Raw genomic sequence first — 51461 nt, forward strand, 5'->3', positions numbered from 1 at the left:
GGCGATCCGGGTGGCCGCCGCCTGCACGAGTTCGGGGCGTTCGCGAAGGACGTCGGCGTAATGGCGCGCACGAAGCATGCGTTCTGCCTCGTTGATATCGTGCGCTGTGGGAGATCGGTCGCCGGGGTTCTCCATCGTCACGCCCCCGTCGGGATCGACCTGGCCAGCAGGCCGATGATCGTCATCGCGCAGCCGGTGAGCAGCACGACCAAGCCGATGCCTCTAACCCGCCGGCGCTTGCCGATCTCGCCTGCCGCAAGCAAGGCGGCGCCGTTGAGAAGCAGCGCCACTCCCGCGTCGGAAGCGATCATGGCGTATCGCACTTGGGAGCGGCACCCTTGCGAAAGACCGCCTCGATCAACGCAGGGCACAGGTCCCGATTGGTGTCGATGACCCGCAGCCAGTCGGCATGGGCCGCCAGCGTCCAGAAGTCGCCGTGCGCCAATCCAGCGCATACATCGTCCTTCACCGCATCGTTGAAGCCACGCGAGTTGATAAGCCAGGCGATGGCATCATCCTCGGACCCGGTCAGCCCGATCAGTAGGCCGAGCATCTCGATCAGCGTCGTCCGACCATCCTCGCCGCCATACCGGCTGTCCGGATCGTCGAGGATGAGGTCGACGAAGTTCGCATAGTGCGACATCTCCAGGCGCAGGCGCTCCAGCATAGCGTCGCTGACGGGGGGTGTGGGGTGGCTCATAGTCGCTCCGCTTCAGATGCGCGCGAAGCTAACAGGCCCGGCGGGCCTGTGAATCCGCAGAAACAGGTACGTAAGATTACGGATGGACGGGCGAGCAGCGCCCGCCTGCACGGGGCCTGGGCGCCCTTGGGTCACTAACAGATCCAGGAAAATGAAGATGACGAACTACCCCTCCGTCAGGCTCACCCCGCGGGAGGACGACGTGTGCCGCCTGATGCTGAAGGGATTTTCCGCCAGGGAGATCGGAAGCATTCTGGGTATCGCACGCCGAACGGTCGAACAGCACATCAACAGTGTGCGCAATAAGCTGCTTGCCGAGAACCGTGTCCACATAGCCGCGCATCTGCTCGTCCGGGGGATCATCACCATGACGACCAGCGACCTGTAATCGCATCAGGCCAGGCGACCTGCAGATCCGGAACAGCTCGATGCACATTCAAATCATAATGCCGACAACCGGGGCGACGAAGCGCCTGTCCGGCTTGATCGGCATCAAGCGGTGTCACGTAACCCGTTACGCGATCGATGCACCCCAATTGATCCCAGCTCGGCGGAATGACACGCTAAGACGGCACCTTAGCGTACGATTTTGGCCATTCGCTCACCGGCCCCGTATGACGCGATGATGCACCGTGGCGATCGGCGGGCGATCGACGTAGACGGGTCCGACACGATGAAGAGGATGAACGATGAAGCTGAGCGCGCGTAACCAGATCTCCGGCACGATCGTCGCGATCACGCCCGGTGCGGTCAACGGCACCGTCAAGGTCGACATCGGGGGCGGCACCATCGTCACCGCCAGCATCACCGAAGAGGCGATTGCTGACCTCGGCCTCGCCGCGGGCGATACCGTGACGGTCATCGTCAAGGCAAGCGACGTGATGATCGGCAAATGACATGAAGATCGGCCCGCTCTGGCTCAAGCTCCAGATCGCCTGCGGTGATGCCCTCGCTCTGGGGCCGGGCAAGGCCGACCTGCTCGACGCGATCAAGACGCATGGCTCGATCTCGGCGGCCGGGCGCGCGCTCGGCATGAGCTACCGGCGCGCATGGCTGCTCGTCGACGAGATGAACCGCTGCTTCGACCCGCCGGTCGTCGAAACGCTGCGGGGCGGCGGGGTGGAGCGGGGCGCGCGCATCACCGACACCGGCATCCTCGTGCTGCAGGCGTATCGCGAGATGGAAGCCGAGGCGGCGACGATCGCCGATCGCCCCGCCTATGCGCGGCTGCGCGCCAGCCTTCGCCCGGAGCCGCTGCCCCCCGCCGCGCGCTGAGCCGATCCTCTATATACGCCTGAATACACAGTCGATATACGCCCGGATATAACGAGCGCGGACGCCCCGCGCCAAAGGGGTGTTCATCGATGTCCAAGCGTCTCGCGGTCTTGCTGGGTGCGGTCGCCATGCCTGTCGTCGCGGCACCCGCCGTCGCGCAATCGACCACCGCCGACCCGACGCAGGCCGAAGCCGCCGACGACACGGACGGCGTCGCGGACGTCATCGTCACCGCACGGCGCCGGGCGGAGAATGCGCAGAAGGTCCCGGCCGCGCTGTCGGTGGTGGGCGGCGCGCTAATCGACCAGAGCTATACGGTCAACACGCAGGGGCTGACGACGCTGATCCCCAGCCTCAACTACAGCTCGGCCAATCCGCGCAACACCGCCTTCACCATCCGCGGCCTCGGATCGAGCGTCGTCGCGGTCAGCCAGGCGAATGACGGGCTGGAGCCGGGCGTCGGCTTCTACGTCGATCAGGTCTATCACGCCCGCCCCGCCACCGCCGCGTTCGACTTCGCCGACCTGGAACAGGTCGAGGAACTGCGCGGACCGCAGGGGACGCTGTTCGGCAAGAACACGACGGCTGGCGCGCTCAACATCACCACGCGATCGCCGACCTTCACGCAGGAGGGCTTCGCCGAACTGTCCTACGGCTCCTACAATTTCGCGCAGGCCAAGGGCTGGGTCTCCGGCCCGATCACCGACAGCATCGCCTATCGCCTGTCTGCCGTGTCGACGCGACGCGACGGCGTGATCGACAACATCCGCACCGGCCGCGACACCAACACGCTCGGCACGCAGGCGGTGCGCGGGCAATTGCTGTTCAAGCCCGACGACGCGATCCAGATGCGGGTCATCGCCGACTTCACCAATTTCCAGGCCTATTGCTGCGGACAGGTCTATCTGCGCACCGGCACCAGCCTGCGTGCCGCCAGCCGGCAGTTCGGCGGTCCCGCCGGCCTCGCCGCGCAATTCGGCTACACGCCGGCGAGCACCAACGCCTATGATCGCGTCACCGACATCGACGGGCCGCTCGGCGTCGACACCAACGAAGGCGGGGTCAGCGCGATCACCGACTGGAACCTCGGTTTCGCGACGCTCACCTCGGTCAGCGCGTGGCGCTTCTGGAACTGGGATGCGGAGAACGACCGCGATTATACCGGCCTGCCGATCCAGTCGTCGCAGCACATCCCCTCGCGGCAGGACCAGTATAGCCAGGAGCTGCGCCTCGCCTCGAACGGGACCGGGCCGGTCTCCTATGTCGTCGGCCTGTACGGCTTCCGGCAGAGGATCGTCGGACGGCCGATCAGCATCTACGGTCCCGCTGCGGCGCGCTATCTGATCGGCACGACGACGGGCACCAACAACACGGCGGTGCCGGCCAATCTGCTCGACGGCTACGGCCAGGATGGCCGCACCGATTTCCGCAGCCGCAGCTATGCCGCGTTCGGCGAGGTCAACTGGCGGATCGTGCCGACCGTCACGGCGACGCTCGGCCTGCGCTACACGCAGGAGGACAAGGACGGTTATTACAACACCACCGTCTCCGGCGGGCCGGCGACGACCAGCGCCGCACTGATCAACGCGCGTCTCGGCGTACTGCGGCCGCAAAGCTATGACGCACACGACAGCGACGGCAGCCTGTCCGGTCGCGGCAACATCGCGTGGCAGGCGACCGAAAACACCATGGCCTATGCGAGCTATGCGCGCGGTTTCAAATCGGGCGGGATCAACATGTCCGGCCTGCCGCTCGACAACAGCAATCGCCCGGTGCTGGCCACCGCGGTGGTGCGCCCGGAGCGCAACGAAACCTATGAGGTCGGGATCAAGAACACGCTGTTCGACCGGCGCCTGATCGTCAACATCGACGGCTTCTACACCAAGGTGCACGACTTCCAGGCGACGGTGGTCGAGAATTCGCTGACCCAGACGGTGCAGCTGCGCGGCTATCTCTCCAACATTCCCGAGGTGACGGTGAAGGGAATCGAGGCGGACGTCACCGCCGTCCTGTTGCCCGGCCTCAGCGCCCGCACCAATTTCGCCTATTCCGACGGCGAGTATAGCAACTACCCGGCCGGCCCCTGCCCGCTGGAAGTTCAGACTGCCGCGACGACCCAGTGCAGCCTGACGGGCCGACGCCTCGCCTCGCTGCCGCGCTTCGCCTTGACCGCAGGGCTGGATTACACCCGCCCGATCGGCAGCGGCGCGGTATTCGTCCACGTCGATACCGCCTCGCGCAGCGGCTACAACGGCGACCCCAGCCTCTCGCGCTTCACCTACATCCGCGGCTACAATCTGACCAACGCCAACATCAGCTATCGCTTCGCCGATGGCCTCGAGGTGATCGTCTGGGCGCGCAACCTGCTGGATGCCGACTATATCCAGAATTTGACGATCCAGGCGGGCAATTCCGGCCTGATCCTCGGCTCGCCGAGCGATCCGCGCACCATCGGCGGCACGATACGCTTCCGGATGTAGCGCGGCGGCCGATGTCGAGGCGCTGCAAAGCCACCCAAGAAATCTACGGGGTCAATGCGAAGGCCGAAGACGCGTGGCGACGGTCACGACGTGCGGCGCACCAGCCAGACGGTGTCGCCCGCATCGTCGACGACGAACACCGCGCCGTCCTCGCGCGTCTGGACGCTCACCGGGCGGCCGTAGACTTCGCCCTTCCTGGCATCGGCGACGAAGCCGGTGAGGAACGGCTGCGGCGCCGCGGTCGGTCGACCTGCCGAGAACGGCACCGCCAGCACGTCATAGCCGCTGAAGCTGGCGCGGTTCCACGATCCGTGGCGCGCGACATAGGCGGCCTGCCCATCCCCCTTGGCGAAGGCGAGGCCGAGTGCCGCGGCATGCGCCCCGACCGCGACGTCGGGCATCAGCGTCGTCGCGAGCAGATCGCGGCGTTCGTTGGCGTGGCGGGGATCCTGCCTGCCGTAATAGCTGTACGGCCAGCCGTAGAAGCCGCCGTCGCGCACGCCGACGAGATAGTCGGGCGAGATGTCGTCGCCGATCTCGTCGCGCTCGTTGACCGCGGTCCACAGCACGCCGCTGGCCGGCGCCCACGCCATGCCGACGGGATTGCGCAGGCCCGAGGCATAGATCCGCTCGCGTCCGCTCGCGACATCCACCGCGAGGATGCCGGCGCGGCGCTTCTCCTCCGCCATGCCATGCTCGCCGACGTTAGAGGCCGAGCCGACCGACACGTAGAGCGTCCGCCCATCCGGGCTGAGCAGCAGGTTGCGCGTCCAATGGTTGTTGTAGCCGCCCGCAGGCAGCGCGATCAGCGGCTTGGGCGCGGCGGTGATCCGCGTCTGCCCGGGCGTATAGGGAAAGCTCACCACCCCGTCGGTATTGGCGACGTAGAGCCGGCCGTCGGCATATTGCATCCCGAACGGCTGGTTGAGCCCCTCGCGCACGACGAAGCGTTGCTCGGCGACGCCGTCGCGGTCCGCGTCGCGCAGCAGCGTGAGGCGGTTGGCGCTGTATCCCGCGGTCTTCGATAGCGCTTGGCCGCGCTGCACCTCCGGCTCGGCATCCAGCTTGGGCTTGGTGCGCGCCTCGGCGACCAGCACGTCGCCATTGGGCAGCAGCAACGCCTGGCGCGGATAGTCGAGACCGCCGGCGAATTTCACCACCTCATAGCCGCGTGGCGCGACCGGCGTGCGCCCCTCGGGCCAGCCGATCGTGCGCGGATGGTTGATCACCGATGCCGTCGCATAGGGTTCGGGCTGCGACGCGAGCCCGACGACCTTGGGTGCGGACTGCGCATGCACCGCCCCGGCGAGCATCGTCGAGGCGAGGACAAGGTGCGCAAAGAGGGTCTTGGTCATGGTGGCTCCGGCTTCGTCGACCTTGGAACCGCCCGCATCGGTCACATATCCCTCGCAACGCCCGCGACACAAAATGTAACCTGATCGCGCATGCCCCCGACGGCCCCCGCCCCCCGGGGCGGGGGCCGTCGGAAGGCGTCCGGGGGCTACATTCCGGCGGCCGTCGGTCGGACGATGACCTCGTTGATATCGACGCCGTCGGGCTGCGCGAGTGCATAGCGGATCGCGCGCGCGATCGCGTCGGGGGTGAGCGACTTCTGCCGCCACGTCGTCAGTGCGGTCGCGATGTCCGGATCGGTGATGTCGTTGCCGAGCTCCGTCGCCACCACGCCGGGCGAGATGATCGTCGTGCGGATGTCGTCATGCTCCTGCCGGAGGCCTTCGGTGATGGCCCACACCGCATGTTTGGTCGCGCAATAGACCGCTGCGCTGGGCATCACCATATGCGCCGCGATCGATGCGACGTTGACGACATGCCCCGATCCCTGCGCGACGAAGCGCGGCAGCACCGCGGCGATGCCGTTGAGCACGCCGTGGATGTTGACGTCGATCATCCGCGTCCATTCGTCCTGCTTCAGCGCGGCGAGCGGCGAGAGCGGCATCACGCCGGCATTGTTGACGAGCACGTCGATACGCCCGAACCGCGCCTGCGCGGCGTCGGCGAAGGCGGCGAAGCTCGCCGCGTCGGTGACGTCGAGCGCCTGCCAGCCGACATTGGCGCCGAGCTCGGCCGCGAGCGCTTCCAGGCGGTCGGTCCGGCGCGCACCGATGAACAGACGGGCGCCCGTCGTGGCCAGTTCGCGTACCGTCGCCTCGCCGATGCCGCTGGAGGCACCGCTGATGAGGATGGTCTTGTCGATGACGTCGGTCATGATGCTTTCCTTGCTGTCGCTGTGACGCGACACAGGTGGCACCGGCGCCGGCCGGAGCGTGACAGCGATCCCCCGGACGTATTGCACGATCCTCCGAAACCGCAGCGATGCGCTTGCGGGCGTGGCGGGATGCGGACACACAAAGGCGATGACCCGGATCGCCGACCTCGCCGCCCTCGTCGTGCGGCACATCACCCGCACCGGCACGGCGAGCACGGCGGTAAAGCGCCTGTCGCTGTTTCGTGCCGACGAGCCGACGGTGCCGCTGCCTGCGGTCTATGACGCGTCGCTTTGCCTGATCGCCCAAGGCGCCAAGCGCGTGTCGCTGGCGGATCGCAGCCTGGTCTACGATGCGACGCACTATCTGCTGGTGTCGGTCGACCTGCCCTTGGTCGGGCACGTGACCGAGGCCAGCGCCGAGGCGCCCTATCTGTGCTGCAAGATCGATATCGACCAGGTAGCGCTGACGGACCTTATCCTCGCCGCGGGTGGCCGCGCGCCGAAGGCCGATTTGCCGGCGCTGGCGGTCTATCGCAGCGACGACGATCTGACCGATGCGGCGATCCGGCTGGTGCGGCTGCTGGAACGGCCCGAGGATATCCCGACGCTGGCACCGCTGATCGAGCGCGAGATCTTCTACCGCCTGCTCAGCGGCCCGCACGGCGCCGCGCTTCGCTACATGGCGGTCGCCGACAGTCATCTCAACCAAGTGAGCCGCGCCATCGCGCTCATCCGCAACGGCTTCGACCGGCAATTGCGCATCGGCGACATCGCCGCGGCCGCGGGGATGAGTCCGTCGTCGCTGCACGAGCATTTCAAGGCGGTGACCAAGATGACGCCGCTCGAATATCAAAAGCAGCTTCGCTTGCAGGAGGCGCGCCGGCTGATGCTGTCGGAAGGGACGACCGCGGGAAGCGCGGGCTTCGCCGTCGGCTATGACAGCGCGTCGCAGTTCAACCGGGAATATGCCCGCCTGTTCGGTGCCCCGCCGCGCCGGGATATCGAGCGGCTGCAGACCAGCGGCAGCCTATTGACGCCGGTGTGACGCGCGTCACGGTCGTTCGCCATAGCCGCGGCGCTGGGCGATGGTGGCGCGGTCCCACCAGGCGCGGGCGAGCAGCGTGGCGATGCGCCCGGTCGCGGTCGTGCCATAGCGGACAAGGACCGCCGGCCAGCCGCGATAATGATCCGTCTCCCAGAAGGTCGCGGGGTCGGTATCGATCAGCACCTCCTTGTCGGGAAGAGCGACGTGGAGGACGAAGCTCGCCGGGTCGGGGGCGGTGGTGGCGGCGAGCATCCGGCCGCGGAACAGCAACGCCGGGCGGCCATAGCGGCTGCCCTGCTCGACCCCGGGCAGCGCCAGCCCCGCCGCGACGACCGCCGCCCAGTCCTTCATGCCGTTACTTGCGTTTGCACGGAAAGGCGTCGCGCAGCGCGTCGCGGATGACGAAGGCCGGGGCGGCAGCGGCCTTCTTGTGCTTGCGCAGATATTTGCGGGCCGAGGCCAGCACCTCGATATTGGATGCGCGCGCCGGCGACGGGCAGATCTGGCGGGCCAGCGACAGCGTGTCGAAGACGCCGAGGATATAGCCGGTGCAGAAATTGGAGGTCGGGTCGTTGTCCTTGCCGCGGCATTGCTCGACGAGCTGGCCGGTGGTCAGCGCGCTCACCACCACCGGTCGGTCCGCCGCAGCCAGCAGGGCAAGCGTGAGCATCAGCATGATCGTTCCTTCGCATGACCGCCTCCGGTGCCGGGGCGCCGCGGCAGCCTAGGTCAGACCGACAGCCAGCAAAAGCAGAAGGATGGTCTGCGCGGAGGCGCGGAGATGTTGCATTTGCCGCCCCCGCGGCGTTTCCCGTCGGGTCATGCGATGACGGGACCGCGCTAACCCATCCGATACACCTCTGCGTTCTCTGCGTCTCCGCGCGAACGAAACTGCTTCAGGCAGTCGCCCCCAGATAGGGCAGCAGGCGCAGCCGGGGGAAGACGTCGTCGAGCGGCAGCGTGTCGGGTAGGATGTAGACGATGCCGCCCTTCTTCTGGAACAGCGGGCGCAGCGACTTGGTGTAAAAGCTCGTGCCGACGTTGATGCAGCCGAAGCTGATCCGGTTGTCGTCAGGGGTCGGCGACAGCAGGCGGTCGACGCGATGCTCGCTCTTGTGGGTGGTGATCACCGCATGCAGCGCGACCGAGTTGGCATAATCGACCCAGAGCACGCGCTGGTTGCCGAAGGCGCGGCCGAATTTGGCGACGAACCGTCCCGCCGGCGTCGTCCGCTCGGCGGGGCCGATCTCCTCGAGCCGCTTGGCGCCGATCCCCGGCGAGGATTCGTCGCCGACGCCGACCCCGAGGAGCACCGGCGTCTCGCCGAGGAATTCGCCCTTGGCGCTGAACAGGAAGAGCGATGCGGTCGGCTTGTCGATCACCGCATAGGGCAGGCCGGCATTGTCGTGCGCCGCGGCGACCCAGGCGATCACCCGGTTCGCCGCGTCCGAACGCGGCAGCGCCGGCACGACGACGGGAGCGACGGGTTTCGCGGTCTTGGCCTTGGTTTTGGCCTTGGCCGCCGCCTTGGCGCGCGGTGCGGTCTTGCGCGCACCCGGCTGCGGCGCGGTCGCCGCAGCCGGGACGCTCAGCGCGAGCGCGACCAGCACGGCGAGCGCCGTGCGGCCGCGACGGGACAGCCCTGTCGACACGATCTTGTTCAGCAGAGCCGTCCGGTGCCCTGGTGCTTAACCGCGGGGACGGCGGGCGCGCTGCTGCGCCTGCTGCTGGACCTGCTGGTCGAGGCCATCGACGCGGCCGTTGAGCTGGTCGATGCGCTGGCCGTTCTGCTGCGCCTGGCCCGCGGCGGCCTGTGCCTGGGCGAGTGCCTGGCCCGAGGTGCCCTCGACCGTGCGCAGACGACCGTCCATGCCGTCGATGCGGGTGTTGACGGTGGCGATCTGCTCCCGGACGAACCCCTTGGTCGCGCAGCCGCCGAGCGCGGTGGCACCGACCAGGATCACGACAACCGCGGAAGATTTACGGAAATTCAGACGCATATACTCACCTTTCCAACATGGATCGCAGGAGACAGCTCAGGCTCGGCGCCAATTGACAATCGATATCAGGCAAGACGTGCGCGTTATGCGGCGGGAGTCGGGCGACCTCGGAGCGCCGATCGGGCCGATTCATCGGCTGCGGCGGACCCGACGGCGCATTTCATCCTGTCGCGACATCCTGCTGTTACGGGGCTTTAACGATCCTTCGCCAGGATCGTTGCAATCGGCCGCCCGGCCGATCGCGATCAGGCCATCCACGTGGTTTCACGGTGTTTGTCTCGTCGCGTTCGCCGGGGGGAGATGATAAGGGTCAGGCGGGACCCGCTCCCACGAAGGAACCGATAGTGCCCCAGGGGCGAGACGTCAGTGCGCTGCTCCGCGAAGCGAGCGAACGGCTCGGCGCCGCCCGGTCGATCGCCGCGGTGGTCGAGGCGCTGCGGCTGACCGCGCGCGATGCGCTCGACGCCGAGGGGATCGCGGTCGCGCTCAAGGACGGCGACCAATGCTATTACGTCGCCGAGGATGCGATCGGGCCGTTGTGGCGCGGCAATCGCTATGCCGCCGACAGCTGCATCTCGGGCTGGGTGATGCGCCATCGCCAGACGACGGTGATCGCCGACGTGCGCACCGATCCGCGCGTGCCACAGGACGCCTATCGCGCCACCTTCGTGCGCAGCCTGATCATGGCGCCGATCGGCACGCCCGAGCCGGTCGCCGCGCTCGGCGCCTATTGGTCCGAGCCCGGCGACCATGGCCCCGAGGTGATCGACCGGTTGCAGATGCTCGCGCAGCTCGCCGGCACCGCGATCGAGAATGCGCGGCTGATCCACGCGATGGAGGAAAGCGAGCGGCTGCGTACGCTGACGCTCGACGCCGGGCGGATGGGCACCTGGGCGCTCGATGCGCTCGGCCACCGGCTCGAGACGTCGGAGACGTGCCGGGTGACGTTCGGCCGCGATCCCGCCGCGCCCTTCACCTACGAGGATTTCGAGGCCGCGGTCGCGCCGGAGGATCGCGACCGGGTGCGCGCGGCGATCGAGGCCAGCCTGGCGGAGGGGGGCGACTATCACGTCGAATATCGCATCACCACGCCCGCCGGCGACCAGCGCTGGATCGAGGCGCGCGGCCGCCCGGCGCTGCTGCTGGGCGGCGGGGTCGAGGGCATGGCCGGCGTCACCATCGACATCACCGAGCGCAAGGTGATGGAAGAGGCGCTGCGCCGCGCGGCGAGCTCGCTCGAACAGCGGGTGGAGGAGCGGACCCGCGAACTGGTCGAGACGCAGGAGGCGCTCAAGCAATCGCAGAAGCTGGAGGCGATGGGGTCGCTGACGGGCGGCGTCGCGCACGATTTCAACAATCTGCTGACCCCGATCATCGGCAGCCTCGACATGCTCCACCGCCGCCAGATCGGCGGGGAGCGCGAACAGCGGCTGATCGCGGGCGCGTTGCAGTCGGCGGACCGGGCGCGCACGCTGGTGCAGCGGCTGCTCGCCTTCGCGCGCCGGCAACCTTTGCGCCCCGAGCCGGTCGCGCCGTCGGCGCTGATCCATGGCATGGCGGACCTGATCGGCACGACGCTGGGGCCGCAGATCCGGTTGCAGCTCGATATCGCTCCGGCGCTGCCGCATGCGATCGCCGATCCGCAGCAGATCGAGATGGCGCTGCTCAATCTGGCGGTCAACGCGCGCGATGCGATGCCGGGCGGCGGCCGGCTGACCGTGTCGGCGCAGCGCGGGGAGAATCCGGCCGCGGCGGGGCTGGCGCCGGGGGCCTATGTCGTCATCCGCGTCACCGACACCGGCACCGGCATGGACGCCGACACGCGCCGGCGCGCGGTCGAGCCGTTCTTCTCGACCAAGGGCGTCGGCCGCGGCACCGGGCTCGGCCTGTCGATGGCGCACGGTCTGGCGTTGCAGCTCGGCGGCCGCCTGACGATCGACAGCAGCGTCGGCGAAGGCACGTCGGTGGCGCTTTGGCTGCCCGCCGGCGCGGCAGCCGCGGCGGTGCGCCCGGCGCCGGGCGTCGCCGCGGCCGCGGTCGCCGGCACCGTGCTGCTCGTCGACGACGAGGATCTGGTGCGGGCGTCGACCGCCGACATGCTCGTCGATCTCGGCTTCGAGGTGATCGAGGCGCGTTCGGGGAGCGAGGCGCTCGCCCGGCTGGACGAGGCCGGCGCAATCGACATGCTCGTCACCGATCATCTGATGCCCGGCATGACCGGGGTCGAGCTGGCGCGCGAGATCGTCGCGCGGCGGCCGGGCCTGCCCGTCCTCGTCGTCTCGGGCTATTCGGATGCGGTCGGCCTCGCGGCCGATCTGCCGCGGCTCGAAAAGCCGTTCCGCCAGGCCGATCTGCTCGCCGCGCTGACCGGGGTGCTGGCCGGGGCGGCGCCGACCGACCGCCAGCTCGCCCATTCCTAAGCGGAGCCTTTACCTTTCGTTAGGGAATAAGCGTCAGTGATCCTGACGCTCGGTGCCCCCCAAGGCCGGGTAAATGCCTCGCCCGACGCCGTCCAGGCGCGGCGAGGCGTTTCATGGCGGCTCGGCGACCGCCGGCGGTCGGCCGCCACACATATTTAAGACATTGTTTTTAATCCAAATCACAATGAAACCGCGCGCGAACGACGTCGAAGACGCCCGGCTGGATGCCCTCGCCCAGCTCAAATTGCTGGACACACCGCCGAGCGAAAGCTTCGATCGCATCACCCGCATGGCGAGCCAGATCTTCGGCCTGCCGGTAGCCGCCGTCTCGCTGACCGATCGCGACCGGCAATGGTTCAAGTCGCGCGTCGGTATCGATCATTGCAGCATCCCGCGCGACAAGGCGCCGTGCGCGGCGGTTGCGGAATCGACCGTGCCGCTGGTCGTCGAGGATCTGCTGGCCGACCCTCATTATGCCGACAGCGTGCTGGCGCGCGCGGGTACGCGATTCTACGCCGGGGCGCCGCTGATCACCAGCGATGGCTATGGCGTGGGTGCGCTGTGCGTCCTTGGCACCGTGCCGCGGCAGGTCTCGCCGGCCGAGCTGGCCGGGCTGGTCGATCTCGCCGCGATGGTGATGGCGCAGATCGAGTTGCAGCACGCCTTCGGCCGGATCGATCCGATCAGCGGCCTGCCGACGCGCAACCAGTTCCGCGACGATCTGACCGATCTCGCACGCGACCGTGGCGGCGAGCCGCGCTTTGCGGTGGTGGTCGATCTCGCGCGCGACGACCAGATCAGCCGGATCACGCGCGTGATGGGCGGTACGCGCGTCGACGAGCTGATCCGCGAAGCGGCGCGCTCGCTTGCCCGGATGCTCGGGCCGAGCCGGACCGTCTATCACGTCGGAGCGGCGCAATTCGCCTTCCTGTCGCCGCCCGACACCGAACAGGCGGCCTATCTCGACGTGCTGCAATCGGGGTTCGCGCTGATCCGCCGATCGTCCTCGGCACGCTTCGTCACCAGCGTCGCGATCGGCGTGCGGCCCTTCGTCCTCGGCGACGTGCTGCCCGACGACGTGCTGCGCGGCGCGGCGAGCGCCGCGCAGGATGCGCGTCGCGCCGACGGATCGATCGCGCTCTACTCCGCCGCCAACGACACCGCCCACCAGCGCCAATATCGTCTATTGCGCGATTTCGGCGCGGCGCTGGAGGCGGGCGACCAGTTGCGGCTGGTCTATCAGCCGCGGCTCGACATGGCGACCGGACGCTGCCTCGGCGCCGAGGCGCTGCTGCGCTGGCGGCATCCACAGCTCGGCGAGATCTCGCCGGCCGAATTCATCCCGATCATCGAACAGACCTCGCTGGCGCGGCCGACGACGCAATGGGTGCTCGATGCGGCGATGGACCAATTGGCGCATTGGGACCATGCGGCGATCGCGCAGACGCTGTCGGTCAACATCTCCGCCGCCAATCTGACCGAGGCCGACTTCGTCGCGCGTGTCCAGCACGGCCTGGCGCAGCGTGGCCTGCGTCCCGACCGGCTCGAGATCGAGCTGACCGAGAGCGCGATCATGGCGCAACCCGATCAGGCGCTCGCCATGCTGCGCGAACTGGCCGCTGCGGGCATCTGCCTGGCGATCGACGATTTCGGCACCGGGCACAGCAGCCTCGCCTATCTGCAGCGGCTGCCAGCGCGCGTGCTCAAGATCGACCAGGCCTTCATCCGCAACCTGACCGGCGCGCAAGGACCCGATTTCGTGCTGGTCGAGACGATGATCGGCCTCGCCAAGAAGCTCGGCTATCACGTCGTCGCCGAGGGGATCGAGACCGAAGCCGCGGCGACGGTGCTCACCCGGCTCGGCTGCGACGAGGCGCAGGGCTTCTGGTTCGCGCGGCCGATGGAAGCGGGCGACTTCGCCACATGGCTGGCGGACCATCGCGACCGGCAGATCGTCGGCAGTCAGACGGCCGTCGCCTCGCAAATACCGTTACACTAACGGAACAATCCTGCTTTAACGGCATTTTTCAAGCGGTTAGCTGGAAGTCCCTAATGCCGCACGTCTTGATCATCGAGGATTCCTATCTGTTCGGTCAGTTCGTGTGCGATGCCGCGATCCTCGCGGGTGCGCGCACCGTCGAGGTGGCGGAGACGGAGGCCGAGGCCGAACAGGCGGCGACGCGTCGCGTGCCGGCGTTGATCGTCGCCGACGTCCGGCTGCGCCGTGGCACCGGCGTCGCCGCGGTGCGGCGGATCACCGGCGCGGGCGGTCCCATCCCCGTCCTCTACGTCACCGGCCATCCCGAGGGCTGTGACGGCTGCCCGTCCGCAGACACGGTGATCCAGAAGCCGGTGTCGCACGACCGGCTGCGCGATACGATCCAGCGCTTCATCACGCGACCCGGCCGCTCCGTCACCCACTGACGGACATCGCTCCGGCCGGAGGGATCAGAAGGACAGTTGCGCGCGGCCGACCAGCCGGTCGCCGGCGTGGCGCGCATCGGCGAAGCGGGTGCTGGCGTCCGCCTGCGCGACATCGGTACCGAGATAGTCGATGCCGAAGGTCAGCCGGTCGCGGCGATGCTCGACGCCGAGCCGCCAGTCGACATAGCTGCCGGCCGGCCGCAGCCGGTCCGCGCGGGCGGGATCGGTGACGCTGCCCGAGGAACGGCCGAGCCCGGCCAGCAGGGTGAACGGCGTGCCGGGGATCCCGGCGTTGGCGTCGGCGCGGACATGCACGTTGCTGCCGCCGATCGCATCCTGCGACGGCGCGACCGCGACGCCGAGCGTCGCGTAGATCGGACCATAGCCATAGCCTGCGGTGGCGCCGAACTCGACATAGTCCATCCGGCCGCGCGCACCGGCGAACAGATGCCCGGTCGCAGTGGCGTCGAGCCGGATCGCGCCGAGGTCCCAGCCGGTGCCGGCGGTCAGGTCGACGACGGCCTCGGCGCCGGCATGGCGCGGACTGTCGCGCAGCGTCACCGCGCGCACCGACGCGTCGAGCGCGCCGCGCGAACCACGCAACTCGCCGGCGACCGCGGCGCGGCCGCCGCTCCAGCTCAGTCCGCGCCGCACCTCGTCGCTCGTCACCTCCGCGCTCGCCGTCACGCCGGCGGAGGGCACGTCCTGCGCCGCGGCGGGGGCCGCCGCGACGAGCCCCAGCATCATCGCCCGCATGCGTATCATCCGGTGCGTTCCGCCCCGTGCAACCGGTCGAGTTCGGCCCGCAAGGCGGCATGATCCTCTTCGGCGACCGTCACCAGATGGCGCTGCATGTCGCCGGCGCGGCTGGCGACCTCCTCGCTGATCGCGGACCGGTTGGTGATGCACCAGCCCGGCCGGGTGCCAGCGATCGCGGGCGTATCGGCGATATGGCGGGCCATGCTGGTGCCGCCGGCGCCGGTCGCGTGGCGGGCGACGGTCATCTTCGCGGTCCAGTCGCAGCGCAGCGTCGCGCTGCGACCGCCGCCCGTCGCGGCGCCGACCTGCTTGTGGTGGATCGCGACATCGCCACGATAGGTGACCGCGACGCGGCCGCTATGGTGATCGAGCTGCGTGCGATGATCCACGGTCATGCCGAGCGTGGCGCCGGCAGCGCCGAGCGCCAGACCGGCAAGCAACATATAGGCCATCATGTCTCTCCTTGCGGCATCCCGGCCTGTCCCGGCGGGTGATGCGGATGTTGTTGGACCATGGTCCTACAATTCCGGGCACGGGCCTCGGGTTGCGGCGCCGGCGCCTCGCAACAAAATGTAAGACGGGCGCAGCATCGGCAGCGGCGATCGGCGGCCCTCGGTGCGCCGCGGCATCAGATCGGCGCACGCCGGGACCCCGCATGATTGCGCGATTGGTCGCCATACGTTCGCCTCTCCCAGGTCTACGCCAGCCATCCGGACGAGAGGTCGGGAGACCACGGAAACAGACGGCGGGCAGTTCCTGTTTTTTGCACACCCTACACGGCGGGCCGTGGCGTCAAGCGTTTGGGAAAAAGAGTAAAATGCCGTCGAGACGAGTCCTAAGGTTCCTTAAGATGGTGCAATTACGGGGCCAAGATCTTGTAGCGACAAGATAAGTGAGCCTTAAGGAACCTTAAGGTGGCTTGATCGAGCGACGAGATTTGCAAGCCGGCCGGGAAGCTCTTCCGCGATAGGCGGATCATCTCCGGACAGCCGTCACCGGGCCGGCACGGTTCACCCGACGGAGCGGTCGCCGTCGTCGCGGTCGGCGCGTTGCCGTTCGTCCAGCGTCGCGAAGATCGCCGCCTGGTCGAGATGCGCGCGCCGGCGCGCCGTAGTCGGCGAACGGGCGGCCAGATCCAGTTCGGTTTGCGCCAGTTGCGCATAGTCGATCGGCGCGGACGGGTCGGACAATCACGGGCTCCTTCGCGGTCGCAGCATGCGAGTGGCAAGCTACGAACAAACTTGCCGAATGATGCAGCAGCAGCCGTCCCGCGGGATGAAACGGTGCGGACGCCGGCCCAAAGGACCGGCGTCCGCCCGGTCAGAAGCGCAGGCGCACGCCCGTCTCGATGCTCTCGCGATGGTCGTCGCGGCCGGTCTGCGCCTCGACGGTCGAGAACAGCTCGATCCCGTCGTTGAGGCGATAGCCGACCCCCGCCGAGACGGTGCCGACCAACGGCGCGCGCTGCGCCCCGAAGGCGCCGAGGACCAGCGGTGCACCGGCATAGCCGCCGAACGCCTCGGGCTTGCGGCCCTGCAGCTGCGCGCGCAGGCCGAAACCGACATAGGGGCGGAAGGCGGCGTCCGACGTGTCGGCCGAATCATCAACTATCAAGACCCAGCCGCCATCGTGGCGGGCAGCCGTCTCACAGCCGCAATAGACCGTACCCGAACCACGAAAACGCTCCCGTTGCATCCGGCCTAGAAAAAAACCACGCCCCGGTACGGACGTTCACCCCGCGCCCGAACACCCCCTGCCACCGCCCCACCGGCACCGTCCCGGCGGCCATCGCAGCGGTCGCGCATCGCCCCGTTTTGAGACGCGATAGACCCGTGATGGCTGGTAAAACCCGTGTGTTTGGATAAGGATAGCCCAAGCAAGGTGAGGCGTTTGCGTGCTGAGATTTCTCTGCCGGCACGGCATCCACCGATGGCAGCACAAGCCTGCCACGGCGAGGGTCGGGACGACGATTTCGAGATGTTGTCGCTGCAATGCGGTGCGGGTGACCCATGCCAAAAAAACAAAAGATCCGTCTACCCCTTGAACCTCTTTCCCAAATTGGTACGTTAACCTCCTAAGGCGAAAACGCTGGGAGAGGTTCTGATGCGTATTTTCAATTACCCCGAAGCCGAGCGTCACCCCTTTGGGGCGCATGGCATCCTGATCGCGCTGCCGATCGCCGCCGCGCTCTGGGCGGGCATCATCGCGACCGTATTCTGATCTGACGCCGCGGCGTGGCCGGGCAGGCCATGCCGCGGTCCGGCGTGCCGTCGGGCGCGCCGGCGCCTGCCGCGTTTCCGCGGTTCCGGATTCCATCCTATGATGGACCCATGAAGATAGGCAGCGCCTCGCCGGCGGTTTCCGCCGATCCGCAGCAGTTCGGCATCGCGCCGATCGCGCCGGTTCAGGACGTGTTGGTGAGCGACGGCACGGTGGATGCCGGCTCCCCCGATCCCAACCGCATCGATCCGCAACAGCCCCATCCCGTGCATCGCCCGGATGCGCACAAGGTGTCGGGTGCGAGCGAGACGCTGGAAACGCTGCGCGCGGTGAAGCGCGACGCGGAGATCGCGCGCGCGCATGCCAGCCAGAAGCTGCAGGACCTCAAGGCGCAGCTGCATCTGGTCGAGATGATGCACACCGGCGATCCCGCCCGGCACGGACAGGCGGTGGCGCAGATCGCGCGCGAACTGGCCGCCTCGGTGCAGGCGTTCATCAGCGTCGGCGGCACGCCGATCGATCTCAGCGCGATCGACATCGATCCGGTCAAGGACACTGCCCCGCCGAAGGCGGTCAGCCCGACCGATCCGGCGGTGCTGGTCGCGGCCGCCGCGGTCGCCGCCACCCGCGGCGACGTGCAGCATGCCGCCGTAATCCAGGCCACGACCGCGCAGCGCGACACCGAGGCCGCCGACCTGACCAGCGCCGTCACCAGGGTGAGCGATGTGACCAGCGTTGCGGTCACCGTCGGCGAGGATCCCGATGCTGCCTTCGCCCGCGATGCGCGCGCGCTCGCCCGCGACCTCAAGGCGAGCGTGCGGCGCCGCCACGAGCAGGACGGCGACGACGGCGATGCGGCGGCCGACGACGTCGATCGCGCACTCGCCTCGCCATCGAACACCACGGCCGCGCCTGCCGCCATCTGATCGCACGGACGCCGCCCGCACCCTCCCTGACTGGGGCTGGGCAAGCGGCGGAGCGCCGTCGCAGGCAGCGCTCGCTGCATCCATCCACCGAAGACTGGAGCGAAAGCCCTTCTTCTCAGGCCCTTATCATTAAGCTGGCTTAACGCGTTTGACTCGCATTATCACGCAACCTATTGCGCTCGGATGTTTCGGGGGCGTAACAGCATGTATCGGGTTTGCGTGTATCTTCTTTCCACCTCGGCGCTTGCCGCATGGCCGGCGACGGTCGACGCGCAGAGCAGCCAGTCCGCGACCGAGGCCGGGGAGACCGTCGCGGGGCAGGACGACCGGCACGACATCATCGTCACCGGCGTGCACGACGAAGAAGGGCAGGCGAAAATCGTCAGCAACGGCGCGCTCGGCGCCAAGCCGTTGCTCGACACGCCGTTTTCGCTGTCCGTTGTCGATGCCGAGGACATCCTGCGCCGTCAGGTGACCAATATCGGCCAGCTCTTCGCCGACGATCCCTCGGTCTCGTCGTCGGCACCGGCGGCCTCGACGAATTGGTGGGGAACGCAGATCCGTGGCATCGGCGTGCGCAATTATTACGTCGATGACGTGCCGATGGCGCTGCACTGGGGCGGCGACTTCGCGCTCGAGCCGATCCAGAGCGTCACCGCGCTCAAGGGGCTGACCGGTTTCATGTACGGCTTCGGGTCGCCGGGCGGGGTGATCAGCTATCGTACCAAGCGGCCGACGCCGGCGCCGCTGCTCACCACCGAAATCGGGTATCGCACCGCCGGCATCGGCTATGCGCGGCTCGATGCCGGCGGGCCGCTGACCCGCGACGGCGCGTTCGGCTATCGTCTCAATCTCGCCGGCGAGAAGGGCGATGCCTATAATCGCGCCGGGGTGAACCGGCTGGTCGGTGCACTGGCGCTCGACTATCGCCTCGCCGCCAATCTGCACTGGTATGCCACCGCGAGCTACGAGGACAGCACGCTGCGCCACGAGCCGTTCAAACTCTATTGGGCGCACTATGCCGACACGGCATTGCCGCGCGTCTCCTACGATTACGGCAAAATGAATATCGCCAACAGCTTCTATGCTACCCGGACGCTGGTGACGGCGACCGGACTGGACTGGACCTTCGCGCCCGATTGGTCGGTGCGGGTAACCTATGGCTATTCGAGCAAGCTGCACCATTCCAACAAGATGTTCGTCTACCTGCTCGATCAGGCGGGCGATTATCAGGGCTATGCGTTTAATTTCGCCGAGTTGGATCGCAGCCACTTCGTTCAGGCGCTCGTCCAGGGCGAAGTTGCGACCGGTCCGGTCCGGCATGAGATCGTCACCGGCACCGCATTCCAGGCGACCCTTACCGACTTCGGCCTCGACGATTATCACTGGGATAACGACTTCGACGGCAATCTCCATCGCAACCAGCCGTTCCGCGTGACGCGCGCGATCGCCTTCGGCACTGGCGGATCACCGTCGCGGGAGCAGCAGCGGGCGCTGTTCGCCAGCGATACGCTGCACTTCGGCGATCACGTCCAGGCGATGGTCGGCGCACGCTACAATCTTTACCGCCTGTCCGACACCGACGACGATCCCACGAAGGATTCGAGCTACCGCGCCACTGCGCTGACGCCGACCGTCGCGCTGCTCTACAAGCCGGTCACCTATGCCACGCTCTACGCCAGTTATGCCGAGGCGCTGGAGCCGGGCAGCCGGGTCGACGGCATCTACGTCAATGCCGGCGAGGTGCTGAAACCGACGATCAGCCGTCAATATGAGGTCGGCGGCAAATATGAGCATGACGGGCTCAGCCTGACCACCGCCGCCTTCCGCATCGAACGGGTCGAGCCGATCGATCTGATCGAGGGGGATCGCCGTCGCCTGACGCAGGACGGGCTGACGCTCTACAAGGGCATCGAGGCGATCGCACGCTATCGGCTGACCCCGGCGATGCGGCTGGGGGCGGGCGCGATCCATCTCGACCCCAGCCTCCGCACCGTCGCGTCGGACAATGCCGACATGCTCGGCCATGTCCCGGCGGGTGCGAGCCGATGGCAAGTGACCGGCAACGCCGATTACCGGCCGCCCGCGCTGCCGGGGTTCAGCCTGTTCGGCAACGTCCGCTATATCGGCCCGGCACCGGCCGACAACCGCAACCGGCTCGCCATCCCCGGCTATACCGTCGCCAATGCCGGCTTCCAGTATCAGACCCGGCTCGGCGACCAGCCGGTCACCGTCACCGGCAACGTCAACAATCTGACCAACGCGCATTACTGGACGCAGACCAACGTCGGCGAGGCGATCAACGGCGCGCTGTCGTTGCGTCTCGCCTGGTAACGGACAAACGGGCCGCCGGCGGGGTGCCGGCGACCCGTTCCTCGGGACGTTGGAATAATGTGCCGCGATCAGGACGCGCGGTACATCTTGATCCGGTAGTTGGTCGTGTCGGTGCCGGCGGCATTCTTGTTCGGTCCGACGACGAAGGTGATGACGTCGCCCTGCTTGAGGCTGATCCCCTTGAGGCTCATGTCGTAATGGCCGTTGAAGATCGTCGCCAGCACGGTCTGCGAATTGACCACGACCTGCACGTCGATGCCGTCCGCCGACTTGGCGTTGACGTCCCACACCCCGCTGATGTCGAACTTGCCGTCATAGGGCGAGGTGTAGCGCAGGATCGCCTTATAGGCGTCGGGCGACCCGCCGGTGTTATAGTCGACCGGGCTCACCGTATTGGCGTTGATGTTGAACGGGCGCAGCCAGTCGATGCCGATATAGGGCATCCAGTCCGAACTCGCGACCTCGCCCCCGCCCTGCGTATAGGCCAAAGTATAGGCCTGTGACCGCACGCCATAGGCGAAATAGGTCCATGGCCCCTCGAACTTGGTCGAGCCGTCGAGCGAATTGGTGAAGTCGAACTGGTCGTAGCTGTCGGCGACGAGCTGGCTGGAGCCGAGCACGACGGTGTCGCCATAGACCAACGGACTGTCGCTGACGATGATCGTCGGCGACTTGGCGTCGATCGTCGTCGGCTGGGCGATCTCGATGCCCTGCGAATTGTAGAATTTCGCGCTGGCCTTGACCGTCAGGCTGCGCGGATCGCCCCAGACGACCATCGCATTCTGGCCGAACTGATAGGCGTAGACGAAGGGATCGGTGGCGATCCGCCGGCCTGCGCCTTTGGCGAGAACCTGCGTCGCCATGACCTTATAGCCCTGCCCCGGCGGCAGCACCGCGCCCGAGAAGGAGGCAAGCGCGACGTTCTTGTACCAGATGTTGTTGGGGCCGCCCTGCTGGCGCAGCGCGTACCAGTCGGCCTCCGCGACGCCCGCGGTTGCCATCACCGCGACGCTCTTGACCAGATAGTCGGCGGTGTCGACGACGCTGTCGAGCTCCTTGGCGAATTCGGTGACGTGGATCGGCTTGGCATTGGCGCCCATCGCCGACTTGAGGACGGTGAGCTGCTTGTCGAGCTGTTCGGCGTCGGTCGTATAGGGATGGACGACGATGCCATCCATATAGTTGAGCCCGCCCATCGCGAACAGCGGCTTGAAATAGCCGACCGGGATGGCGAGCGCTGCACCGCCGAGCACCTTGACGTCGGCATGCGTCGCCTTGACCGCGGTATAGACCGCCTTCAGCGTCTCGTAATAATATTTCTGGCGCGCCGGATAGCCGTCGTTGAGCACCGGCCCGGTGACGAAGTTGAACGCATTGTATTCGTTGCCGACCTCGATCGTCTTGACCTTGGGGAAATGGTCGAGCGTCGCGACGATCATCTTGGCGTAAGCGGCGCGGCCGGCGTCGGTATAGGGCGTCAGGCCGCCGTCGTAGAGCGGATTGGTATTGTCGAACAGCAAGGTGACCGGGAAGCCGCCGTCGCTGACGTTGTTGATCCAGCTCACCTTGGCCGAGTTGAACTGATAGACGCCGGGCGACTTCTCGATCTCGGTCCAGGCGACGCCGTCGCGCACGGCCGCCGTGCCGAGCGACCTGGCGGTCTGCAGGATCGAAAAGTCCCAGGTCTGCTGGCCAAACGCGGTGGCGGCGCCGAGGATCATCGCGCTCGGCGTGGTCGCGACCGGGGTCGGCGTGGGGGTCGCGGTCGGGGTCGCAGTGGGCGTCGGCGTTGCCGTGGGGGTCGCGGCGGGAACGACGACGACGGCGCCGGACGAGCCGGCCGCGCTTTCGCCGGCAGCACCTCCGCCGCCTCCTCCGCAGCCACCGAGCAGCAGCGCGCCGCACGTCGCAAGAGTCATTCGGAAGTTCAGCATGACGATCCAACTTGAGATTATTCTCAAGTTCTTAGCGGCACCGAGTTAAATATCGGTTGCCGCTCGGCGGATATGATGGTTGGAGCCGCTCGCCGTTTCACCCCGTCCCGCCCGATCCCGCTCCCCGTTGGTCCGCCCGCGGCATGTCTGGTTGTCCCAATGGTATTCCGAAGCCGCCGCCCCGCGACCGAACCGTGCCTGCCGCCGGGCCGGCGCGTCTATGCGATCGGCGACATCCACGGCGAGGCGGATCTGCTGATCCGCCTGCTCGAGGCGATCCGGGTCGACTCCCACGCCCGCCCGCCGGCTGCGGTGACGTTGGTGTTCCTCGGCGACTTCATCGATCGCGGCAAGGATTCGGCGACGTTGCTCAAGGTCTTCTCGCTCGCCGACGCCGATGCCGAAGACGTGAAGGTGCTGAAGGGCAATCACGAGGCGGCGCTGGTCGACGTCTATCGCGGCGACGAGGAGGCGCTCGCCTTCTGGCTGCAATTCGGCGGCCGCCCGACGCTGGAAGGGCTGGGCGTGCCGGTCGGCGGGCGGCCGTTCGACAGCGCCCGCACTTTGGCGCTGCTGCGTGGCGCGCTCGACGGCGCGATCGTCGACTGGCTCGACCGGCTGCCGCATTCGTGGAGCCTGGGCGATTATTTCTTCACCCACGCCGGCATCCGGCCGCGGGTACGGCTGACCCGGCAGGATCCCGACGACCTGCTGTGGATCCGCGAACCCTTCCTGTCGAGCAAGCGCCGCCACGAGAAAGTCGTCGTCCACGGCCATACCGTCGAGCCCGGCGTACCGCGGCTCGGCGGCAATCGCATCGGCATCGACACCGGCGCGCACGAGACCGGTTGCCTCACCGCGCTCGGCCTGGAAGACGGCGCGCAATGGCTCGTCCAGGCGCGTGACGGCCGCCCACGCATCGTCAGCCCGCCGCTCGGCTAGTGGCCGCGGTACCGGGCGATGTCGCGCCCCCGCCCCGCCCCGGTTCCACCGCAGTGCAAAAGAATCCGTGGCTTGGATGGTAGAGGCTCGCGTCCTGACGCGTTCGGTCGGGCGGCGATGTTCGCCGACAATCGCAACCGGGAGTATCTCTATGCTTAAATCCGTCATGCTGGGCGCCTCGACGCTCGCCCTCGTCGCCAGCCCGATCGCCGCCAGCGCCGCGCCGACCGTCGCCGCGCCGACCAATGCCGCAAGCGCGCTGTCGCTGTCGTCCGCGCATCGTGCCGGCGCGCCCGCAGGCAAGTCGAGCAAGCTCGCCGGTGCCGGCATCGGTCCGATCGCCGCAGCGGTGATCGTCGCCGGCATCGCGATCGGCGCCGCGGTGCTGATCAGCGACAAGGAAGACAATGATTCCGACAGCAACTAAGCTGTGACGTCCGGCCCCGTCCGTCGTACACGGCGGGCGGGGTCAGGCTGTTGCCGGCAGACCGCAACGAAAAAGGGCGCCCGGTTGACCGGACGCCCCCCAGTCCGGAGCTGTGCTTGGGAACAGCCCGGCCTGACCCGGAACTTCGCCGGCCGTCAGATACCGTTCGACAGATTGGTGTCGGGGTCGTTGGTGCGCATGTCGTCGGCCTGATTCTGGCCGGTCGCCCGCACCGCGTCCGCCTTGTTCTCGAGGCTGGCTTCGGCTGCGCTGGTGCTCGCATTGTCCGCGGCGTCTTCCAGATTGTCGGCAACCGCTTCGCTGTTCGCCTCGATATTGTCGGCAACCTGCTCGCGCGGGCTGGAATTGCAGGCCGACAGGCTGGCCAGACCGGCCGCCATGGCGAGAACCACCATCTTCTTCATCGAAATTACCCCTGTTATCGAACGGCTTGAAAGCCGAAGGGGGTCAATCGACGAGCAATGGGTAAGTTCCGTCAGGAGCTGCGCTGGATGCCGAACCAGCGCGCTGGGTCCTGCCCCGACTGCGCGCCGATCCAGCTATAGGGCACGTCGCGCCACATCCGAATGCCCGCGGCACGGCTGTCGAGCACCAGATCGCCCGAGCCGGTGCGCGCGACCAGCACGACGTGCAGGCCGATGCGCCGCGCATAGCCGACGGCGAGGAACAGATTGTCGGGCGGGAAGCCGGCCTTGATCAGCTCCAGCCGCTTCTCCAGCGCGATGTCCTCGCAATCGCCGACCGCGCGGCGGCCGCGACCCGACGGCGTCCACACCTCCGCACGGCCGTAGGCGCGCAGATCGCTCTCCTGGCGGACATGACGGTTGACGGTGCGGTTGACCTGATCGAGCAGGCGCAGGTCGTCGGTGATCTCGGTCTCGCCCGTCCAGGGCTGGTTGCTGCACAGATTGGGGCGCGTCTCGCACATCACCGCAAAGCCGCGTGGCGGGGTGATCGGCTGGGCGAGCGCGATGAACAGGTCGGGCCGGCTCGCGGTCGCCGGGGTGGCGGACAGCACGGCCAGCGCCGCGGCGAGGAGGGCCGCGATACGGCCGGTCGAGGAGGGCGCGGTGATCATCTCGTCATGCAATGTACCGCGGGAAGGTTAAGGAAAATTCCTGTGCCGTCCCAGAAAAGGCCGCGTTGCGGGGCGTGCCGGACAGGTGACAATAATCGCGACCTGCGCTAGCCTTAACCGATTGAGACCGCGGCTGCGGCGGTCGTTCGGAAGATAGAGTGGCAAATGGGGAAGTCCGGCGAATGAAAATCCTGATGACCCTGATCGCGGCGATCGGCCTGGCGGGTTGCGGCCCTGCCCTCGCCTCCGGCCAGACCGCGCCGACCACCGCCAGCGCGCCGGCGCGCCCTGCCGCCACCGCCGCGGGCGGCGTCACCGCCTCGGCGCAGGCCGGCCCGGCGGGCGTCACCGCGTCGACCGACGATTACCGGCTCGGCGTCGCCGACAAGATCCGCATCCTGATCTTCGACGAACCGTCGCTGTCGGGGGAATTCCTGGTCAACGCCAACGGCAAGCTGTCGCTGCCGCTGATCGGCGACGTCGATGCCGCCGGCGTCACCACCACCGCGCTCGCCGCGACCATCCAGCGCAAGCTCGCCGACGGCTATCTGCGCGAGCCGCGGGTCAGCATCGACGTGCTGACCTTCCGGCCCTATTATATCCTCGGCGAGGTCAACAAGCCGGGCGAATATCCCTATTCCTCGGGGCTCACCGTGCTCAACGCGGTCGCCACCGCGGAGGGCTTCACCTATCGCGCCAGCAAGAAGTCGGTGGTGGTCAAGCACGCCGGCGAGGCGACCGAGGAGACGGTGCCGCTGTCGCCCGATCTGCGCGTCCGCCCCGGCGACACGATCCGCATTCGCGAGCGTCTGTTCTAGCAACCGGCCCGGCGACGGCCCCCTTTCCGTCGCCGGACACACGTCGAAACCGTGTGATTAGGGCCATTATTGTCCCGAAATCGGACGGAATGTTGACCGGGCCATGCCACGTGATTGCCGATTGCGGCGTTATGTGACACAGACTTGTCAACTAAGGGGTTCAGCTATGCGATTGGTTTTGTTCGGCATGGCGGCGACGCTGTCTTTCGTCGGTGCCAGTGGTGACGCGCAGATCCCGGTGACGCCGCTGTCGCCGATGGTGTCGCGCGACGATCCCAACGTCATCGCGCTCTATACCGAGATCATGCGGACGATCGCCGGCGTTCCCGCCCCGGCGGGCCGCGACCAGCTCGAAGCGCAGATCGCTTACACGGTCGATCAGAGCCAGGCCAATTGCCCGGTCGTCGTCGCCGCGCTGCACGAGGCGCTCGACGTGCCGCGCAGCTCCAAGCCGACCGTCGAGGCGCTGCGCGACGTGCTCACCAACGCCTCGCGCTGCGACCGCTACGGCACCGCCGCGGTCGGCGGCCCGGGCGCGACGCTTGCCCAGGGTCCCGCCGTCGGGATCGGCGGTGGCAGCTCCAATTACGCCTCGTTTTAATTGATGACTTTGATGACAGGTATTTCGATGCGGCTGCCCTTTGTTGCCCTCGCGGGCATGCTGACGATGCCATTCGCTGCCGGCGTGGCGCAGGCGCAGTCGACCGATTCCAATCTGGTCCTGCCAAACCTGCCGCTCGACTTCGATCGCGGCAAGAACACCAGCGTCCTCCAGCGCGAGCGCCCGGAATATCAGGCGCAGGGCGTGCGGGCGGGCTCGTTCCTGCTCTACCCGAAGCTGGAACTCGGTGCCGGATTCAGCGACAACGCCTATCAGGTCGACAACAACAAGCAGAGCGACGTCTATGCGCTGATCGCGCCGTCGATCGCCGCGAACAGCAACTGGTCGACGAACGAGCTGAACTTCAACGCTGGCGCGCGGCTGCGCCGCTTCGCCAGCGAGACGCCGCGGAACGAGACCAACTATAATATCGACGCCAGCGGCCGGCTCGACGCGACGCGCTCGCTGACCTTCAACACCCTGCTGCGCACCGCACGCTCGACCGAGCCGCGCTCGTCCGCCGCCTCGCCGCAGGATGCCGCCGAGGCGATCCAGTTCCAGCAGACCACCGCCAGCGTCGGCAGCGCCTTCGCTGGTGCGCGCATCCGCGGCCAGGTCGCGGTCAGCGTCGACCAGTTCAACTTCTCCGACGTCCGGTCCTTCTCGGGCGGGCTGATCAGCCAGCAGGGCCGCGACCAGGTGCTGCTGCGCACCACCGCGCGCGGCGAATATGCGGTGTCGCCCGACACCTCGCTGTTCGTGCAGGGCGGCTATACCGACACGACCTACAAATATCCGCTGACCACCGGCATCCCCAATCGCGATTCCAAGGAATTCAACGTGATCGGGGGCGCGAGCTTCGATCTGTCGGCGCTGATCCGCGGTGGCATCGGGGTGGGCTACGTCAACCGCCGCTACGATTCGCCGATCTATCGCGACATTTCGGGCATCGCGGCGGAAGCGAAGGTCGAATATTTCCCGACCCAGCTCACCACGGTGGGGCTCAACGTCCGCCGCACCGTGCAGGACAGCTATTTCGGCACCAGCAGCGGCTTCTTCGCGACCGCAGCCGCGTTGCGCGTCGATCACGAACTGCTCCGCAACCTGCTGCTCAACGCGCAGGTCGGCTATGAGCAGGACGATTTCGTCAACCAGAACGGTCGGTCGAAGATCGTCCGCTACAGCGCCGGCGGCCGCTATCTGCTCAACCGCAATTTCGGTTTCGGCCTGCTGGTCGGACGCGACAACCGGTCCGCCCGCGGCAACGTCGGATTACAGGCTTTCGACGAAACCCGTGCGCTGTTATCAATCGTCCTGCAGCGCTAACGCTGTCGTCCCCCAAGGGAAAATAGCGACCGTATGAACAAGATGTCCACGCTGGCCGAGCAAGAGGAAGCAAGCCGCTTCGACCAGTCACGTCATGTCGGACGGCGCGCTGTCACCCTGAAGTCGGTCGGCGAAGCGATCCGTCGCCGCTGGATCATCGTGGTCGTCACCGCGCTGGTGGTGTTCGCGGCCGCGCTCGGCACGGCGCTGATGCTGACGCCGAAATATGACGCGTTCGCCAAGGTGCGCATCACCCCCAATGCCGCCTCGCCGCTCGACTTCGGCAACGGCACCGAACAGCCCGCCGACCAGACCGCGGTCAACACCGAGGTGCAGGTGATCGGCTCGCGCGCCACTGCGCGCAAGGTCGTCACCCAGCTCGGCCTCGATCGCGATCCGGAATTCACCGGCAAGGGCCCCGCCAACACCGCGATCGAACGCGCGACCAGCGGCGTGCTCGAGCACCTCAAGATCAACCGCGACGACAAGAGCTATCTCGTCCTCATCGGCATCCGCTCGATCGACGGCGCCAAGGCGGCGCGGATCGCCAACACCTATGCCAGCACCTATGTCGCCGGCACCGCCGACAATCTGATGGGCACTGCGGCGAAACAGTCGCAGTCGATCCAGAACCGGCTGCGCGAGCTCGGCGCCGAGGTGCAGACCGCCGACGCGCGCCTCGCCTCCTATCGCGCGCAGAGCGGCATCAGCCAGAGCGGCGAAGGCGGCACGATCACCGACCAGCAGATCGCGCCCTTGTCGATGCAGCTCGCCACCGCCGAATCCGAAGCCGCTGCGGCGCGCTCGGCGGTGTCGGTGGCGGAACGGCAGAATGCCACCGGCGGTACCGACGCGATCTCCGCGGTGCTGTCGTCGGGGGTCATCGCCGACCTGCGCCGCCAGCGCACCGAGGCGGAGAAGCGTCGCGCCGAGCTCAGCTCGCGCTACGGCCCGCGCTATCCGCTGTCGATCCAGGTCGCGCAGCAGATCGAATCGCTCGACGCGCAGATCCGTCAGGAGGCGCAGCGCGTCGTCGGCGGCCTGCGCAGCCAGGCGCTCTCCGCCGAGGCGCGCGCCGCCAGCCTGCGCAACCGCCTCAACACGCTCCAGCGCGGCGTCGCCCGCGACGATCAGGCGTCGGTGATGGCCGGCAGCCTCGAGCGCGACGCCGAGGCCAAGCGTACCGCCTACACCCGCCTCGCGCAGGCGGCGCAGCAGTCGACGCAGGCGCAGCGCGTCTCGACGCCGCAGGCGAACATCATCGAGAATGCGACGATCCCGACCAAGCCGACCTTCCCGCAGGTCAAGGCGTTCGCCGCAGCCGGCCTGCTGATCGGCCTCGTCTTCGGTCTCGCCGGCGTGCTGCTGTTCGAGGGGCTGAGCTCGACGATCCGCAAGCCCGAGGACATCGAGACGATGCTCGGCCTGCCGTTCGTCGCCTCGGTGCCGCGTCTGCCGACGCCGTGGAAGCTGCGGTCGCGCCGCGTCGCCAATCCGGCGACGACGCTCGTCGCCAAGCCGATGACGGTCTATGCCGAGGCCTATCGCGCGATCCGCTCGTTCATCGTGTCGCGCAACCAGAGCCAGCCGACCCAGGTGATCGCGCTCGCCTCGACGTTGCCGGGCGAGGGCAAGACGACCAGCGCGCTGTCGCTGGCGCGGATCATGGCGCTGAGCGGCGACCGCGTGCTGCTGATCGACTGCGACGTGCGCCGTGCCGGCGTGCTGCGCGCGCTCAACCGTTCGGTCGACACCGGTCTTGCCGACGTACTCGAAGGCCGTGCGTCGATGGCGCAGGCGGTGATCCCCGACGAGGTCGACGGACTCGACCTGCTGCTCGTCCAGGGCTCGCTGTTCACCCCGATCGACCTGTTCGGCGGGGGCCGGATGGAGGCGATGCTCGCCGAGGCGCGCGGCCGCTACGATTTCATCATCCTCGACACCCCGCCGCTGCTCGGCATCGCCGATGCCCGCACTTTGGTCGGTCTCGCCGATGCGGTGATGCTGGTCATCAAGTGGAACACGACGCCGATCGCCGCGGTCGACGCCGCGCTCGCCGGGCTCGAACAGAGCCAGGGCGAGGTGCTCGGCGCGGTGCTGACGATGGTCGATCACCGCTCGGAAGCGATGGGCGGCCTCTATTATTCGGCGCGTTACTCCTCTTATTACAACGAATAGGCGGCGGTGACCCGCTCCCGCCTGAGGCCGGCGTGGCTGGCGGCTGCGGGGGTGACGCTCGTCCTGTCGGGCATGGCGATCGGCAGCGAACGACGCGTCGCCGCGGTCGCTGCGGTGCGCGACGCCGAACCGCCGGTCCGCGCCGCGCTGCTCGCCGAGGCGGCGGGCTGGCGGCCCGCCGACGTACCGCCGCGCGCCGCGATCGGGCTTGCCGCTTTGTGGTTGCGGCAGGCCGGCGCCGCGGTGCCGCCCGGTTCCGATCGCGCCAGCCTCGCCCATGCCCGCGCGATGCTTGCGGTCGCCGATGCCGGCCGGCCGGACGCCGCGGCGACCTTGCTGCTCCATAGCCAGCTCGCGATCGCCCCCGGCGATCACCCGACCCCGGCAAGCCTGCGGGCCTTCATCGCCAGTTACGCCGCGGCGCCCTTCCTCACCGCCGAGGGCTTCTGGCGCGCAGCCTATGCGGCACGCTACTGGCGCGACCTGCCCGCCGCGACGCAGGAGGCGGCGGTCGCCGAAGCGGCGTGGCTCGCGGCGCTCGACGGCCGCTTCAACGACCGGCTGGTCGACATCATGGGCGGCTCACCGATGTCGGTCCGCTTCGCGCTGCGGATGCAGCCGAAGCCTTGAGGCGTGACGACGGGAGGCTGCCCGCTTCCCCGCCTTCCACCTTCCATTTCCCCGTCCGTTCGCCCTGAGCTTGTCGAGTGGTAGGTGGGTCTCAAGGTGCTTCGACAGGCTCAGCACCAACGGAAGGATATCAGGTCGTCGAGGCCTTCGCGCGCCGGGGTCGCTTCCGCGCCGTCACGGGCCGTCGCGCCGCCACCGGCCGCCGCGTCGCGCCGCTCGCCAGCGCCGCGCCCCATACCGAGCCGAGCAGGATCGCGAACAAGGCCGCCACCGCCGGCACGTTGAGCGCGATATCGACCATCGCGCTGCCGGCGATCGCGAGCAATGCGCACAGCGGCGCGACCGACCACCAGTCGCGCCGCGCCCGCGTGATCTGGAAGGCGATCGCCGCCAGCGCGATCAGCAACAGAGCCAGCCCCGGCCAGCCCGCCTCGATCGCGAGCTGTACCGGCGCATTGTGCGCGGCGCCGAAATTCCAGTAGAGCGGCGCGACCTCCGCGGTCAGCGTGCGCTGGTTGACCTCGTAGAAGCTGCCGAGGCCATGGCCCCACAGCGGGCTCTGGTTGGCCACGCCGGTGTAATGATCGATCACCGCCCAGCGCGATCCGGCATCTTCGGGCAGATAGGCCGAGCGGTCGGCGACCGGGGTGAACACCGCGACCAGCACCAGCAGCACGATCAGCGCCAGCGCCGCGGGGCCGAGCAGTCGCAGCGGCGGCCGGCCGTCCTGCCAGCGCCGCCAGCGCCGCACCAGCAGCAGGGCGCCGCCCAGCATCGCGAGCAGCACCGCGCTGCGGCTGCCGGTCAGCGCGCACAGCACCAGCGCCACCGCGCTCCCGGCCAGTGCGGCGAGGCGCAGCTGCATCGCTTCCTCGTCGGGGGCGAGCGCCAGTCCGCCGGCGAGCAGGGCGAGCGCCGCGAAGGTGATGCCGGCGGCATTGGGATTGCCGATCGTGCCGCTGTAGCGCGAGGCGCGCGCGCTGTCGTACAGCCAGTCGATCGCATCGACCGCCGCCCAGGCGAGATAGACCAGCCCGACCAGCGTCAGCACCCGCACCACGCCGCGCGCCGAGCCGGCGCGATAGGCGAGCAGCGCGGCGACGAGGGTCAGCAGCGTCGTCGCCAGCGCCTTGGCGAGCGCGAGGCCGAACAGATCGGCGGCCGGATTGGCGGGCACGCCGAGCGCGCTGCCCAGCCCCTGCGGCAGCAATCCGGGCAGCGCCGCCCACGCCAGCGCCACGGCTAACAGCGCGAGCGGCAGCCGTGCCAGCCGCCAGAAGCGCGACGCGGCCGGCGACAGCGCGATCACCGCGATCGCGAGCAAGGCATCGGCGAAGGCGGCGATCGCGCTGGCGAGGCCCTGGTTGGCGCCACCCGCAAGGATCTGCACGACGACCAGCCCGGCAAGCGCCGGCGCCGCCCAGCCGAGTGGACGCGGCGCCGATGTCGGTGGTGCGGGCGAGGCACGCTCGCGATCGGGCAATACGCTCATATCCCTCCCCTGTCCGACCGAGCCGTGCCAACCGCCGGTTCGCGACGACCCTAGCCAATGCAATCGCCTCTGCCAGCTTGCAAATGTGCCGAAAACACACGATGCGGCGGGGATCGATCCGATCCCGCGCAGGACACCCGCCGAACGATCGGCATAAGGGTGCGGCCGCCCCGATTGCCCGAGGACCGCCCGTGTCGCTTTCCCATTCCCAACGATCGACGCTCTGGGGCCTCGCCGCGGTGCTGCTCGTCATCGGGCTGGTGACCGCGCTGTTGACGATGGACGACGACAGCACCTTCCTCGACGCCATTCCCTTCGGCCCGGCGCGCACCAAGGTCGAAGCCCCCGCGCCGCTGGCCGAGGACGAGCTGCCGCTCGACACCTTCGTGCCGAGCGCGATCCTCAAACTGTCGCCGCAGGACGCGCTCGCCCGCAACCTCGCGCTGCCGCTCAGCCATGCCAGCAACCCGCTGGCGCCGCCCTTCGTCGCGGCCTGGCTCGGCGCCGATCTCGAACGCCAGACCGTCTGCCTCGCCAATGCGGTCTATTACGAGGCGAATGGCGAGCCGCTGAGCGGCCAGCGCGCGGTCGCGCAGGTCGTGCTCAACCGGCTGCGCCATCCGCGCTATCCCAAGACGATCTGCGAGGTGGTCAACCAGGGGTCCGACCGGCCGACGGGCTGCCAGTTCAGCTTCACCTGCGACGGCTCGCTCGCGCGGGCGCCCAATCCGGCGCGCTTCAAGGTCGCGATGGGTGTCGCCACCGCCGCGCTCGACGGCTGGACCTCCGCCGAGGCCGGACAGGCGACGCATTACCACACGCTCTACGTCTTCCCGAAATGGGCGCCCGAGCTGCTCAAGCTCGGCATCCTCGGCCACCATATCTTCTACCGCCTGCCCGGCCAGCCCCACGATTACACCGCCTTCCGCACCGCGGCCGCGGCGCTGCCCACCGATCCGGCGCTGCTCGCGCCGACGCTGCCCGATCCGACGCTGCCGGCGAGCGACGTCGATACGCGCGCGGTCGTCGGCGTGCCGCTCGCGCTACCCGCCTATCCCGGCCCGACCGTCACCGGCACCACGTCGGACAGCGGCGCGAGCCCGGGCAGCGGCGCGACCGCCGGCCAGCCGGCCCCCGCCGCGACCCCGACCCCGGCCGCCAAAGCGACGCCGCGCAATTATTTTCCCGATCGCCGCGACACGCGTTCCCATCTGCCGCTGCCCCAGTAAGTTCGCGGCATGGCGCTGCTTTTGCAACAGGACCCTATTCGATGACCGTAGACCCCACGCCCGGCGAGAGCATCCCGGCCCGCCCGCGCAAGGTGGCGATCGTCCATTACTGGCTGGTGACGATGCGGGGCGGCGAGCGCGTGCTCGAACGGATCTGCGATCTCTATCCCGACGCCGACATCTTCACCCATGTCGTCGACGAGAATGCGCTGTCGCAGACGCTCAAGCGCCATCGCATCTTCAGCACCTTCATCAGCAAGCTGCCGCTGGCGAAGACGCAATATCAGAAATACCTGCCGCTGATGCCCGCCGCGCTCGAGGCACTCGACCTCAGCGCCTACGACCTCGTCATCAGTTGCGAGGCCGGGCCGGCCAAGGGCGTCATCACCCGCCCCGACGCGGTCCACGTCACCTATTGCCACTCGCCGATGCGCTACATCTGGGATCAATATCACGCCTATCGCAAGGCGAGCGGCAAGCTCGCCGGCCTCTACCTGCGGCTGGTCGCGCCGCGGATGCGCGCCTGGGACCGGATGAGCGCGTCGCGGCCCGACGTCATCATGGCCAACAGCCAGTTCGTCCGCCGGCGCATCGGCAAATTCTGGGGGCGGGAGGCGAGCGTCGTCTATCCGCCGGTCGACGTCGACATCTTCCAGCGCAGCGACGCGGTCAGCGACGAATGCGTCTGGATCAGCCAGCTCGTTCCCTACAAGCGCCCCGACATCGCGGTCGACGCCTTCACCCGCAGCGGCCGCAAGCTGCACGTCATCGGCGACGGCCCGATGCTCGAGACGCTGAAGGCGCGCGCCGGCCCCAACGTCCGTTTCACGACGCGGATGCGCTTCGACGAATTGCGCGCGGCCTATGCGCAGGCGCGCGCGCTGATCTTCACCGCCGAGGAGGATTTCGGCATCATCCCGGTCGAATCGCAGGCCGCCGGGCGGCCGGTGGTGGTGTTCGGCCGCGGTGGCGGCACCGAGACGGTGATCGACGGCGAGACCGGCATCCACTTCCACGAGCAGAGCGCGGAGTCGCTGATCGCGGCGATGGAGCGGTTCGACGCCTGGCTGCCCGGCTTCGACCCCGAGGCGGCGATCGCCAACGCCAGCCGCTTCGCCCGCGCCAATTTCCTGCGCGACTTCGCCGCGGAGGTCGCGCGCGCCGAACGGCTGGTCGCGGCCGACAGCGTGCTGGCGTCGGACCGGGAGCGGGCGGACACCGGTCGCCTGCCGGCGGCCGGACGCCTGCCGGTGACGGAAGGCGGTGCCGCCCCCGATCGGGACACCGGCGGCATGCCGGTCGACGTTGATGGGTGACGATCGCGCAACCGTGCGTTAAAATGCAATAATGCGAAGGCCGCGGATGGATGTCGCGCGGTCATCCGTCGTCGGGGGGCAATACATATGCAGGCGAACGGCGTCCCGCGCGAAACGCGTATTGATATCGTACGCGGCGCGGCGATGCTGATCATCGCCATCAACCACATCACCGTCGCTTTCCGGATCTACGGCCTCAAGGGATTTGGCATTCCGACGCCGACCGCGCTCGGATATTCGTCGTCGGCGTCGATCTTCGTGATCATGTCCGGCTATATGGTTGGGATGGTGTATCAGCGGAAGCCGCGGCCGGCGCATGCGGTCCTGGCGCGTGCCCGCACCCTCTACATCGACAATCTGCTGCTGCTCGTCGGGGTCGCCCCCGTCCTGCTGCTCATGCAGCGGTGGGAGGCGGTCGCCTGGGACGCCGGTTTCCTGTTCGACGCCCCCCTCTCGGGGCTGCTGATGTTCGTCGCCCTGCTCAGGGCGCCGGCGCTGCTCGACGTGCTGCAGCTCTACGTGATCTTCATGCTGCTCACGCCCGCCGCCTTGTGGCTCCATCGTCGCTCGCCGGCCGCTTTGGCCGCGCTGTCCGTGACGCTGTGGCTGCTCTCGCAACTCGCGACCGCCACCCTTCTCCTCGACCCCAGGCTCGTCGAGTGGAAGTTCAATCCGGCCGCCTGGCAGCTTCTGTTCTTCATACCGTTGATTCTGGGCTCTGCCCGAGCCCATGTCCCCCTGTTCCGGCTGCTCGAGGCGCACAGATGGATCACCGTCGTCGTCGGCGTTGCTGCCGCCGCCTTCGCGGTCGCCAAGCTGCTCCACGTCGAAGAGGCGATCCCCCGCTATTGGCTGCTGACGTCCAAGGGTAATCTGGGCACCTTGCGGCTCGTCCATGCACCGGTCGTGATCCTGTTCTACTGCGGATTGCTGACGCTCAGCCGCCGGCTGCCGGAATGGGCGCCGATGCGCGCCCTCGCCTGCGTCGGCCGGCAGACTTTGTATTGCTATATTGGGAGCGTTTGGCTGACCTATATTCTCGCGTTCGCATGGAGCCGCCTGGGCGGCGGTTACTTGACGTATCTTGCGTCGGTACTGTTTTCGCTGCTGGCCACCTTCGCCATCGCCGTGCTATTCGATGCGCGATCGGGACGGCGGGCCGCACGCATGCGCGAGACCCAATTGCGCGACGGCGACCGGACGATACCGGCGAGGGTGGGAGAGGCGACGTGAGGGGCTATGTGATCGAGACCGCCAGCATGGTCGTCGGCATTCCGGTGCTGATCGCACTGAGCGTGGCCGACATGATCATCACCCTGCTGCGCCGATCGCCCGCGGCCTGAAGCCGGCTACCGGCGGACCGACCAGCCGGACCGCCACGTCCCCGTCGGGGCATTCGAATATCATCGCATAATCGCTGACCGCCGCGCCCCCGTGCGCCGGCGGCCGGCCTTGCGTGACGGCGCCGCGGCGCGCCGGACGCAGAATTTATATTCTTCGATAGCGCTAACGTTCCCAAGACCATCGGCGTCGATGGCGGGCCGATCGCGGTTTCGCGCCTGGCCGATGCCCGATCAGCGTCGCCCGCCCCCTCTATAATTGATGCGGCCGAAGGAGGTTTCGGCGCCGCATGAGGTATTCGAATGAACGTTACGTCCCGTTTGCTGGTCGGTGTGGCTGCGATCGCGTTGATCTCGCAGGGCGCTTCGGCGCAAACCACCGTGCCGGTATCCGATGCCCCGGCATCCGCCACGCCGGCATCCGCTGACGAGACCTTGCCGCCCGACAAGGACATCATCGTCACCGGGACGGCGCGCCCACGGCGCCGGCTGACCACCAGCATCTCGATCAGCGCGGTCGCTGCCACCGACCTCGTCCGGCTCGCGCCGCTGGGCAGTGCCGATCTGCTGCGCAACATTCCCGGTCTGCGGTCGGAATCGTCGGGCGGCGAGACCAATGCCAATATTGCGGTGCGCGGCCTGCCCTCCGCCAGCGGCGGGGCCAAGTTCGTCCAGTTCCAGGAAGACGGCCTGCCGCTGCTCGATTTCGGCGACATCGCCTTCGCCACCGCCGACACCTTCCTGCGTCCCGATTACAACATCCAGCGCGTCGAGGTGCTGCGCGGCGGATCGGCGTCGACCTTCACCAGCAACGCCCCCGGCGCGGTGATCAACTTCATCAGCAAGACCGGCGACGTCGCCGGCGGGTCGATCGGCTTCAGCCGCGGCGTCGACTTCGACCGGACCCGGCTCGATGCCGATTACGGCGCACCGATCGGCCACGACTGGACCTTCCACGTCGGCGGCTTCTACCGCATCGGCAAGGGGCTCAGGAACACGGGCTATACCGCCGAGCGCGGCGGCCAGTTTAAGGCCAATGTCACGCGCAAGTTCGACAACGGCTTCATCCGGCTGAGCGTCAAGGTTCTCGACGATCGCTCGCCGCTCTACATGCCGACGCCGGCCCGCATCACCGGCACCGCGGACAAGCCGGTCTACGAGAGCTTCCCCGATTTCGATCTGCGGTCCGGCACGACCCTGTCGCCCTATTTCCGCAGCGACACCGCGATCGGTCATGACGGCAACCGGATCGCCTCCGACCTTGCCGACGGCTATCGCATCAAGACCCGCGGCGGTGGCGCGCAGGTGTCGTTCGACCTGGGCGACGGCTTCAATTTCAGCGACATGTTCAACGTCGCCAGCAATTCGGGCAGCGTCATCACCTCCTTCCCGGCGGATGTGGCGCCGCTAGCAACCTTGGCGGGCAGGATCGGCGAAGCGGGCGCGACGGTGGCCTATGCCAGCGGGCCGAACGCCGGTCGGGCGATCGCCGACCCGACCCGGCTCAACGGCAACGGCCTGGGCCTCTACGCGCTGACCTTCGGCGTGACGCTCAACGATTTCACCAATGCGACCAACATCCTGTCGCTGACCCGCGATTATCATCTCGGCGCCTTCAAGGGCAGCATCGCGCTCGGCTATTTCAAGTCGTTCCAGAAGGTCAGCATGGACTGGCATTGGAACAGCTATCTCGAGGAGGCGAAGGGCCATCGCGCCGCCTTGCTCGACGTCTACGACAGCGCCGGCCAGCCGGTGACGCAGAACGGGCTGATCGCTTATGGCGAACCCATATTCGGCAATTGCTGCCAGCGTTTCTACGACGTCGACTATAATATCGACGCGCCCTATTTCGGCGCCAATTTCCAGATCGGCGGGCTCAACGTCGGCGGCAGCATCCGCTACAACATTTCGTCGGCCAACGGCTTCTATGCTGGCCCCAGCCGCCCGGGCATGATCGACGTCAACCAGGACGGGCGTATCCAGACGCCCGAACGGCGCGTTCCCGTCGTCGACCTCAACGCGGCGCAGCCCGTCGATTACCGCAAATCCTACCTCACCTATTCGGTCGGCGTGAATTACGAGATCGTCCATGATGTCGCGGTGTTCGGGCGGGTGAGCCGCGGCGCGCGCTTCAACGCCGACCATCTGCTGTTCGGGGGCGGCGTCCGCGCGGACGGCAGCATCGCCGACGAGGTCGCGGTCAATTTCGTCGACCAGCAGGATCTCGGCATCAAGCTCCGCTCCGGTCCGCTCTTCGCCAACCTCACCGCCTTCCGCGCGCTCACCGCGGAGACCAACGAGATCGCCGTCCCGGTGCAGATGCTCGTCAAGAACCATTACCGGTCCTACGGCGTCGAATTCGAAGGCGGGTTCGATCGCGGCATCTTCCACCTGCTCGGCGGGGCGACCTATACCCATGCCCGCATTTCTGAGAGCGAGGTCGATCCGACGCTCGACGGGCACATCCCCTATCGCCAGGCCGCGATCGTCTTCCAGGCGACGCCGTCGATCGATACCGGCCGCTTCGTCGTCGGCCTGAACGTCACCGGCACGACGTCATCCTATGCGGGTGACTCCAATACGCTGAAGATGCCGGGTTACGTGCTGACCAACGGCTTCGCGTCGGTCGACGTGACGCCGACGATCCGGCTGGGGCTGAACGCCCAGAATCTGTTCAACGTGACCGCGGTTACCGAGGTCGGCCGTCCCCGGGACTATATTCCGGCGGATGGCATCGCCAGCGCGCGGACCTTCGCCGGGCGCAACGTGACCGCATCGGCCGTGCTGCGCTTCTGACGGTGCGGGGGCGGGCGGGTCATCCCCCGCCCTCGACGCTCAGGTCAGCGCGAAATACAGGCCGGCTGCGACCGCCCAGCCAGCGGCGGCCGCGACCGTCGCGATCGCCAGCTTGGTGCGGCCCGAATAGGGTTCGACATAAGGTTCGGGAACGTGGTCGAGCAACGACGGGCCCGCCGCGGTCGGGAAGGCGATCGGCGCGACCGGGCCGGCGGTGAGCGCGCGGGTCAGCATCTCCTGCGTGATCGGCGTGACGAACTCGCAGCCATAGACGTCGCCGTCCTGGCGCGTCACCCGCGCCTGATGCACGCCGATGCCGGCGAAGCCGATCGACGCCTCGCTGCCTAGCGCCATCGCCGGGCCGCCCGACAGGCGAAAGCCGGTCAGCGACAGATCGTCGATCATCACGTCGTGGGGACGCGTCACCTGGTCGCGCAGTGTCGCGTTGAGCCCGGCCGGGAACCGTTCCGAGCTGCGGTCGTCACTGATGATCTGAGCAGTTATCGCCATATCGCACCCTAATCTTCTGGATATAGCTCTAAGCCAAAAAAGGTAAAGACAGTGTGAACGATGTTCACCGGCCGTACCAGCTTATTCGCAACCGTTGTGGCAACAGTGATGAACAGAAAGACCGCGACGATAACACTCATGGCCGATCCCGCGCGTCTGGACCCTGCCGGGACTGCGATCGCGCTATTGCAGCGCACGTGTCTTGCCGATCTGTTCTTGGTCAACAGGCGTTAACTATACCAGAGGCGGCGGGTCGGGTGCTGTTGCTCGGCCGTCGTCTGCATTCCTCTCCCGTCGGCCGCGGTGCGGCGCGCACCTGCATCGTGCTTATGGCCCCATATCAGGCCAGCGCCGCGCCGAAAGCAATGGTTCAATGCGGGTGACAGACGATGAAGGAACCGCTAATCAATGCGCTAAGCGGCTGCGGCGCGGCTTGCGGTCCAGGATCACGTCGGTCCCGGTCCGTCGATGTCATCATCGGAGCAGAGAGTATTGGCGTTCGTTGCGGCCGTGCGCCCCGTCCCCGGGACACCCCTTTCTCTTGCGGCGCGGTCCTGACGTGGCGCTAGGATCGGCGGGCGTCCCCGCCCCGGCCGCCGCCACCCGCACCACCGCCGTCGCGGCGACCGCCTCGCATCGCACCGCGCTCGCCTCGATCCTCGCGGTCGGCGGGCGATTGCTGTCGCGGCTGATCGATCTCGTCGCGCTGATCGTGCTGGCGCGGCTGTTGCAGCCCGCCGACTTCGGCCTGATCAGCATCGCGATGAGCCTGATCTTCATCGTCGAGGCGGTGATGGAACTGCCGGTGTCGCAGGTGCTGCTCGTCGAACGCGACATCACCCGGACGATGATGGACACCGCCTTCACGCTCAGCGTGCTGCGCGGCGTCGTCCTGGCGATCCTGATCGGCGCGGCGGCCTGGCCCTTCGCGATGGTCTATGGCGACGCACGATTGCTGCCGCTGATCGCCGCGCTGGCGCTGGCGCCGGCGTTCCGCGGCATCAGCAACCCGCGGCTGGCGCTGTACAATCGCGATCTCGACTTCCGCCGGACCGTCGCCACCGAATTGCTCGGCAAGGTCGTCTCGCTGTGCGTGTCGATCGGCGTCGCGGTGGCGACGGGCAGCTATTGGGCGCTGGCGCTCGGCACCATCCTGTCGCCGGTGACGGCGTCGCTGATGTCGTTCGTCCTTGCCCCCTATCGTCCCACTTTCTCGCTCAAGGACTGGCGGCTGTTCCGCAATTTCCTGAGCTGGCTGAGCGGCGCGCAATTGTTCTCCGCCTTCGCCTGGCAGATGGACCGGCTGGTGCTCGGCCGGCTCGCGCCGACCGCGACGGTCGGCCGCTTCACCATGGCGGACAGTCTGGCGTCGATCCCCGGCCAGGTGCTGCTGACGCCGATCCTCGGGCCGCTGTCGGCGGGGCTGGTCGCGGTGCGCGACGATCCCGAGCGGCTGCGCCAGGCCTATCTCAAGACCTTCGCGGCGGTCGCACTGCTCGGCTTTCCGATCCTCGCCGGCACCGCCCTGCTCGCCCATCCCGTCGTCAGCCTCGCGCTCGGCGCGAAATGGGACATGGTCGCGCCGATCCTGCAATGGCTGGCGCTCGCCGGCATTCCCGGCCTGTTGTGGACGCCGCTCAACGCGCTGGCGCTGGCGCTGCGCCGCTCGACGCTGATCTTCAACCGCCAACTCACCGACTTCCTCGTCAAGGTGCCGTTGGTCATTGCCGGCGCCTGGTTCTTCCTGATCCCGGGGATCGCGGCCGCGCGGGCGGCCGCCGCGCTGGTGCTGGCCGGGATGGCGGTGCGCGCCGCGCGCGACGCCATCGACCTGCCGGTCTGGGCGCAGCTCAAGGCGATCCTGCGCCCGATCCTCGGTTGCCTGGTGATGGGGGCGGTCGTCTTCCCGGTGGCGCAGCTGCTCCCGACCGATCTGTCGCGGCCGTGGCTGACGGTGGCGCTCGCCGCGCTCGCCGCGCTCGGCGCACTGGCGTTCGGCGCGACGGTGCTGCTGCTCTGGCAGGTCGCCGGCCGGCCGCAGGGCGGTGAATCGATGGTGCTCGGCATCGCCGCCAAGCTGCGCCGTCGGCGTGGCGGTGCCGCGGCGGGCGACGGCGCCATGGTGTCGCCCGCGCAGGAGGCGGCGCATGCCGATGCGCGCGACCAGATCTTCGCGCTCGCCACCGCCTCGACCAAGGTGAACGCTGAACCCGCCGCGGCGAGCGTCTATCGCATCCTCGATATCCTGATGCAGGCCAACCTCGTCCAGCCGACCGACAATCGGGCGATAGAAGGCGAGCAATATCAGCCGCGTATCACCCTGGTCTGCCAGAGGTGCGGGCAATCCACGCCGATCAGGGGCCATACCGCGGCGAATATCATCAGCGTTGCCGCCGGCGCCGCAGGGTTTCGCATGACTGCCAAGACGATCGAGGTCGACGGACATTGTGTACGCTGCCCGACCCCGTCGCGCCAAGTCGCCCGACCCTATCCGAAACGGCCATGATCCCTCGAAATGCCGCAGTGCCGTACATGAGCATTAATCCCGGATCGGGTCCGCCCGTATCTGGTCACCGCGAATATTGATCGTGCATTGCTCAAGGCGCGGATCGCGATCGCGCTATAATGGTCTCGACCGGTTCATGCTGTTTGAATGGCGGGACCACCTTCGTGTGCGCCGCGCGTTTATTTTGCATTTACCAAAACTGGCCTGGTCAAGTGTCGCTATTGGCCGCTATCGGGTCGAATGCTTTCCCATTGTTGAACACGGTGCGAGGCGATTTGGCGTTGCATATCGCAGCGCATCATTGTTAGATGCGGCAACGCGTTCACGAGGGAGCCTTTGATTAATCGTGAGCATGTCGGTTCCTACCCTCATCATAATCGCGGCGCTGGTCGGATTAAGTCTGATCGTGGTTTTGCTGAACCGACGGTCGAGGCGCAGAAGGCGGCGCGCGTATCGCAATTATTACAAGGACTGACGCTGCCCGGTAAAATTACCGGGGCGATCCCAGTCGCTTAGCCGTTTATCGCGCCACCTTTCGCAAAAGCTTGCCGGTCCGTCGCCGGGTTATGCTAACCTTTGCCGCCAACCTGTTGGCAGTGCTTGGCATCTCCCCGTCCAGATCGTGCCGACGCCGTGTCGGGCCGGTCCGGCCGCCGGTCGATGCGAGGCTTGAGCGGAAAGGGATCGGCCATCGCGACGGCAATCGACGCTTCCCCGGTGACGCCGCCAGACGGCACGATCCGCCTCGCCGGCATCGACCTGATGCGGCTGGTCGCCTTCGTCGCGGTGGTGCTGATCCATGCGGTGTCCAACGGCGCCCAGGACGCGCCGGTCGCGGCCGACGTGATCGCATTGCTGTCGCGCTTCGCAGTGCCCTTCTTCTTCGTCGCCTTCGGCTATTTCATGCCGCAACGCTCGCCCGAGCGGACCGCATTGCGCCTGCTCGTCAGGCTCGCGCCGCCTTTCTTGATCTGGGCGCTGGTCTACATCCTCTATTTCCAGGACTCGCTCGCCGAATTGCGCTCGCCGGCGATGATCGTGCGGCTGCTGATCACCGGTCTCGACGGCCAGCATCTCTGGTTCCTGCCCGCGCTGGGCGTCGCCGGCGTGCTGTTTGCCGTCGTGCGCAGCCGGCTCGGCTGGGGCGCGGTGCTCGCGCTGGCGCTCGTCTTCTATGCGCTGGCGTTCGCCTTCGGGCCGTTGCGCCTGCTGCTCCATTTGCCGAAGCCGCCGTTCAACACGCGCAACGGCCCCTTCTTCGGCCTGCTGTTCGTCACCGCGGGTGCGTGGCTGCGCGATCGCGGCCGTCATATTCCGCTACGCCTTGCGCTGGCAGTGTTCGCCGTCGCCGCGCTGCTGCAACTCTCCGAGGTCGCGGCGCTGGTCGCGGTCGGCACCATCCCCTTCCCGCGTTTCACCGACGACACGCTGATGACGATCCCTTATGGCATCGCCGCCTTCCTCGTCGCGCTGGCGATCCCGTCGACCTTGCGCCTGTCGCCGCTGTTCGCGCGGCTTGCGCGGCTCAGCCTCGGCCTCTATGTCGTGCACCTGTTGTTCCTCGACCTCGCGGCGCGCCTGCTGGGTCAGGCGACGCTCGCCGCCTGCCTCGGCAACGCGCTGCTCGCGGTGCTGGCATCGGCGCTGTGTGTCTTGATTCTCGACCAAATCCCGCCGATGCGTCGCCTGATCCGCTGATCCCTGCCCAAAATAGGACAGCAATCGCGCGTTCTCTAAGCTTTCCCCTTTTGTTAGAGGTCGTTGCACGCCGCATCGTTGCTGCGGCGGTCCCCCAGACGATGAGGCTCTATGCGTATTACTATGATCGGTTCGGGCTATGTCGGCCTCGTCTCGGGTGCCTGCCTGTCCAACTTCGGTCATGATGTGATCTGCGTCGACAAGGCGGCCGACAAGATCGCCGCGCTCGAGGCGGGGCGGATGCCGATCTTCGAGCCCGGACTGGACGCGCTGGTCGCCGCCAACGTTGCGGCCGGCCGGCTGCGCTTCACCACCGATCTTGCCGCGGCGGTGGCGGGCGCCGATGCGATCTTCATCGCGGTCGGCACGCCGGCGCGACACGGCGACGGCCATGCCGACCTCAGCTACGTCTTCGCCGCGACCGAGGAGATCGCCGCGGCGGTGACCGGGCCGACCGTCGTCGTCACCAAATCGACCGTGCCGGTCGGCACCGGCGACAAGGTCGAGGCGATCCTGCGCGAGAAGCGCCCCGACGTCGCGGTGGCGGTCGTCTCCAACCCCGAATTCCTGCGCGAAGGCGCCGCGATCGGCGATTTCACCCGCCCCGACCGGATCGTCATCGGCACCGACGACGAGGTCGCGCGCAAGGTGATGCGCGAGGTCTACCGCCCGCTCTACCTCAACGAGAGCCCGATCCTGTTCACCGGCCGGCGCACGTCCGAACTGATCAAATATGCGGCGAATGCCTTCCTCGCGACCAAGATCACCTTCATCAACGAGATCGCCAATCTGTGCGAGGCGGTCGGCGCCGACGTCCAGGACGTCAGCCGCGGCATCGGCCTCGACAACCGCATCGGCAAGAAGTTCCTGCACGCCGGCCCCGGCTATGGCGGCTCGTGCTTCCCCAAGGACACGCTCGCGCTGCTCAAGACCGCCGAGGACCACGACAGCCCGATCCAGATCGTCGAGGCGGTGGTCAAGGTCAACGACAGCCGCAAGCGCGCGATGGGCCGCAAGGTGATCGCGATGCTCGGCGATGCGCCGCGCGGCAAGACGGTCGCGCTGCTCGGCCTGACCTTCAAGCCCAATACCGACGACATGCGCGATGCGCCGTCGATCGCGATCGTCCAGGCGCTGCACGATGCCGGCGTGACGGTACGCGCCTATGATCCAGAAGGCATGGCCGCGGCACGCGCGACGCTGCCCGACATCACCTATTGCAGCGACGCCTATGACGCCGCGACGGGCAGCGACGCGGTGGTGATCGTCACCGAATGGGATGCGTTCCGCGCGCTCGACTTCGAGCGGCTGAAGCGGACGATGGCGGCCCCGGTGCTGGTCGACCTGCGCAACGTCTACCGCCCCGCCGAGATCGCCGCGCTCGGCTTCGCCTATACCTCGATCGGGCGGTGAGCCGCTGGCGCCGGTCCGGGCGGACCGGACCGGCGCCGCCCCTATTCGAACTTGCGGGTCAGCGATAGCATCGAGCGCCAGAATAGCGAGCGGTTGGTCTGGGTGCGCGCCTTGCGCACCTGGCGTTCGACCAGCCGGCGCGGCGCATAGCCGAGGAACGCCAGCCAGCCGAACCGCGCGACGCTGCCCGGCCAGCCGAACGGGTGGAGCTCGACCAGCCAGTGGACGGCGTCGGTCATCACCGTCTGGCGGCTGTCGGGCGGGCGCTTGTCCGGATCGGCGAAGCGCAGCGCCTGCATGCGATATTCGAGCGCCTGGAACGAGCGCAGCAGCGGCTGGCGCACCGCGACGCCCTGCGTCTGCGCCGCGCTGACGAAGGCGCGTTCGAGCACCCGGTCGAACGCGAGCCAGCGCAGCGCGGTATCGGCGCTCCACGTCTTCTGCGAACTCGCCCAGGCGTTCTGGCCGTGGACGCGATAGCCGCCAAGCACTTCGCGCAGCGAGCGCACTGGCCCGTAGAGCGGCGCGAGCTTGCTAAGATAGCCGTCCGGCGACCGATAGACCGTCTTGGCATCGATCGGCATCACCCGGTCGAGGAAGCCGCGGACGAAGACGTTGCCGGTCGACACCGTCCAGGGATACCAGCCCGAGCGCGCCGCGCCGCGCAACACGTCGTCGGCGGAGAAATTGGGCGGGAAATGCGGGAACGGCATGTTCTGGTCGGCGCCGGTGCGGTCCAGCGTCGCCAGCCGGAACTGCACCTTGGAATCGCCTGGCTGGAGCATCGCCAGCGCGCGGCGCAGGCAGTCGGGATGGATCAGGTCGTCGGCGTCGAGGAACAGCACCACGTCGCCCGACGAGGCGGCGTAGCCGGCATTGACCGCCTCGACATGGCCGCCCTGCGCCTTCATCACCGCCCGGATGCGGTCGCCATAGCCGGCGATGATTGCGGCCGAATGATCGGTGGAGCCGTCATCGACCACGACCACTTCGACATCGGCATGATCCTGCGCCAGCGCGCTGTCGATCGCGGTGGCGAGGAATTCGCCGTAATTGTGGTTGATGACGACGATGCTGGCCCGGATCGACGGCATCCCCTCAGTCATGTCGGCGATCCCGTTCCTGACGGATATGTAGTCCCGCGTCATGCGGCCGGCACAATACATACTGGTCTATCGTGCGCACGCCCGTTTTGGTCCTAACCGTTTAGCTCGCTGGATCGCGGCAACTTGCTTGTTATGGTAATGCTATGATTACCAACACCTTCAAGTCGCCTGGCTAAGCGATGATCCATGGCATGGCCGGCGCGGGATTTGCAAGCGTCACGCCGCCACGGCGACGGTGATTTCGTCCTATCATGGATCGGCCCGCTGGTGCTGGGCGTAACCGGCGAGCTGAGCGTCGAAATAGGCGATCGTCTTCTCGAGACCCTCGCGCAACTGGATCTTGGGTTCCCAGTCGAGCTTCTCGCGCGCGAGGCTGATGTCGGGGCGGCGCTGGCGCGGATCGTCGGCGGGCAGCGGCATGTGGACGATCCTGGAGCGCGAGCCGGTCAGCTCGATCACCAGCGTCGCCAGCTCCAGCATCGTGAACTCGACCGGATTGCCGATGTTGATCGGGCCGGTGACGTCGTTCGGCGTGTCCATCAGCGTGACGAACCCGGCGAGCAGGTCGCTGACATAGCAGAACGACCGGGTCTGCTCGCCCGAGCCGAAGATAGTGATGTCCTGCCCGCGCAGCGCCTGGACGATGAAGCTCGACACGACGCGCCCGTCATTGGGGTGCATGCGCGGCCCGTAGGTGTTGAAGATCCGCGCGACCTTGATCGTCAGGCCGTGCTGGCGGCGATAGTCGAAGAACAAGGTCTCGGCGCAGCGCTTGCCCTCGTCGTAGCAGGAGCGGATGCCGATCGGGTTGACGTTGCCCCAATAATCCTCGGTCTGCGGGTGGACGCTGGGGTCGCCATAGACTTCCGAGGTCGAGGCCTGGAAGATCTTGGCCTTGGTGCGCTTGGCAAGGCCGAGCATGTTGATCGCGCCGACGACGCTGACCTTGGTGGTCTGCACCGGATCGCGCTGATAGTGGATCGGGCTCGCCGGGCAAGCGAGATTGTAGATCTCGTCGACCTCGACGAACAGCGGGAAGCTGACGTCGTGGCGCATCAGCTCGAAGCGCGAATTGTCGCGCAGATGATCGACGTTGCGCTGCGTGCCGGTGAAGAAATTGTCGACGCACAGGACGCGATGGCCGCGGGCGAGCATCATGTCGCACAGATGCGAGCCGAGGAAGCCGGCGCCGCCCGTGATGAGGATGCGTTTCTCAAGATGCATGATCGGTCCCCGAGGAGCGGATGGAGGCGGCCGGCGTCAGGATGACACGGCCTCGCGATGGGTCTTGACGTGCCATTGCCAGGCCGAGGCGATGATGTCGCGCAAGGCCGAATGGCGCGCGGTGAAGCCGAGGTCGTCGCGCGCGACCGCGACGTCGGCGACGAGCTGCGGCGGGTCGCCGGGGCGGCGGTTGCCGGTCGGCGTGGCGAGCGGCCGGCCGGACACCGCGGCGATCGCGGCGAGCACCTCGGCGACAGAATGGCCGACGCCCGAGCCGAGATTGAAGATGCGCCGTCCGCCGGTGCCGGCGAGCAGCCGCTGCACCGCCAGCACGTGCGCGCGGGCGAGGTCGGCGACATGGATATAGTCGCGGATCGCGGTGCCGTCGGGGGTCGGGAAGTCGCTGCCGAACACCTGGAAATCGGGGAGATGGCCGAGCAAATGAAGGATCGCGCGCGGGATGAGATGCGGTTCGTACTCGCGATCCTCGCCCAGCTCGCCGTCGAGGTCGGCGCCGCTCGCGTTGAAATAGCGCAAGGCGACGAAGTCGAGGCCGTAGGCGGCGGCATAATCGGCGAGCATCCCTTCGCCGATGAGCTTGGTCCGGCCATAGGGATTGACCGGTGCCGGCAGCGTGTCCTCGGAGATCGGCAGCGTCGTCGGGTCGCCATAGACCGCGCAGGTGCTCGAGAAGACGATCCGGGCGCATCCTGCCGTGCGCATGCCGGCGAGCAGGCCGATCATGCCGCCGACGTTATTGTCGTAATAGCGCGCGGGGTCGGCGACGGATTCACCGACATAGGCGTCCGCGGCAAAATGGATCACGCCCTCGGCGTCGTGATCGGCGATCGCGCGGGCGACCGCAGCGGCATCGCGGACGTCGCCCTCGACCAACGGTCCCCAGCGCACGCGCGCCGGATCGCCCAGGCTGAGATTGTCGTAGGTGACGGGCAGGAACCCCTCCGCCGCGAGCGCCTTGCAGGTATGGCTACCGATATATCCCGCCCCGCCGGTTACCAGAATGCGCCTGCTCATGCGTTGGATCTTCCTGTGCTACGGCCGTGAGATCAAAGGTGGATTACCCCGGATCAGGACAGGATTAACGATCGGGTGTTGATAACAGGTATGCACACCGGCGCCACCCGGCGCGGTGCCGCCACCCGTATCTCGGCCCGGCCTCAACGCTGCGCCACGGCATTGGCCTGCACGCGCGGCGCCCGCGGCACGCGTCGCCGGCGCGTCGCCACCGGGATCAGCGTCGGCAGCGCGGTGGTGATCGCGAACAGCGTCGCGTTGAACGCGCCGAAATCGACCAGCGTGCCCGCCACCGCGCTGGGGACGAGGCAGACCGCGAGGCTGTAGCGCGCACCGATCACCACCCGGCGGATCTCGTCGCTGGCATTGCGCAGGCCCAGCGTCAGCAGCCGCAGGAAGAACAGCGCCATCAACAGGCCGCCGATGACGCCGGTGCTGCTCAGCACCGCGACCGGCCAGCTCGATGCGCGGGTCGAACCGACGCCGACGCCATAGCCGCCGGTGGCGACCAGGCCTTCGAGGCTGACCAGGTTCCAGCTGCTGCGCTCCGAATAGGAGCTGCTCGACGTCTTCTTGAAGATCAGGCTGTCGACGAGTTCGACCGCGCCGTTGAACATGCTCGGCGTCGCCACCACCAGCGCCGCGACGATCAGTCCCGCGGCACCGATCACGAGCAGCTGGATCAATGCCCGCTTCTCGTCGGCGGGGTGGCGCAATGCCATGACGTTGGCGACGACCGCGAAGACGCCGAGGATGCCCAGTCCCAGGAAAGCGGCGGACGAGGTCGACAGCACGGTGAACGCGATCAGCGCGAGCGCCATCGGCGTCTGGATCTTGGCATAGATGCCGCCCAGCGCCTCGCCGATCCGCGTGAAGTAGATGATGGCACCGAACGACAGCACCAGCGCGCCATAGGCCGAGGCTTCGGTGTTGAAGCCGATGACGCGGCGCATGCCGCCGACGTCGTCGCCATCCATGATGACATAGGTCGCGGTGCGCAGCGGCGCGAGCATGCCCGAACCCGCGGTCGCCATGTCGATCATCCCGGCGATGAGCGCCATCGCGCCACCGACGAAGATCGCCTGATAGACCATGCGCCGCGTGTCGGTCTGCAGCAGCAGCTGGTAGATGGAGATGGTGATCGCGAATGCGGCGAGCAGGTAGAGCGGCTGGGTGATATTGCCCGAGCCGAAGCCCAGCGGGCTGCGCGTGATGTTGTTGAGCCCCATGATCGGCGCACCGTGGAACAGGAATGGCGCGGTATAGGTGACCATCAGCCCGTAGACGATGAAGGCGGTGAGCAGGCCAAGCTTGTTATAGTCGAGCAGCCCGTCGATCAGCAGGTGCGGTTTGCGGCAGGCGATGAACGAGCGGATGCAGAGCAACGCCGAACAGGCGGTGTGCGGCAGGAAGGTGGTGCCCCCGGTCAGGTTGACGGGCAGGATGGCGAGCGAGCCGAAGGCGAGGCTGGCGAAGAACAGATACAGCGTCCAGCGGATACCCGACACCGCCGCGGCGAAGAACAACAGCCAGAAGATTGCTAGAACGACCATTGCAGACCCTTATCGGGGCGCGGGACCATCGCCTGACCGCACCCTTCCCGAAGAAGGCGACGCCGTCGCACGATGGACGCGCACCGTCCGTCGACCTGATAGCAGGCAACAAAACCGTAGCATCGCCTGTCGCCCAAGGCTATCCTCGTGGGCCGAACCCGTGCCAAAACGGGCGCTTACTAATTATTGACCTGCGTCGACCATAGGGGGACATGAACGCGGCGCACCGCGGGATGCCCGTCGTGCCATGCTGGTCGCGACGTGAGGTCGGCTCGGCGCCGGCCCGATGCGCCAGTCAGGAGTGTACCGGTGAACAAGCTAACCCTGGGGACACCCGAGTGTAACAGGCCGGGGATCACCCGGGTCATCACCTTCGTGAGCGACCGCGGCTATGTCGGCCAGGCGATGATCGCCGCCTCGCAGCTCGCCGCGCAACCCGATGTCGTCGCGATCGCCGACATCATCATCTATCTGATCGACATCCCCGACGAGGAACAGGCGGCGATCCAGGCGGCACTCGGCGGGGCGCGGTTCAACTTCCGCTTCCTCGACAGCCGCCGCTTCATCCCCGACAGCGTCGACCGCCTGCCCGACCTGCATTGCCCGAGCTCGACCCTGGGCCGGCTCGCGGTCGAGGCGGAGATCCCGGCGCAATATGAGACGGTCATCTATATCGACGGCGACGTCCAGATCGTCGGTCCGGTCGCGCCGCTGATCGCGCACGACTGCCCGCCGGGCACGTTGCTGGCGGGGGCCGACCGGCTCGACAACGGCGGCCGCTACGCCAATCCGCAATCCTATCTGAAGGGCATCGGCATCGACCGGGTCGCGGATTATTTCAACGCCGGCGTGATGATGGCACAGCGCGAGGCGTGGCGGACGTTCACGACGCAGGCGCTGCGCTTCCTCGCCGAGAACCCCGAACGCTGCAAGCATCACGACCAGAGCGCGCTCAACGCGGTGGTCGGGTCGCAGCGCGAGATGATGCATCCGCGCTACAATTATTCGACCTGGTTCCGGCTCGCCGATCTCGATCGTTCGCTCGGGGCGCGGATCGTCCATTTCACCGGCCCGGTCAAACCGTGGAACACCACCAACGGACCGTGGGACCCGAGCCACCGGCAGGTCTATGTCGATTTCCTCAGGGACTATCCGTATTTCGCCAAATATCTCCGGATCGATTCCAGCCGGAACATCGACCCGAAATATCTCACCACGTCGGTGCGGATGCGGGCGCGGCGGATGGCCAAGGTGGCCAAGGAGGCGGCCGAGCACCGCTGGCAGGCGGTGCTGCTCAAGCGCTTCCTGCACAGGACTTTTTTCACGCCACGCGATTGAGTAGGACGCGCCGACGTGTGCCGCCCCGATCGCCGGGCGGTCGCCGGGGCTGCGGGGAGCGGGCCGGCACTGGATGATAAGGGTGGCATTGCGGCGATTACGGACAAGTCAGGGGGCGGGCCGGAGGCCAGGCCAGAGGG

The 51461-nt window shown here is 67.7% G+C and carries 47 protein-coding genes (1 of these 47 cut by a window edge); 25 read left to right on the top strand and 22 right to left on the bottom strand.

Annotated elements, in window-relative coordinates; all coding sequences use genetic code 11:
- The 3 genes in view from FFS23_RS05365 to FFS23_RS05370 are tightly spaced (each overlapping or abutting the next) and all read right to left on the bottom strand, a layout consistent with a single transcriptional unit that may run on beyond the window.
- Nucleotides 1-141, bottom strand: partial view of a hypothetical protein gene (locus tag FFS23_RS05365; protein ID WP_137897764.1) — the start only. Its footprint begins 210 nt before the window's first position; 141 of the gene's 351 nt are visible here — the first part of the coding sequence; its start codon is at nt 139-141; its stop codon lies beyond the left edge, outside the window.
- Nucleotides 138-311 (bottom strand): hypothetical protein, encoded by a 174-nt coding sequence (locus tag FFS23_RS20025; protein WP_171009368.1) that lies wholly within the window; start codon nt 309-311, stop codon nt 138-140. The genes FFS23_RS05365 and FFS23_RS20025 overlap by 4 nt, the downstream gene beginning before the upstream one ends.
- Nucleotides 308-667, bottom strand: a complete 360-nt coding sequence (locus tag FFS23_RS05370; RefSeq protein WP_137897765.1) for a hypothetical protein — start codon at nt 665-667, stop codon at nt 308-310. Before FFS23_RS05370 ends, FFS23_RS20025 begins: the two co-directional genes overlap by 4 nt.
- A gap of 190 nt (nt 668-857) precedes the next feature.
- On the opposite strand from FFS23_RS05370, the gene FFS23_RS05375 reads away from it, so the two are divergent.
- The 4 genes from FFS23_RS05375 (at nt 858) to FFS23_RS05390 (ending at nt 4455) form a co-directional block, all read left to right on the top strand.
- Complete coding sequence (locus FFS23_RS05375) at nt 858-1088, top strand: helix-turn-helix domain-containing protein (protein WP_171009369.1); 231 nt, start codon at nt 858-860, stop codon at nt 1086-1088.
- 301 nt (nt 1089-1389) lie between these two features.
- Nucleotides 1390-1596 (top strand): TOBE domain-containing protein, encoded by a 207-nt coding sequence (locus FFS23_RS05380; protein WP_137897767.1) that lies wholly within the window; start codon nt 1390-1392, stop codon nt 1594-1596.
- 1 nt (nt 1597) lies between these two features.
- On the top strand, nt 1598-1975 hold the full coding sequence (locus tag FFS23_RS05385; RefSeq protein ID WP_041394111.1) for a winged helix-turn-helix domain-containing protein: 378 nt from the start codon (nt 1598-1600) through the stop codon (nt 1973-1975).
- 89 nt (nt 1976-2064) lie between these two features.
- A complete protein-coding gene (locus FFS23_RS05390; RefSeq protein ID WP_137897768.1) occupies nt 2065-4455 on the top strand; it encodes a TonB-dependent receptor in 2391 nt (796 codons plus the stop codon).
- 83 nt (nt 4456-4538) lie between these two features.
- Here FFS23_RS05390 and FFS23_RS05395 read toward each other — a convergent pair whose 3' ends face one another.
- Nucleotides 4539-5810: a PQQ-dependent sugar dehydrogenase gene (locus FFS23_RS05395; RefSeq protein WP_137897769.1), complete on the bottom strand. Its 1272-nt coding sequence runs from the start codon at nt 5808-5810 to the stop codon at nt 4539-4541.
- A 146-nt stretch (nt 5811-5956) separates the two neighbouring features.
- On the bottom strand, nt 5957-6682 hold the full coding sequence (locus FFS23_RS05400) for an SDR family oxidoreductase (protein WP_137897770.1): 726 nt from the start codon (nt 6680-6682) through the stop codon (nt 5957-5959).
- A 148-nt stretch (nt 6683-6830) separates the two neighbouring features.
- Between FFS23_RS05400 and FFS23_RS05405 the strand changes: the two genes are divergently transcribed.
- Complete coding sequence (locus tag FFS23_RS05405) at nt 6831-7727, top strand: AraC family transcriptional regulator (RefSeq protein WP_137897771.1); 897 nt, start codon at nt 6831-6833, stop codon at nt 7725-7727.
- A 6-nt stretch (nt 7728-7733) separates the two neighbouring features.
- Here the strand turns inward: FFS23_RS05405 and FFS23_RS05410 are convergent, their stop codons facing one another.
- From FFS23_RS05410 to FFS23_RS05425, 4 genes are all read right to left on the bottom strand, one after another.
- Nucleotides 7734-8078, bottom strand: a complete 345-nt coding sequence (locus FFS23_RS05410) for a hypothetical protein (RefSeq protein ID WP_137897772.1) — start codon at nt 8076-8078, stop codon at nt 7734-7736.
- Between the two features lie 4 nt (nt 8079-8082).
- Nucleotides 8083-8403, bottom strand: coding sequence for a Rap1a/Tai family immunity protein (locus FFS23_RS05415; RefSeq protein WP_137897773.1), 321 nt, complete (start codon nt 8401-8403; stop codon nt 8083-8085).
- A 220-nt stretch (nt 8404-8623) separates the two neighbouring features.
- Nucleotides 8624-9379, bottom strand: a complete 756-nt coding sequence (locus FFS23_RS05420) for a hypothetical protein (RefSeq protein WP_249340532.1) — start codon at nt 9377-9379, stop codon at nt 8624-8626.
- A gap of 36 nt (nt 9380-9415) precedes the next feature.
- Nucleotides 9416-9691 carry a hypothetical protein gene (locus tag FFS23_RS05425; RefSeq protein ID WP_081974588.1) on the bottom strand — a complete coding sequence of 92 codons (276 nt, stop codon included), beginning with the start codon at nt 9689-9691 and terminating at the stop codon, nt 9416-9418.
- 380 nt (nt 9692-10071) lie between these two features.
- On the opposite strand from FFS23_RS05425, the gene FFS23_RS05430 reads away from it, so the two are divergent.
- The 3 genes from FFS23_RS05430 to FFS23_RS05440 all read left to right on the top strand — a co-directional run bounded on the left by FFS23_RS05430 (nt 10072) and on the right by FFS23_RS05440 (nt 14571).
- On the top strand, nt 10072-12147 hold the full coding sequence (locus FFS23_RS05430) for an ATP-binding protein (RefSeq protein WP_137897775.1): 2076 nt from the start codon (nt 10072-10074) through the stop codon (nt 12145-12147).
- A gap of 184 nt (nt 12148-12331) precedes the next feature.
- Entirely contained in the window at nt 12332-14146 is a 1815-nt protein-coding gene (locus tag FFS23_RS05435) for a putative bifunctional diguanylate cyclase/phosphodiesterase (RefSeq protein WP_137897776.1), read from the top strand.
- Nucleotides 14147-14199: 53 nt separating this feature from the next.
- Nucleotides 14200-14571: a response regulator gene (locus tag FFS23_RS05440; protein WP_171009371.1), complete on the top strand. Its 372-nt coding sequence runs from the start codon at nt 14200-14202 to the stop codon at nt 14569-14571.
- A gap of 24 nt (nt 14572-14595) precedes the next feature.
- Here the strand turns inward: FFS23_RS05440 and FFS23_RS05445 are convergent, their stop codons facing one another.
- The 4 genes from FFS23_RS05445 to FFS23_RS05460 all read right to left on the bottom strand — a co-directional run bounded on the left by FFS23_RS05445 (nt 14596) and on the right by FFS23_RS05460 (nt 16944).
- On the bottom strand, nt 14596-15327 hold the full coding sequence (locus FFS23_RS05445) for a TorF family putative porin (RefSeq protein WP_249340533.1): 732 nt from the start codon (nt 15325-15327) through the stop codon (nt 14596-14598).
- 5 nt (nt 15328-15332) lie between these two features.
- Entirely contained in the window at nt 15333-15785 is a 453-nt protein-coding gene (locus FFS23_RS05450) for a hypothetical protein (RefSeq protein WP_137897779.1), read from the bottom strand.
- 555 nt (nt 15786-16340) lie between these two features.
- Nucleotides 16341-16520, bottom strand: coding sequence for a hypothetical protein (locus FFS23_RS05455; RefSeq protein WP_137897780.1), 180 nt, complete (start codon nt 16518-16520; stop codon nt 16341-16343).
- Between the two features lie 130 nt (nt 16521-16650).
- Nucleotides 16651-16944, bottom strand: a complete 294-nt coding sequence (locus tag FFS23_RS05460; protein ID WP_137897781.1) for a hypothetical protein — start codon at nt 16942-16944, stop codon at nt 16651-16653.
- A gap of 716 nt (nt 16945-17660) precedes the next feature.
- Here FFS23_RS05460 and FFS23_RS05465 point away from each other — a divergent pair.
- Both FFS23_RS05465 and FFS23_RS05470 read left to right on the top strand, forming a co-directional pair.
- Nucleotides 17661-18476, top strand: coding sequence for a hypothetical protein (locus FFS23_RS05465; RefSeq protein WP_137897782.1), 816 nt, complete (start codon nt 17661-17663; stop codon nt 18474-18476).
- Nucleotides 18477-18695: 219 nt separating this feature from the next.
- Nucleotides 18696-20810 (top strand): TonB-dependent siderophore receptor, encoded by a 2115-nt coding sequence (locus tag FFS23_RS05470; RefSeq protein ID WP_249340534.1) that lies wholly within the window; start codon nt 18696-18698, stop codon nt 20808-20810.
- Between the two features lie 68 nt (nt 20811-20878).
- Here the strand turns inward: FFS23_RS05470 and FFS23_RS20030 are convergent, their stop codons facing one another.
- Entirely contained in the window at nt 20879-22729 is a 1851-nt protein-coding gene (locus tag FFS23_RS20030) for a hypothetical protein (RefSeq protein ID WP_171009362.1), read from the bottom strand.
- Between the two features lie 174 nt (nt 22730-22903).
- Between FFS23_RS20030 and FFS23_RS05480 the strand changes: the two genes are divergently transcribed.
- Together FFS23_RS05480 and FFS23_RS05485 are read left to right on the top strand one after the other, a co-directional pair.
- Complete coding sequence (locus tag FFS23_RS05480; RefSeq protein ID WP_171009373.1) at nt 22904-23686, top strand: metallophosphoesterase family protein; 783 nt, start codon at nt 22904-22906, stop codon at nt 23684-23686.
- 151 nt (nt 23687-23837) lie between these two features.
- Nucleotides 23838-24113, top strand: coding sequence for a hypothetical protein (locus FFS23_RS05485; RefSeq protein WP_081974586.1), 276 nt, complete (start codon nt 23838-23840; stop codon nt 24111-24113).
- Between the two features lie 155 nt (nt 24114-24268).
- Here the strand turns inward: FFS23_RS05485 and FFS23_RS05490 are convergent, their stop codons facing one another.
- Nucleotides 24269-24538, bottom strand: coding sequence for a hypothetical protein (locus tag FFS23_RS05490; RefSeq protein ID WP_041394085.1), 270 nt, complete (start codon nt 24536-24538; stop codon nt 24269-24271).
- A 71-nt stretch (nt 24539-24609) separates the two neighbouring features.
- Nucleotides 24610-25212 (bottom strand): transglutaminase-like cysteine peptidase, encoded by a 603-nt coding sequence (locus FFS23_RS05495; RefSeq protein ID WP_137897784.1) that lies wholly within the window; start codon nt 25210-25212, stop codon nt 24610-24612.
- Between the two features lie 194 nt (nt 25213-25406).
- Here FFS23_RS05495 and FFS23_RS05500 point away from each other — a divergent pair, with 194 nt between their 5' ends.
- The 5 genes from FFS23_RS05500 to FFS23_RS05520 all read left to right on the top strand — a co-directional run bounded on the left by FFS23_RS05500 (nt 25407) and on the right by FFS23_RS05520 (nt 30765).
- Nucleotides 25407-26030, top strand: a complete 624-nt coding sequence (locus tag FFS23_RS05500; protein WP_245640930.1) for a polysaccharide biosynthesis/export family protein — start codon at nt 25407-25409, stop codon at nt 26028-26030.
- 166 nt (nt 26031-26196) lie between these two features.
- Nucleotides 26197-26631 (top strand): hypothetical protein, encoded by a 435-nt coding sequence (locus FFS23_RS05505; protein WP_137897785.1) that lies wholly within the window; start codon nt 26197-26199, stop codon nt 26629-26631.
- Between the two features lie 57 nt (nt 26632-26688).
- A complete protein-coding gene (locus FFS23_RS05510) occupies nt 26689-27957 on the top strand; it encodes an outer membrane beta-barrel protein (protein WP_041394081.1) in 1269 nt (422 codons plus the stop codon).
- Between the two features lie 33 nt (nt 27958-27990).
- Nucleotides 27991-30135, top strand: a complete 2145-nt coding sequence (locus tag FFS23_RS05515; RefSeq protein ID WP_041394080.1) for a GumC family protein — start codon at nt 27991-27993, stop codon at nt 30133-30135.
- Nucleotides 30136-30141: 6 nt separating this feature from the next.
- Nucleotides 30142-30765, top strand: a complete 624-nt coding sequence (locus FFS23_RS05520; RefSeq protein WP_137897787.1) for a hypothetical protein — start codon at nt 30142-30144, stop codon at nt 30763-30765.
- A 130-nt stretch (nt 30766-30895) separates the two neighbouring features.
- Here FFS23_RS05520 and FFS23_RS05525 read toward each other — a convergent pair whose 3' ends face one another.
- A complete protein-coding gene (locus FFS23_RS05525; protein WP_137897788.1) occupies nt 30896-32257 on the bottom strand; it encodes an O-antigen ligase family protein in 1362 nt (453 codons plus the stop codon).
- A gap of 191 nt (nt 32258-32448) precedes the next feature.
- On the opposite strand from FFS23_RS05525, the gene FFS23_RS05530 reads away from it, so the two are divergent.
- The 4 genes from FFS23_RS05530 to FFS23_RS05545 all read left to right on the top strand — a co-directional run bounded on the left by FFS23_RS05530 (nt 32449) and on the right by FFS23_RS05545 (nt 38938).
- Nucleotides 32449-33486, top strand: coding sequence for a cell wall hydrolase (locus FFS23_RS05530; RefSeq protein ID WP_249340535.1), 1038 nt, complete (start codon nt 32449-32451; stop codon nt 33484-33486).
- A gap of 41 nt (nt 33487-33527) precedes the next feature.
- On the top strand, nt 33528-34802 hold the full coding sequence (locus FFS23_RS05535) for a glycosyltransferase (protein ID WP_137897789.1): 1275 nt from the start codon (nt 33528-33530) through the stop codon (nt 34800-34802).
- Between the two features lie 87 nt (nt 34803-34889).
- On the top strand, nt 34890-36035 hold the full coding sequence (gene opgC / locus FFS23_RS05540; protein WP_137897790.1) for an OpgC domain-containing protein: 1146 nt from the start codon (nt 34890-34892) through the stop codon (nt 36033-36035).
- Between the two features lie 410 nt (nt 36036-36445).
- The gene (locus FFS23_RS05545; RefSeq protein ID WP_137897791.1) at nt 36446-38938 is read left to right on the top strand and encodes a TonB-dependent receptor domain-containing protein; all 2493 of its coding nucleotides are present in this window, start codon (nt 36446-36448) and stop codon (nt 38936-38938) included.
- Between the two features lie 39 nt (nt 38939-38977).
- Here the strand turns inward: FFS23_RS05545 and FFS23_RS05550 are convergent, their stop codons facing one another.
- Nucleotides 38978-39448 (bottom strand): PilZ domain-containing protein, encoded by a 471-nt coding sequence (locus FFS23_RS05550; RefSeq protein WP_052075860.1) that lies wholly within the window; start codon nt 39446-39448, stop codon nt 38978-38980.
- A 541-nt stretch (nt 39449-39989) separates the two neighbouring features.
- Between FFS23_RS05550 and FFS23_RS05555 the strand changes: the two genes are divergently transcribed.
- The 3 genes from FFS23_RS05555 (at nt 39990) to FFS23_RS05565 (ending at nt 45065) form a co-directional block, all read left to right on the top strand.
- Nucleotides 39990-41954 carry an oligosaccharide flippase family protein gene (locus FFS23_RS05555; RefSeq protein ID WP_171009374.1) on the top strand — a complete coding sequence of 655 codons (1965 nt, stop codon included), beginning with the start codon at nt 39990-39992 and terminating at the stop codon, nt 41952-41954.
- A gap of 717 nt (nt 41955-42671) precedes the next feature.
- Nucleotides 42672-43652, top strand: coding sequence for an acyltransferase family protein (locus FFS23_RS05560; RefSeq protein WP_171009375.1), 981 nt, complete (start codon nt 42672-42674; stop codon nt 43650-43652).
- Nucleotides 43653-43763: 111 nt separating this feature from the next.
- Nucleotides 43764-45065 carry a UDP-glucose dehydrogenase family protein gene (locus tag FFS23_RS05565; RefSeq protein ID WP_137897794.1) on the top strand — a complete coding sequence of 434 codons (1302 nt, stop codon included), beginning with the start codon at nt 43764-43766 and terminating at the stop codon, nt 45063-45065.
- A 41-nt stretch (nt 45066-45106) separates the two neighbouring features.
- Here FFS23_RS05565 and FFS23_RS05570 read toward each other — a convergent pair whose 3' ends face one another.
- The 4 genes from FFS23_RS05570 to FFS23_RS05585 all read right to left on the bottom strand — a co-directional run bounded on the left by FFS23_RS05570 (nt 45107) and on the right by FFS23_RS05585 (nt 49983).
- Nucleotides 45107-46171, bottom strand: a complete 1065-nt coding sequence (locus tag FFS23_RS05570) for a glycosyltransferase family 2 protein (RefSeq protein ID WP_249340536.1) — start codon at nt 46169-46171, stop codon at nt 45107-45109.
- A 249-nt stretch (nt 46172-46420) separates the two neighbouring features.
- On the bottom strand, nt 46421-47395 hold the full coding sequence (locus tag FFS23_RS05575; protein ID WP_137897795.1) for a UDP-glucuronic acid decarboxylase family protein: 975 nt from the start codon (nt 47393-47395) through the stop codon (nt 46421-46423).
- A gap of 36 nt (nt 47396-47431) precedes the next feature.
- Nucleotides 47432-48430: a UDP-glucose 4-epimerase GalE gene (gene galE / locus FFS23_RS05580; protein WP_137897796.1), complete on the bottom strand. Its 999-nt coding sequence runs from the start codon at nt 48428-48430 to the stop codon at nt 47432-47434.
- Between the two features lie 143 nt (nt 48431-48573).
- Entirely contained in the window at nt 48574-49983 is a 1410-nt protein-coding gene (locus tag FFS23_RS05585; protein ID WP_137897797.1) for a hypothetical protein, read from the bottom strand.
- A gap of 309 nt (nt 49984-50292) precedes the next feature.
- On the opposite strand from FFS23_RS05585, the gene FFS23_RS05590 reads away from it, so the two are divergent.
- The gene (locus tag FFS23_RS05590; RefSeq protein ID WP_137897798.1) at nt 50293-51321 is read left to right on the top strand and encodes a glycosyltransferase family 8 protein; all 1029 of its coding nucleotides are present in this window, start codon (nt 50293-50295) and stop codon (nt 51319-51321) included.
- The last annotated feature ends 140 nt before the right edge of the window (nt 51322-51461 follow it).

Origin of the sequence: Sphingomonas sp. 2SG, from assembly GCF_005503285.1 — a bacterium.
In the GTDB taxonomy this organism is placed as follows: Bacteria; Pseudomonadota; Alphaproteobacteria; order Sphingomonadales; family Sphingomonadaceae; genus Sphingomonas; species Sphingomonas taxi.

Excerpts from the sequence above, each read along its gene's own strand:
- FFS23_RS05500 (WP_245640930.1), top strand. The coding sequence starts at position 25,407 with ATGACCCTGATCGCGGCGATCGGCCTGGCGGGTTGCGGCCCTGCCCTC.
- FFS23_RS05485 (WP_081974586.1), top strand. The coding sequence starts at position 23,838 with ATGCTTAAATCCGTCATGCTGGGCGCCTCGACGCTCGCCCTCGTCGCC.
- FFS23_RS05510 (WP_041394081.1), top strand. The coding sequence starts at position 26,689 with ATGCTGACGATGCCATTCGCTGCCGGCGTGGCGCAGGCGCAGTCGACC.
- FFS23_RS05545 (WP_137897791.1), top strand. The coding sequence starts at position 36,446 with ATGAACGTTACGTCCCGTTTGCTGGTCGGTGTGGCTGCGATCGCGTTG.
- FFS23_RS20030 (WP_171009362.1), bottom strand. The coding sequence starts at position 22,729 with ATGACTCTTGCGACGTGCGGCGCGCTGCTGCTCGGTGGCTGCGGAGGA.
- FFS23_RS05515 (WP_041394080.1), top strand. The coding sequence starts at position 27,991 with ATGAACAAGATGTCCACGCTGGCCGAGCAAGAGGAAGCAAGCCGCTTC.
- FFS23_RS05525 (WP_137897788.1), bottom strand. The coding sequence starts at position 32,257 with ATGAGCGTATTGCCCGATCGCGAGCGTGCCTCGCCCGCACCACCGACA.
- FFS23_RS05450 (WP_137897779.1), bottom strand. The coding sequence starts at position 15,785 with ATGATGGCCTATATGTTGCTTGCCGGTCTGGCGCTCGGCGCTGCCGGC.
- FFS23_RS05535 (WP_137897789.1), top strand. The coding sequence starts at position 33,528 with ATGACCGTAGACCCCACGCCCGGCGAGAGCATCCCGGCCCGCCCGCGC.
- FFS23_RS05465 (WP_137897782.1), top strand. The coding sequence starts at position 17,661 with ATGAAGATAGGCAGCGCCTCGCCGGCGGTTTCCGCCGATCCGCAGCAG.
- FFS23_RS05380 (WP_137897767.1), top strand. The coding sequence starts at position 1,390 with ATGAAGCTGAGCGCGCGTAACCAGATCTCCGGCACGATCGTCGCGATC.
- FFS23_RS05565 (WP_137897794.1), top strand. The coding sequence starts at position 43,764 with ATGCGTATTACTATGATCGGTTCGGGCTATGTCGGCCTCGTCTCGGGT.
- FFS23_RS05405 (WP_137897771.1), top strand. The coding sequence starts at position 6,831 with ATGACCCGGATCGCCGACCTCGCCGCCCTCGTCGTGCGGCACATCACC.
- FFS23_RS05370 (WP_137897765.1), bottom strand. The coding sequence starts at position 667 with ATGCTGGAGCGCCTGCGCCTGGAGATGTCGCACTATGCGAACTTCGTC.
- opgC (WP_137897790.1), top strand. The coding sequence starts at position 34,890 with ATGCAGGCGAACGGCGTCCCGCGCGAAACGCGTATTGATATCGTACGC.
- FFS23_RS05445 (WP_249340533.1), bottom strand. The coding sequence starts at position 15,327 with ATGCGGGCGATGATGCTGGGGCTCGTCGCGGCGGCCCCCGCCGCGGCG.
- FFS23_RS05495 (WP_137897784.1), bottom strand. The coding sequence starts at position 25,212 with ATGATCACCGCGCCCTCCTCGACCGGCCGTATCGCGGCCCTCCTCGCC.
- FFS23_RS05575 (WP_137897795.1), bottom strand. The coding sequence starts at position 47,395 with ATGCATCTTGAGAAACGCATCCTCATCACGGGCGGCGCCGGCTTCCTC.
- FFS23_RS05490 (WP_041394085.1), bottom strand. The coding sequence starts at position 24,538 with ATGAAGAAGATGGTGGTTCTCGCCATGGCGGCCGGTCTGGCCAGCCTG.
- FFS23_RS05480 (WP_171009373.1), top strand. The coding sequence starts at position 22,904 with ATGGTATTCCGAAGCCGCCGCCCCGCGACCGAACCGTGCCTGCCGCCG.
- FFS23_RS05550 (WP_052075860.1), bottom strand. The coding sequence starts at position 39,448 with ATGGCGATAACTGCTCAGATCATCAGTGACGACCGCAGCTCGGAACGG.
- FFS23_RS05570 (WP_249340536.1), bottom strand. The coding sequence starts at position 46,171 with ATGACTGAGGGGATGCCGTCGATCCGGGCCAGCATCGTCGTCATCAAC.
- FFS23_RS05440 (WP_171009371.1), top strand. The coding sequence starts at position 14,200 with ATGCCGCACGTCTTGATCATCGAGGATTCCTATCTGTTCGGTCAGTTC.
- galE (WP_137897796.1), bottom strand. The coding sequence starts at position 48,430 with ATGAGCAGGCGCATTCTGGTAACCGGCGGGGCGGGATATATCGGTAGC.
- FFS23_RS05385 (WP_041394111.1), top strand. The coding sequence starts at position 1,598 with ATGAAGATCGGCCCGCTCTGGCTCAAGCTCCAGATCGCCTGCGGTGAT.
- FFS23_RS05585 (WP_137897797.1), bottom strand. The coding sequence starts at position 49,983 with ATGGTCGTTCTAGCAATCTTCTGGCTGTTGTTCTTCGCCGCGGCGGTG.
- FFS23_RS05400 (WP_137897770.1), bottom strand. The coding sequence starts at position 6,682 with ATGACCGACGTCATCGACAAGACCATCCTCATCAGCGGTGCCTCCAGC.
- FFS23_RS05505 (WP_137897785.1), top strand. The coding sequence starts at position 26,197 with ATGCGATTGGTTTTGTTCGGCATGGCGGCGACGCTGTCTTTCGTCGGT.
- FFS23_RS05390 (WP_137897768.1), top strand. The coding sequence starts at position 2,065 with ATGTCCAAGCGTCTCGCGGTCTTGCTGGGTGCGGTCGCCATGCCTGTC.
- FFS23_RS05435 (WP_137897776.1), top strand. The coding sequence starts at position 12,332 with ATGAAACCGCGCGCGAACGACGTCGAAGACGCCCGGCTGGATGCCCTC.
- FFS23_RS05395 (WP_137897769.1), bottom strand. The coding sequence starts at position 5,810 with ATGACCAAGACCCTCTTTGCGCACCTTGTCCTCGCCTCGACGATGCTC.
- FFS23_RS20025 (WP_171009368.1), bottom strand. The coding sequence starts at position 311 with ATGATCGCTTCCGACGCGGGAGTGGCGCTGCTTCTCAACGGCGCCGCC.
- FFS23_RS05375 (WP_171009369.1), top strand. The coding sequence starts at position 858 with ATGACGAACTACCCCTCCGTCAGGCTCACCCCGCGGGAGGACGACGTG.
- FFS23_RS05410 (WP_137897772.1), bottom strand. The coding sequence starts at position 8,078 with ATGAAGGACTGGGCGGCGGTCGTCGCGGCGGGGCTGGCGCTGCCCGGG.
- FFS23_RS05415 (WP_137897773.1), bottom strand. The coding sequence starts at position 8,403 with ATGCTGATGCTCACGCTTGCCCTGCTGGCTGCGGCGGACCGACCGGTG.